At 32.6% G+C, this 57,671-nt stretch carries 67 protein-coding genes and 1 tRNA gene; 14 read left to right on the top strand and 54 right to left on the bottom strand.

Features of this window, described 5'->3' with window-relative positions:
• The 5 genes from K5782_RS05310 to K5782_RS05330 all read right to left on the bottom strand — a co-directional run.
• Window positions 1-428, bottom strand: a 428-nt coding sequence (locus tag K5782_RS05310) for a hypothetical protein (protein ID WP_297464646.1), incomplete at its 3' end; no start/stop codon positions are given.
• Between the two features lie 236 nt (window positions 429-664).
• On the bottom strand, window positions 665-1,240 hold the full coding sequence (locus K5782_RS05315; protein WP_297464648.1) for a hypothetical protein: 576 nt from the start codon (window positions 1,238-1,240) through the stop codon (window positions 665-667).
• Between the two features lie 106 nt (window positions 1,241-1,346).
• Window positions 1,347-1,682: a hypothetical protein gene (locus K5782_RS05320; protein WP_007551463.1), complete on the bottom strand. Its 336-nt coding sequence runs from the start codon at window positions 1,680-1,682 to the stop codon at window positions 1,347-1,349.
• Between the two features lie 75 nt (window positions 1,683-1,757).
• Window positions 1,758-2,099 carry a nascent polypeptide-associated complex protein gene (locus K5782_RS05325; protein WP_007551465.1) on the bottom strand — a complete coding sequence of 114 codons (342 nt, stop codon included), beginning with the start codon at window positions 2,097-2,099 and terminating at the stop codon, window positions 1,758-1,760.
• The gene (locus K5782_RS05330) at window positions 2,096-2,569 is read right to left on the bottom strand and encodes a PUA domain-containing protein (RefSeq protein WP_297464653.1); all 474 of its coding nucleotides are present in this window, start codon (window positions 2,567-2,569) and stop codon (window positions 2,096-2,098) included. Before K5782_RS05330 ends, K5782_RS05325 begins: the two co-directional genes overlap by 4 nt.
• A gap of 91 nt (window positions 2,570-2,660) precedes the next feature.
• Between K5782_RS05330 and K5782_RS05335 the strand changes: the two genes are divergently transcribed.
• The 5 genes from K5782_RS05335 to K5782_RS05355 all read left to right on the top strand — a co-directional run bounded on the left by K5782_RS05335 (window position 2,661) and on the right by K5782_RS05355 (window position 7,460).
• On the top strand, window positions 2,661-3,707 hold the full coding sequence (locus tag K5782_RS05335; RefSeq protein WP_297464655.1) for a phosphate uptake regulator PhoU: 1,047 nt from the start codon (window positions 2,661-2,663) through the stop codon (window positions 3,705-3,707).
• Window positions 3,708-3,803: 96 nt separating this feature from the next.
• Window positions 3,804-4,925, top strand: a complete 1,122-nt coding sequence (hflX, locus tag K5782_RS05340; RefSeq protein ID WP_297464657.1) for a GTPase HflX — start codon at window positions 3,804-3,806, stop codon at window positions 4,923-4,925.
• Entirely contained in the window at window positions 4,915-5,445 is a 531-nt protein-coding gene (locus K5782_RS05345) for a tRNA (cytidine(56)-2'-O)-methyltransferase (RefSeq protein ID WP_297464659.1), read from the top strand. Before hflX ends, K5782_RS05345 begins: the two co-directional genes overlap by 11 nt.
• A gap of 26 nt (window positions 5,446-5,471) precedes the next feature.
• Complete coding sequence (locus K5782_RS05350) at window positions 5,472-5,987, top strand: transcription factor (RefSeq protein ID WP_007551470.1); 516 nt, start codon at window positions 5,472-5,474, stop codon at window positions 5,985-5,987.
• 81 nt (window positions 5,988-6,068) lie between these two features.
• Complete coding sequence (locus K5782_RS05355) at window positions 6,069-7,460, top strand: NAD-dependent succinate-semialdehyde dehydrogenase (RefSeq protein WP_366069473.1); 1,392 nt, start codon at window positions 6,069-6,071, stop codon at window positions 7,458-7,460.
• A gap of 7 nt (window positions 7,461-7,467) precedes the next feature.
• On the opposite strand, the gene K5782_RS05360 is transcribed toward K5782_RS05355, so the two are convergent.
• The 12 genes from K5782_RS05360 to K5782_RS05415 form a co-directional block, all read right to left on the bottom strand.
• Complete coding sequence (locus K5782_RS05360) at window positions 7,468-7,737, bottom strand: hypothetical protein (RefSeq protein WP_297464664.1); 270 nt, start codon at window positions 7,735-7,737, stop codon at window positions 7,468-7,470.
• 2 nt (window positions 7,738-7,739) lie between these two features.
• Window positions 7,740-8,297 carry a hemerythrin domain-containing protein gene (locus K5782_RS05365; RefSeq protein ID WP_297464667.1) on the bottom strand — a complete coding sequence of 186 codons (558 nt, stop codon included), beginning with the start codon at window positions 8,295-8,297 and terminating at the stop codon, window positions 7,740-7,742.
• Between the two features lie 102 nt (window positions 8,298-8,399).
• Window positions 8,400-8,642, bottom strand: coding sequence for a hypothetical protein (locus K5782_RS05370; protein WP_297464669.1), 243 nt, complete (start codon window positions 8,640-8,642; stop codon window positions 8,400-8,402).
• A 33-nt stretch (window positions 8,643-8,675) separates the two neighbouring features.
• Complete coding sequence (locus K5782_RS05375; protein WP_297464670.1) at window positions 8,676-9,332, bottom strand: 2,5-diamino-6-(ribosylamino)-4(3H)-pyrimidinone 5'-phosphate reductase; 657 nt, start codon at window positions 9,330-9,332, stop codon at window positions 8,676-8,678.
• Complete coding sequence (locus tag K5782_RS05380) at window positions 9,319-10,509, bottom strand: amidohydrolase family protein (protein WP_297464673.1); 1,191 nt, start codon at window positions 10,507-10,509, stop codon at window positions 9,319-9,321. The genes K5782_RS05375 and K5782_RS05380 overlap by 14 nt, the downstream gene beginning before the upstream one ends.
• Complete coding sequence (locus tag K5782_RS05385) at window positions 10,503-11,255, bottom strand: GTP cyclohydrolase IIa (protein ID WP_297464675.1); 753 nt, start codon at window positions 11,253-11,255, stop codon at window positions 10,503-10,505. Before K5782_RS05385 ends, K5782_RS05380 begins: the two co-directional genes overlap by 7 nt.
• Window positions 11,252-11,668, bottom strand: coding sequence for a 6,7-dimethyl-8-ribityllumazine synthase (ribH, locus tag K5782_RS05390; protein WP_297464677.1), 417 nt, complete (start codon window positions 11,666-11,668; stop codon window positions 11,252-11,254). Before ribH ends, K5782_RS05385 begins: the two co-directional genes overlap by 4 nt.
• Before the next feature lie 2 nt (window positions 11,669-11,670).
• Window positions 11,671-12,336 carry a 3,4-dihydroxy-2-butanone-4-phosphate synthase gene (gene ribB / locus K5782_RS05395; protein WP_297464679.1) on the bottom strand — a complete coding sequence of 222 codons (666 nt, stop codon included), beginning with the start codon at window positions 12,334-12,336 and terminating at the stop codon, window positions 11,671-11,673.
• 79 nt (window positions 12,337-12,415) lie between these two features.
• On the bottom strand, window positions 12,416-13,000 hold the full coding sequence (locus K5782_RS05400; protein ID WP_366069475.1) for a riboflavin synthase: 585 nt from the start codon (window positions 12,998-13,000) through the stop codon (window positions 12,416-12,418).
• 54 nt (window positions 13,001-13,054) lie between these two features.
• Entirely contained in the window at window positions 13,055-13,723 is a 669-nt protein-coding gene (locus K5782_RS05405) for a hypothetical protein (RefSeq protein WP_297464683.1), read from the bottom strand.
• A 111-nt stretch (window positions 13,724-13,834) separates the two neighbouring features.
• The gene (locus tag K5782_RS05410; protein WP_007551484.1) at window positions 13,835-13,978 is read right to left on the bottom strand and encodes a hypothetical protein; all 144 of its coding nucleotides are present in this window, start codon (window positions 13,976-13,978) and stop codon (window positions 13,835-13,837) included.
• Window positions 13,979-14,045: 67 nt separating this feature from the next.
• Window positions 14,046-14,396 carry a response regulator gene (locus K5782_RS05415; RefSeq protein WP_297465050.1) on the bottom strand — a complete coding sequence of 117 codons (351 nt, stop codon included), beginning with the start codon at window positions 14,394-14,396 and terminating at the stop codon, window positions 14,046-14,048.
• 56 nt (window positions 14,397-14,452) lie between these two features.
• Between K5782_RS05415 and K5782_RS05420 the strand changes: the two genes are divergently transcribed.
• On the top strand, window positions 14,453-15,055 hold the full coding sequence (locus tag K5782_RS05420; RefSeq protein WP_297464687.1) for a transcriptional regulator: 603 nt from the start codon (window positions 14,453-14,455) through the stop codon (window positions 15,053-15,055).
• Window positions 15,056-15,082: 27 nt separating this feature from the next.
• Here K5782_RS05420 and K5782_RS05425 read toward each other — a convergent pair whose 3' ends face one another.
• From K5782_RS05425 to K5782_RS05485, 13 genes are all read right to left on the bottom strand, one after another.
• Window positions 15,083-15,949, bottom strand: coding sequence for a CoA ester lyase (locus tag K5782_RS05425; RefSeq protein WP_297464689.1), 867 nt, complete (start codon window positions 15,947-15,949; stop codon window positions 15,083-15,085).
• A gap of 7 nt (window positions 15,950-15,956) precedes the next feature.
• Entirely contained in the window at window positions 15,957-17,033 is a 1,077-nt protein-coding gene (locus tag K5782_RS05430; RefSeq protein WP_048110546.1) for a zinc-binding dehydrogenase, read from the bottom strand.
• A gap of 40 nt (window positions 17,034-17,073) precedes the next feature.
• Window positions 17,074-17,349, bottom strand: a complete 276-nt coding sequence (locus K5782_RS05435; protein ID WP_297464692.1) for a DNA-binding protein — start codon at window positions 17,347-17,349, stop codon at window positions 17,074-17,076.
• A gap of 7 nt (window positions 17,350-17,356) precedes the next feature.
• Window positions 17,357-17,809, bottom strand: coding sequence for a 30S ribosomal protein S19e (locus K5782_RS05440; protein WP_007551491.1), 453 nt, complete (start codon window positions 17,807-17,809; stop codon window positions 17,357-17,359).
• A 31-nt stretch (window positions 17,810-17,840) separates the two neighbouring features.
• Window positions 17,841-18,107 (bottom strand): RNase P subunit, encoded by a 267-nt coding sequence (locus K5782_RS05445; RefSeq protein ID WP_327442389.1) that lies wholly within the window; start codon window positions 18,105-18,107, stop codon window positions 17,841-17,843.
• An 86-nt stretch (window positions 18,108-18,193) separates the two neighbouring features.
• Window positions 18,194-18,267: transfer RNA gene (locus K5782_RS05450), tRNA-Gly, on the bottom strand.
• 22 nt (window positions 18,268-18,289) lie between these two features.
• The gene (locus K5782_RS05455) at window positions 18,290-18,958 is read right to left on the bottom strand and encodes a ribosome biogenesis protein (RefSeq protein ID WP_297464696.1); all 669 of its coding nucleotides are present in this window, start codon (window positions 18,956-18,958) and stop codon (window positions 18,290-18,292) included.
• Between the two features lies 1 nt (window position 18,959).
• A complete protein-coding gene (locus K5782_RS05460) occupies window positions 18,960-20,081 on the bottom strand; it encodes a hypothetical protein (RefSeq protein ID WP_297464698.1) in 1,122 nt (373 codons plus the stop codon).
• A 235-nt stretch (window positions 20,082-20,316) separates the two neighbouring features.
• Window positions 20,317-22,965 carry an adenosylcobalamin-dependent ribonucleoside-diphosphate reductase gene (locus K5782_RS05465; protein WP_297464700.1) on the bottom strand — a complete coding sequence of 883 codons (2,649 nt, stop codon included), beginning with the start codon at window positions 22,963-22,965 and terminating at the stop codon, window positions 20,317-20,319.
• Window positions 22,966-23,171: 206 nt separating this feature from the next.
• Window positions 23,172-25,265 (bottom strand): anaerobic ribonucleoside-triphosphate reductase, encoded by a 2,094-nt coding sequence (gene nrdD / locus K5782_RS05470; protein WP_297464702.1) that lies wholly within the window; start codon window positions 25,263-25,265, stop codon window positions 23,172-23,174.
• Window positions 25,266-25,417: 152 nt separating this feature from the next.
• Window positions 25,418-25,579, bottom strand: coding sequence for a hypothetical protein (locus K5782_RS05475; RefSeq protein WP_297464704.1), 162 nt, complete (start codon window positions 25,577-25,579; stop codon window positions 25,418-25,420).
• Window positions 25,580-25,649: 70 nt separating this feature from the next.
• A complete protein-coding gene (locus tag K5782_RS05480; protein WP_007551501.1) occupies window positions 25,650-26,018 on the bottom strand; it encodes an OB-fold domain-containing protein in 369 nt (122 codons plus the stop codon).
• Window position 26,019: 1 nt separating this feature from the next.
• Window positions 26,020-27,183 carry a thiolase domain-containing protein gene (locus tag K5782_RS05485; RefSeq protein WP_366069431.1) on the bottom strand — a complete coding sequence of 388 codons (1,164 nt, stop codon included), beginning with the start codon at window positions 27,181-27,183 and terminating at the stop codon, window positions 26,020-26,022.
• 47 nt (window positions 27,184-27,230) lie between these two features.
• Here K5782_RS05485 and K5782_RS05490 point away from each other — a divergent pair, with 47 nt between their 5' ends.
• Window positions 27,231-27,698 (top strand): DNA topoisomerase, encoded by a 468-nt coding sequence (locus K5782_RS05490; RefSeq protein WP_297464710.1) that lies wholly within the window; start codon window positions 27,231-27,233, stop codon window positions 27,696-27,698.
• On the opposite strand, the gene K5782_RS05495 is transcribed toward K5782_RS05490, so the two are convergent.
• The 9 genes from K5782_RS05495 to K5782_RS05535 all read right to left on the bottom strand — a co-directional run bounded on the left by K5782_RS05495 (window position 27,682) and on the right by K5782_RS05535 (window position 35,406).
• Window positions 27,682-28,488 carry a carbon-nitrogen hydrolase family protein gene (locus K5782_RS05495; protein WP_297464712.1) on the bottom strand — a complete coding sequence of 269 codons (807 nt, stop codon included), beginning with the start codon at window positions 28,486-28,488 and terminating at the stop codon, window positions 27,682-27,684. The two genes, K5782_RS05490 and K5782_RS05495, sit on opposite strands and share 17 nt — an antisense overlap.
• Window positions 28,489-28,652: 164 nt before the next feature.
• The gene (locus tag K5782_RS05500; protein WP_007402510.1) at window positions 28,653-28,829 is read right to left on the bottom strand and encodes a 4-oxalocrotonate tautomerase family protein; all 177 of its coding nucleotides are present in this window, start codon (window positions 28,827-28,829) and stop codon (window positions 28,653-28,655) included.
• Between the two features lie 39 nt (window positions 28,830-28,868).
• On the bottom strand, window positions 28,869-29,639 hold the full coding sequence (locus K5782_RS05505; protein ID WP_297464715.1) for a rhomboid family intramembrane serine protease: 771 nt from the start codon (window positions 29,637-29,639) through the stop codon (window positions 28,869-28,871).
• A gap of 64 nt (window positions 29,640-29,703) precedes the next feature.
• Entirely contained in the window at window positions 29,704-30,876 is a 1,173-nt protein-coding gene (locus tag K5782_RS05510) for a peptidase (protein WP_297464717.1), read from the bottom strand.
• A 52-nt stretch (window positions 30,877-30,928) separates the two neighbouring features.
• Entirely contained in the window at window positions 30,929-31,429 is a 501-nt protein-coding gene (locus tag K5782_RS05515) for a winged helix-turn-helix transcriptional regulator (protein WP_297464719.1), read from the bottom strand.
• Complete coding sequence (locus tag K5782_RS05520; protein ID WP_297464721.1) at window positions 31,422-31,814, bottom strand: hypothetical protein; 393 nt, start codon at window positions 31,812-31,814, stop codon at window positions 31,422-31,424. The genes K5782_RS05515 and K5782_RS05520 overlap by 8 nt, the downstream gene beginning before the upstream one ends.
• A gap of 63 nt (window positions 31,815-31,877) precedes the next feature.
• Window positions 31,878-33,425 (bottom strand): peptidase, encoded by a 1,548-nt coding sequence (locus K5782_RS05525; protein ID WP_297464723.1) that lies wholly within the window; start codon window positions 33,423-33,425, stop codon window positions 31,878-31,880.
• Window positions 33,426-33,514: 89 nt separating this feature from the next.
• Complete coding sequence (locus tag K5782_RS05530; protein WP_297464725.1) at window positions 33,515-33,721, bottom strand: hypothetical protein; 207 nt, start codon at window positions 33,719-33,721, stop codon at window positions 33,515-33,517.
• 14 nt (window positions 33,722-33,735) lie between these two features.
• The gene (locus K5782_RS05535) at window positions 33,736-35,406 is read right to left on the bottom strand and encodes a peptidase (RefSeq protein ID WP_297464726.1); all 1,671 of its coding nucleotides are present in this window, start codon (window positions 35,404-35,406) and stop codon (window positions 33,736-33,738) included.
• Between the two features lie 111 nt (window positions 35,407-35,517).
• On the opposite strand from K5782_RS05535, the gene K5782_RS05540 reads away from it, so the two are divergent.
• Together K5782_RS05540 and K5782_RS05545 are read left to right on the top strand one after the other, a co-directional pair.
• Window positions 35,518-36,327 (top strand): CFI-box-CTERM domain-containing protein, encoded by an 810-nt coding sequence (locus tag K5782_RS05540; protein ID WP_297464729.1) that lies wholly within the window; start codon window positions 35,518-35,520, stop codon window positions 36,325-36,327.
• Window positions 36,328-36,385: 58 nt separating this feature from the next.
• Window positions 36,386-37,264, top strand: coding sequence for a PEFG-CTERM sorting domain-containing protein (locus tag K5782_RS05545; protein ID WP_297464731.1), 879 nt, complete (start codon window positions 36,386-36,388; stop codon window positions 37,262-37,264).
• Between the two features lie 12 nt (window positions 37,265-37,276).
• Here K5782_RS05545 and K5782_RS05550 read toward each other — a convergent pair whose 3' ends face one another.
• Entirely contained in the window at window positions 37,277-37,897 is a 621-nt protein-coding gene (locus tag K5782_RS05550) for a hypothetical protein (protein WP_297464733.1), read from the bottom strand.
• A gap of 102 nt (window positions 37,898-37,999) precedes the next feature.
• Here K5782_RS05550 and K5782_RS05555 point away from each other — a divergent pair, with 102 nt between their 5' ends.
• A complete protein-coding gene (locus K5782_RS05555) occupies window positions 38,000-40,786 on the top strand; it encodes a CopD family protein (RefSeq protein ID WP_297464735.1) in 2,787 nt (928 codons plus the stop codon).
• On the opposite strand, the gene K5782_RS05560 is transcribed toward K5782_RS05555, so the two are convergent.
• The 3 genes from K5782_RS05560 to K5782_RS05570 are packed head-to-tail and all read right to left on the bottom strand — an operon-like array spanning window position 40,769 to window position 43,223.
• Window positions 40,769-41,560: a metal ABC transporter permease gene (locus K5782_RS05560; RefSeq protein ID WP_297465052.1), complete on the bottom strand. Its 792-nt coding sequence runs from the start codon at window positions 41,558-41,560 to the stop codon at window positions 40,769-40,771. The genes K5782_RS05555 and K5782_RS05560 overlap by 18 nt on opposite strands.
• A gap of 32 nt (window positions 41,561-41,592) precedes the next feature.
• A complete protein-coding gene (locus K5782_RS05565) occupies window positions 41,593-42,315 on the bottom strand; it encodes a metal ABC transporter ATP-binding protein (RefSeq protein WP_297464737.1) in 723 nt (240 codons plus the stop codon).
• Window positions 42,309-43,223 (bottom strand): metal ABC transporter substrate-binding protein, encoded by a 915-nt coding sequence (locus K5782_RS05570; protein ID WP_297464739.1) that lies wholly within the window; start codon window positions 43,221-43,223, stop codon window positions 42,309-42,311. Before K5782_RS05570 ends, K5782_RS05565 begins: the two co-directional genes overlap by 7 nt.
• A 90-nt stretch (window positions 43,224-43,313) precedes the next feature.
• On the opposite strand from K5782_RS05570, the gene K5782_RS05575 reads away from it, so the two are divergent.
• Window positions 43,314-43,697 (top strand): CopG family ribbon-helix-helix protein, encoded by a 384-nt coding sequence (locus K5782_RS05575; protein ID WP_297464741.1) that lies wholly within the window; start codon window positions 43,314-43,316, stop codon window positions 43,695-43,697.
• 2 nt (window positions 43,698-43,699) lie between these two features.
• Here K5782_RS05575 and K5782_RS05580 read toward each other — a convergent pair whose 3' ends face one another.
• The 3 genes from K5782_RS05580 to pyrB all read right to left on the bottom strand — a co-directional run bounded on the left by K5782_RS05580 (window position 43,700) and on the right by pyrB (window position 46,806).
• Window positions 43,700-45,085 (bottom strand): PEFG-CTERM sorting domain-containing protein, encoded by a 1,386-nt coding sequence (locus K5782_RS05580; RefSeq protein WP_297464744.1) that lies wholly within the window; start codon window positions 45,083-45,085, stop codon window positions 43,700-43,702.
• A 6-nt stretch (window positions 45,086-45,091) separates the two neighbouring features.
• Complete coding sequence (locus K5782_RS05585) at window positions 45,092-45,802, bottom strand: LON peptidase substrate-binding domain-containing protein (protein WP_297464746.1); 711 nt, start codon at window positions 45,800-45,802, stop codon at window positions 45,092-45,094.
• A gap of 74 nt (window positions 45,803-45,876) precedes the next feature.
• Window positions 45,877-46,806, bottom strand: a complete 930-nt coding sequence (pyrB, locus tag K5782_RS05590; RefSeq protein ID WP_179365470.1) for an aspartate carbamoyltransferase — start codon at window positions 46,804-46,806, stop codon at window positions 45,877-45,879.
• Between the two features lie 41 nt (window positions 46,807-46,847).
• Between pyrB and pyrI the strand changes: the two genes are divergently transcribed.
• Window positions 46,848-47,309 (top strand): aspartate carbamoyltransferase regulatory subunit, encoded by a 462-nt coding sequence (gene pyrI, locus K5782_RS05595; RefSeq protein WP_048110111.1) that lies wholly within the window; start codon window positions 46,848-46,850, stop codon window positions 47,307-47,309.
• 33 nt (window positions 47,310-47,342) lie between these two features.
• Here pyrI and K5782_RS05600 read toward each other — a convergent pair whose 3' ends face one another.
• From K5782_RS05600 to K5782_RS05625, 6 genes are read right to left on the bottom strand one after another with little or no spacing between them, the layout of a single operon-like run.
• Entirely contained in the window at window positions 47,343-47,651 is a 309-nt protein-coding gene (locus K5782_RS05600; protein ID WP_179365471.1) for an ATP synthase subunit C, read from the bottom strand.
• 51 nt (window positions 47,652-47,702) lie between these two features.
• Window positions 47,703-47,834 (bottom strand): hypothetical protein, encoded by a 132-nt coding sequence (locus tag K5782_RS05605; RefSeq protein WP_297464751.1) that lies wholly within the window; start codon window positions 47,832-47,834, stop codon window positions 47,703-47,705.
• Window positions 47,834-48,466 (bottom strand): V-type ATP synthase subunit D, encoded by a 633-nt coding sequence (locus K5782_RS05610; protein WP_297464753.1) that lies wholly within the window; start codon window positions 48,464-48,466, stop codon window positions 47,834-47,836. Before K5782_RS05610 ends, K5782_RS05605 begins: the two co-directional genes overlap by 1 nt.
• Window positions 48,467-48,470: 4 nt before the next feature.
• Window positions 48,471-49,856: a V-type ATP synthase subunit B gene (locus K5782_RS05615; protein ID WP_007551535.1), complete on the bottom strand. Its 1,386-nt coding sequence runs from the start codon at window positions 49,854-49,856 to the stop codon at window positions 48,471-48,473.
• Window positions 49,853-51,631, bottom strand: coding sequence for a V-type ATP synthase subunit A (locus K5782_RS05620; RefSeq protein ID WP_297464756.1), 1,779 nt, complete (start codon window positions 51,629-51,631; stop codon window positions 49,853-49,855). Before K5782_RS05620 ends, K5782_RS05615 begins: the two co-directional genes overlap by 4 nt.
• A gap of 1 nt (window position 51,632) precedes the next feature.
• On the bottom strand, window positions 51,633-52,232 hold the full coding sequence (locus K5782_RS05625; protein WP_179365474.1) for a V-type ATP synthase subunit E family protein: 600 nt from the start codon (window positions 52,230-52,232) through the stop codon (window positions 51,633-51,635).
• 92 nt (window positions 52,233-52,324) lie between these two features.
• On the opposite strand from K5782_RS05625, the gene K5782_RS05630 reads away from it, so the two are divergent.
• Window positions 52,325-54,424, top strand: a complete 2,100-nt coding sequence (locus K5782_RS05630; protein WP_297464759.1) for a V-type ATPase 116kDa subunit family protein — start codon at window positions 52,325-52,327, stop codon at window positions 54,422-54,424.
• Window positions 54,425-54,460: 36 nt separating this feature from the next.
• On the opposite strand, the gene K5782_RS05635 is transcribed toward K5782_RS05630, so the two are convergent.
• Together K5782_RS05635 and K5782_RS05640 are read right to left on the bottom strand one after the other, a co-directional pair.
• Complete coding sequence (locus tag K5782_RS05635) at window positions 54,461-55,237, bottom strand: sulfurtransferase (protein WP_297464761.1); 777 nt, start codon at window positions 55,235-55,237, stop codon at window positions 54,461-54,463.
• A gap of 72 nt (window positions 55,238-55,309) precedes the next feature.
• Complete coding sequence (locus K5782_RS05640; RefSeq protein ID WP_179365480.1) at window positions 55,310-56,872, bottom strand: ammonium transporter; 1,563 nt, start codon at window positions 56,870-56,872, stop codon at window positions 55,310-55,312.
• 128 nt (window positions 56,873-57,000) lie between these two features.
• Here K5782_RS05640 and K5782_RS05645 point away from each other — a divergent pair, with 128 nt between their 5' ends.
• On the top strand, window positions 57,001-57,666 hold the full coding sequence (locus K5782_RS05645) for a hypothetical protein (RefSeq protein WP_297464764.1): 666 nt from the start codon (window positions 57,001-57,003) through the stop codon (window positions 57,664-57,666).
• Window positions 57,667-57,671: the final 5 nt, after the last annotated feature.

Consider the following 57,671-nt stretch of genomic DNA (forward strand, 5'->3'; position numbering starts at 1 on the left):
GGTGCTTTAGCAACTTTTGGTGCTTTAGCAACTTTTGGTGCTTTAGCAACTTTTGGTGCTTTAGCAACTTTTGGTGCTTTAGCAACTTTTGGTGCTTTAGCAACTTTTGGTGCTTTAGCAACTTTTGGTGCTTTAGCAACTTTTGCTTTTGGTTTAGCTTTGACTACTATTTCCTCTTCAATTTCTGGTTGAGATTTTGCAATTGTTTTTGCTTCAATAGAATCAGCTTCTACTCTAGCACGAAGTTTTGCTTTGTATTTCAGGTTTCGTGGTTTTGTTCTTAATCTGTATCCACAACATGGACACCAAAGACCTTCCCATTTGATGAATATTTCACAAATTTGACATCGACGTTGTCCAGAAGCATATCTTCCGGTTCCGACAGGCTTTTGAGCCTTGTATCTAACGCAAATTCCTTTACAAGTCATCTTAGTAATTTATTATAGAATTCATAACTATATAAGGATGGATAGATAATTTTTTCAAAATATTAATAAGAAATATGAAATAATTTTAAGTTATAATGCGATCAATGTTATTTGTTTGCAAGAAAAACACAAAATCTTCAATAAATATGTATAGCTAATTTGACATTAATTTTTTAAGAAATTATTCGTATTTATAATTAAAAAATGGAGATAAAGATCGAATTTTCATTAAAAAATCATCCAGTTATTGAAAGTGGTAAAATTGAATAACGAAATCCTTCTCTTTGAGAGATATATTTTGCAGAGAGCATATCACGTTTTCCTCTTTGATTAAAATTTTTAATTTTTAAACTGGTTTTATGTTCATCAACAAACTCTAATTCAAAAGAAGAACAAAATTTCAGATTCAGCATATTTACTATTTCATTTGCAATGTTCATGTTGCCATTGCCTATTTTGACTATTTTTCGTCTGGCTCGTAGACCTCCTAAAATTTTGATAATATGTAATACTAATTCTTCAACAGATGAATTAAAAGAGCTTTCAATTTCTCTTCCATAATAAAATACAGAGAGACCAATAATTTGACCAGGATCAATTCCAATGATTAGATCTTGTTCATAACCCATGGATAATTTTTGAATCATTAATCCACGAATTACTGTGGGATGTTCTTCGAGTATATCCTCATGTAACATAGGTTTTTCACATTCCAATGGAGCTTCTTTTCTAGTAGTCAAAACTAAATCTCCATCATAATTTAGGATGTCTTCTGGAAGTATAGAATCAAACGATATGTTCAAAGCCTTCAAGGAAATGGAAAATCTATAATATGGTTTACCGTACGTAGTAGCAAGTCCAATACGAGAGTTCAGTAATGGATCGATGTTAAAGTTAAACAAAATATCTGATTTAGGTTTATGCCTTCAAAACAGTTGACACGACATGTTTCACTGCTTCATCAAAATGAGCATCAATATTGGATTGAATTTCAGATAGTTTAGATTTGCCTTCTTTAGTAATTTTTTCAGATTCTACAGCAGCTTTTGATTTTGAAGCATTGATGATATTTTCAGCCTCTTTTGTAGCCATTTCTCGTGTTTTTTCTAAAAGTTTATCAATTTCATTTATTGCTTTCACCGAGAGCTGTTTTTTCATATCAGCCACTTTACCGTTAAGTGAGTCTAGATTATCCTCCAAGCCATTTAGTGATTGAATAATTCCAGTTACTTTAGATTCGGCCATACTACTCATAATGTTATTTTTTCAAATCCATTACTTAAATCATTCATTTTATGGGTGTTTTTAGGCATAAATAAGAATGAGATATCATCCAGAAGTCAAAAGAAGTATTGCTCTAGCCAGATCGCCTTTGGCTTCTTCTAGAGCAGTTTTAGCCTTTTCTTCATCCACACCAGCTTGCTGACTTACTAGCTGAATATCTTCTTCAGAAAATATTGGAACTTCTAATTCTCGTTCTTCATAACTATCGGCAGTAACTGTGAAAATAGAATTATCCTTAGCCTTCATTTCTGTTACAGATGGTTTTGAAACAATGATCTCTTTTTTATCAGTCTTAATTATTACTTCTTGAACATTTGGGATCTCTTTCATATCAAGACCCATTTTATCCATCATTCTTCGCATTTCACGATTTCCACCGCGCATCATAATGTTGATTCTCCTCTATGACTTTTTAAACTATCTCTAACCCTGACAGCCATTCCTCTATTAAAATCAGAAATCATTTCAGAAGACAATACTGCTTTTCCTACTGCAATTACTTTATTTTTATAAAGTACTGGAGTATCAGATGCAATTCGTATATTTTTGCCACACCATACAACATGTTTACAGAAAACGGATTTTCCATCTTGAACAAATGGTGCTGCTTCCTGATTAACTTCTAAACAATTTTCTTTGAATTTTTTGCTTTTTAACAAAATCTGAGCAAAATAGGGACTAATAGCCAAGCCCCCATCGATTCTCAATGTACATAGTAATTTGCCTTTTTCAGATACAGTTTTAATTCTACCAGTTTTTCTTGAGAATACAATTTCAATATTTTTAGGTAGGTACTTTGAAACTCCACTTCCAAATAATGCATCAAGTGTGTACTTTAATTTCAGAGTTTGATCCACTTATACAATAGATAAATTTCGGAATATTAGTTCAATGCAAGTATATATTGTTAGAGATAAACTATATAGATTGTAATCTTTAACATAGTTTATGGATGAAAAGGAAGAAACAAGAAAAATTCAATTTACAGGTAAATCATCATACATAGTTTCATTACCAAAACAATGGATTATGGATCTTGGTCTTAAACAAGGAGACCAAATTAGAATGGTAAGAAAAGATTCATCAACATTAGAGATTTATCCGCCAAAATTTGAAACTAGATCTCAAAAGAAAGAAGATGCCACAATTGAGATAGAAGATGAAGAGACATTTGCAATTGTAAGAAAATTAATTTCATTGTATTTTTTAGGGTATAAAACAATCAACATAAAACCAAAAAGTGGAAGGCTTAATCCCAATCAAAGAAATGCTGTAAAAGAAGCTGTAAAAAGAATGTTGATGGGTTCTGAAATAATATCAGATTCCAGTAGTGGAATTACAATTCAAGTTCTTGTTAATTTACTAGAACTTAGTGTCGATGGTGCAATCAAACGTATGATTCATCTAGCAAAATCAATGTCAAATGATGCAATTTTAGCAATGAGTGAAAATAATTTAGAATTAGCCCGTGAAGTAATCAATACTGATGATGAGGTAGACAGATTTGGATTTTATATTATCAGACAGTTAAAAATTGCAATTCAAAATGAACATATGTTAAAAGAAATGGGTTTTAAAAATGCTAGAGATTGTCTTGGATATAGATTAGTAGTAAAAAATATTGAAAGAACTGGAGATCATGCGGTGCTTATAGCAAATGACATAATAGAATTTAAAAAACCAGTAAAGAAAGAGATCGTAGAAAAAATTCATGATATGAACGAATTTGCATTATCGGTTTTAGATGATTCATGTCTAGCATTATTCAAAGAAGATTATGTCCAAGCTGAAAAAACAATTGAGAAGACAAATGAGATTGTAAAATATGAGAAAAGAGTAAGAGATGCATCAAAATCGCTTAAAGATGATGAAGAGATCTATAGAATTCGACGAATGACTGAAAACATAAGGCGAATATCAGAGTATGCTAGCGATATAGCAGAAATTGTTCTCAATATGAATATAGAAAAATCATTAAAAAAGACTACTACGTAATTATGCCTAAAACAGACATAAAAAAACAATAATTTTTGTATTAAAATAATTAGTGAAGCTTTAACTTGAGCAACACATGGCATTATAATAAATAAAATGAATTCTGCAATACTAATCACATATGATAAAGAAGATGCAGTTACTGAAGCTATTGGATTATGTGATGCAGCAGGAATACGAGTAATTCATACAATAAAACAACATTTTCTGAAAAAACCAAAATATGGAATAGGTGGAGGGGTATTAGAAAAATTAATAGAAATTGCAGATAAGCTCAAACCAGATGTTATTGTTTTTGATGAAATATTAAAACCAAGTCAAAATTACAATCTAGCTTCAGCATTGCATAGAGAGATTCTAGATAGAGAAGCACTTATTCTAGAAATTTTTGAAACTAGAGCGTCAAGTGCCGAATCTAAATTGCAAGTCAAATTAGCTCAACTGCGATATGAATTGGTTAGAGCTAAAGAAAAAGTACGACTTTCTAGTATGGGGGAACAACCAGGGTTTATGGGAATAGGAAAATTTGAGATTGATGTGTATCATGATGATATTAAACATAGAATGCAATCAATAAAATCAAAACTTGAAAAAGCTGGAAAACAAAGAGAGCTTCACAGACAAGGAAGAAAAAGACTTGGATTTAAAACCATTTCACTTGCAGGATATACTTCATCTGGAAAAACAACATTGTTTAATAAAATTACAGGTGAATCTAAAGAACAAAGTAAAAGTCTATTCACTACTCTTTCTACAACTACAAGGAGATTTTCTATAGACCAAGAACCATTTTTAATTGCAGATACAGTTGGGTTCATCAGTAAATTACCTGCATATATGATTGATGCATTCAAATCTACCTTAGAGGAATTAATTCATACAGATATCATAATAGTTGTAATTGACATTAATGATTCTTTGTTAGAATTACGAAAAAAATTTGCAAGCTGTATGAGAACTTTAAGTGAATTAGGTGTTGAAATGGATAGAATAATTTTTGCTTTAAATAAATCTGATTTATTAAAAGCTGAAGAAATTGAAGAAAAAATTGAAATTTTGAATTTAAAAGATTATAAAAAACGTATTACTATATCAGCTAAAACAGGACATAATCTTACAGAGTTAAAAAATTTAATCAAAGCAATTATTCAAAATCAAAAATCGCCAGAATATAAAAAAGAAACATCAATTGGATTTGATAATACATATGGTAATTGAAGTTGTAAGAATAGGACAGCGATTGGTAAGAGATGATAGAGTTACCACACATGTAGCTTTAGTTGCTAGAGCTTTTGGGTGTAGTAAAATATTCATGACTGAAGTTAATCCAGAAATTAAAGATACATTAGAAAAAATAAACAATACGTGGGGTGGAGATTTTGTTGTTGAATTTATTGATAATTGGAAATCAATTGTAAAAATGAAGAAAAAAAATAGTAAAATAGTTCATCTCACGATGTATGGAGAAAACATTAATGATGTAGATATGCAACTTAGAAAAGAAGAAAATTTACTAATAGTTGTAGGTGCTGAAAAAGTTCCAAGAGAAATCTATGAACTTGCAGATTATAATGTAGGAATTGGAAACCAACCCCATTCTGAGATTAGTGCATTAGCCATTATTCTTGATCGCATTCAAAAAGGGGAGCAATTTAAGAATAGTTTTCCTGGGGCTAAAAGAAAGATCATACCCACAAGAAATGGCAAAAATGTACTTGTAAGAGGAACAAGGGATTAATAATAGAAAATTATCAATCAATAAAGTTGGTAGACAAATACGAAGACCCTTTTGTTAGAATTGCATCCATGATAGGAGGAGATGAATATCTCAAAGTTGCCAGATCACTTTTGAAGGCAGAAGATGCTACGGATGAAGAAATTGCAAGTTCTACAGGTTTGAGGATAAACATGGTAAGAAAGGTTTTGTATGATCTCTTTGGAAAGTCACTAATCACAGGAATTAGAGTTAAAGACGAACGTAAAGGATGGTTTGTTTATAGATGGAGAACTCGTAGAGAAGAAGTAGAACATTTCATAGAAAGTCAAAAAAAGAAAATTACAGAAAGATTGCAACAAAGATTTGATTATGAAAATTATTCAGATTTTTATCATTGTGGAAATGAAGATTGCCACAGAGTTACTTTTGAGGATGCTTTAGAAGGGATGTTCAAGTGTCCATCATGCGGGAATGTCTTGAACTTAAAAAAGAACGACAAATCAAAAAAAGCGTATTCTAAAAAAATTGACGAAATTAAAAAAGATATGCAACAGACGTTCTAGCATTAATGCTAGAAAATATTAGTTGTTAAAAATTTGGGATCTAAGTTACTAAATTAAATAGGAGAATTGGTGAGATACATCCTGAATCAAATAACTACAACAAATCCAGCAACTGGTGAAGAAATTTCTAAATTTAATCCAATGGATAAAGATCAAGTATTTCAGCTAGTTGGAAAGGCAAGAAGAGCTTTTCCTGAGTGGAAAAAAGATTATGAAAAACGTCGTAGTTACATCTACAATTTAGTTGAATATTTAAAAAAGAACAAAATGGAATTGGCAAAAGTTGCAACATCTGAAATGGGAAAAACAATCAAAGAATCAATTGGTGAAGTTGAAAAATGTGCTTGGGCCTTAGAGTATTATGCGGATAACGGGGATAGTTTACTTGCTGATGAAGTACTAAATACGGATGCAAGAAAAAGCTTTCTTACTTTTGAACCACTTGGAGTGATTGGTTCAATCATGCCATGGAATTTTCCTTATTGGCAAGCTCTAAGATTTGCTGCGCCTTGTTTAATGGCAGGAAATGTAATCGTAATGAAACCTTCTAGAGTAACCATGCAATCAGGTCTTGAGATTGAAAAAGCATTTACAGAATCGGGAGTACCAGATGGAATATTTCAAACAATAATAGGAAGTGTAGAATCTGCCAATCACTTAATTGATTCTGATGTCAACGCAGTGACATTTACAGGAAGCACTGATGCTGGTGCAAAAGTAGGTCAACGAGCTGCTATGAATTTAAAAAAATGCGTTTTAGAACTTGGAGGAAGTGATCCATTTATTATATTAGATGATGCAATTATTGAAAAAGCTGCTGAAGGTGCTGTTAAAGGTAGATTCATCAATTGTGGACAAAGCTGTGTTGCATCTAAAAGATTTTTTGTTGGAAAAAATATTGCTAAAGATTTTATTGAATCATTTATTAAAAAAGCTTCACAACTAAAAGTTGGAGATCCTACTTTAATTGAAACTGACATAGGACCTTTATCAAGTAAAGGGGGATTAGAAACAATTTCAGGAATTGTAGAAGATGCAAAAGAGAAGGGAGCTGAGATTCTTTTAGGCGGTTCACAAATTGATGGAAAGGGATACTTCTATCAACCTACAATTCTTACCAATGTTAAACCAAATATGAGAATTGCTAAGGAGGAAACATTTGGGCCGGTTGCACCCATAACTATAGTTGAAAATGAAAGTGAAGCAGTGAAATTGGCAAACAATACAGAATTTGGATTAGGGGCAAGTATTTGGACCAAAGACTTGGCAAAAGCTGAAAAAATGTCAAGAAGAATAGAATCAGGGATAGTTAGTGTAAATAATGTGGTTATTTCAGATCCAAGAATTCCTTTTGGAGGAATAAAACATAGCGGATTTGGAAGAGAGTTATCAAGATACGGAATTCTCGAATTTGTAAATATTAAATCTGTTAGATTTTATGATAATTTGAGTCATCATCATTATGTAGAATAAGTTATCATTAATCATCGTCCTCATCGTCATAATCACATTCTTCTAACTCTATATGAGTAGGGTTACGATTATCATCAAAGTATATTTCTACACATATTTCAGATGCTAAAGTAGAGGCTAAAGTTTCAGCTATATCCTTTGGAAAATTACTATCAAGACTAGAATTTGATGAATATTTGTACTCAGTAATTTCATCTTCATGATAGAAATCTATCTCAATATTGCCATTTACATATTTTCTGACTCCAACAACCTGACCAAATATGCTGTAAGCCAAATCTAACTTCCTTGTTTTGAAACATCGCTTGTGAGAGTTTCAGCTAATTGTTCATAGTATTCTCTAGTTTTTCCAGTTTCTTTTAATTTTGATTCTTCAATTTCATTGAGTTCCATATCGACCTTTTTTGAAACATATTGTAAGCGTGCTTCAGCCATCATGAATAATTTATTATTTTCTTTCCATAAATGTTCTGTTATGTGTTCTACATATTGTTGCATATCAGTAATCAATTTTGTAGAATCTCCTGTTAAAATATAATTTTTGGCAGAGACTTCCATTTCTTTTCCAATTTCTCTAGAACGTTCGTGATCTATTAACATCATTGCTATAGGGCCCATGTGACGTGGCATTCCCGCTTGTTCTAATGCAGGAAATAAAGAATTCTCTTCCTTACTATGATGACAAACATCTGTAAAATTTTTAGAGAAATCGATAACAGGTAGCAATATAGATTCAGGAATTTGTTTACCATCATTTAGAAGTTGAATTGTTGATTCCATTGCTTTGATAACTTTTTCAATTAGCTCATGATCTCGTCTTAGTGATGTAGTTGACACAACTATTACAAATAAAATCCAATATCTATATCTTATTCAGATTTTAAATAATTAAAAGATAGGAAATTAGTTAACGAATAATTCGTTAACAATTTTGTGTCTTTAACGATTAGAGAGGCTTTTTGCTTTAACAAATGCCCAAATCTTTTTTGTCATTTCACTTGGTGCAATAGGTTTGTTACCAAAAACTTGTTCTACAGTTTCTTTACGACCTGCAAAACTAATTGCATAACCACCAAATGCTGGTTTTTTGGACTTGCTTGATGATTTTGCTGCAGTTTTTGATTTTTTACTAGTGCTTTTAGTTGTAGTATTCTTTTTTGTAGCTTTCTTTTTTGCTGCCAATTTCTTATTATATTTTAAATTAAGTATAAGAACTTACACTTTTGTATAATGCAAAATGAGGTAATTTTCAAGTTTTTTTATTGTATTTAATCTGAGTCTAGGGGATTTTTTGATTTTATCAAAACCTTTTCCTTGAACAAATGTGATTGCATCAGTTCCTCCAATAATAAATGGAGAAATAGCAATCAAAATTTCATCAAATAGATCATCATAAATAAATTGCCAGTTAACAGTACCACCGCCTTCTACCAAAATATTTTTAATTTTTCTTTTACTTAGACGATTCATTAAAGATTTTATGTTCACTGAGTTTTCACCAGTCATTATAATTTCAACTGGAAATTTTTTTAATTTTTTTAAATTTGATTTACTAATTTTTTTTGAAACAGCAATAATAGTTGGAATTTTATTAGATGTTTGTAAAATTTTTGAATTAATGTTAATTGTTCCTCTTGAATCTAAAATTATTCTTATAGGATTTTTTCCCTTTACGTATCTTACTGTAAGCAGTGGATCATCTCTTTGAACTGTATTTTTTCCTACAAGAATTGCATCAACTTTTGAACGAAGTTTATGAATTCTTATTTTATCTTTTTTCGAAGATAGTTTTGAATCCCCGAATCGTGTAGCAATTTTTCCATCAATAGAAATGGCTGCACTTAAAATTACATGGGGTCTAGATTTTTCCATGAACTATTTTACCTCCAATCATCACAGCACGAATATTAGATTCGGATGCTCTATGAACTATAGATGCGTGAATATTATGCATTGGCTCTAAGTCTAATGAATGTTTGTTGATAAAAATACCATCCGCAAGTTTACCAATTTCAATTACTCCAATATCTTTATTCAAAATTTTTCCACCATTCACAGTAGCCATTTTTAAAATTTCTTTTGGCTCTATTCTTTTTTTATGAATACCCATTGTTACTTTCCACAAATAATCCATCTCTCTAAACATATCTGGTGAATTAATCATCACATTATCAGTACCTAATCCTATAGTACAACCAACTTTTTTCATTAACTCAATATCAGGAATTCCTTCAGCAAGTGCAGCGTTTGCTCTTGGGCAAATTACTATTCCAGAAGTTTTTTTTGATGCAGAGCGCAGATCATTTAATGATGCATGTGTCATATGTACCAAAAAATGGGGTTTCATTGTAAGTGCACGTGTGGTTTCAGATATTCCGGTAATCTTTTTGGATTTAGAAACACTTTGTTTTGTTTCAGATGAATGAATAGCACGAAGTTTAGGCGTGGAAGAGTAGTAATTTAGTACAGACAAGCTGTTTTCATTTGCTCCACTCACTCCAATTCCATCACATTTTTTTAATAATTCTATAAGCTCATTCATTTTAGTTTTGGGCATAGGTTTGTTTTTTTTTATTTCAGATGTTCCTTGATAGAATTCTAATCTACCAAGAATAATTCCACGTATTTGTAATTTAGATAGAATTTGTTTTAGTAGTAAAACACCTTCAAATCCACCTTCTCGAAAATCTACAAAAGTTGTAATTCCTTTATTTATCATAGACTGACAGGAATATTTCATAAAACTTGCTAGATGATTTTTTTCAGTATTTTTTAGAATTAATGGTTTTACACCAGACACAGGATGAATTCTTTTGTCAACAGAACTATTTAGAACAACATCTTTTCCTATAGAATCGCCTATATGAGTATGACAGTTTACAAATCCTGGAATTAACAGTAAACCTTCACAATCAAACGATTCATCGTTTGTTTTCTCTTCAATATTAGATTTTATTTGTTTAAATCTTGAATCTTGTATTTTTATATCGATTTTTGGAACAAAATCTAATTCTTTACCTAATAGAACACTGACATTTTTGATTAGCATGATAATTCATACACAGTTGGTTTTTCTTTTCCTGAATCTCTAATTTCTCTTATTGTATCAAGAGATTTTGTTGCAAGTTTTACAGCATCTCTAGCATTTTTGGCATTACCTATTCCACAATTCAAAGTAATATTATCTTCATTTTTAATTAATGCAATGAAATCTTTAACGGATTGTTTAGCTTCATCGTTTGCAACAACCATAAAATTATCTCCACCCATAAAAAATGTGAGAGAATTTTTTTGTAGAAAAAATTTTGACATTTTTGCATATAGACTAAAAATTATGGAAGTAGTTTCATAAGGAGAAATTATTTTTCTTTTTGATGTAAGATTCTCTACATCAAAATGCATTATGGATACTTTGTTATCAGAATGACCATTAATAAATCCAAAAATTGAAAATTCCTTGTTTAGAAAGATCTCATTTTTTTTACCTTCATATGCTTTCAGATTTGCAGCAAATGGGGAATCAGCATAACCAATAGACATGGATAATCGTATATCAAAAGAATTTTCAAGATTTTTCTGAATTTCAATATGATCCTCCAGTGTTAATCCATTAGAAACTGCAAAAAATTCATCCGCTCTATTTAAAAAAACAAGACAATTTTTTTCTGAGAACAATTTTTGAATTTCTTGATATAAGGATGCCTGAAGCATTTGAAGTGCATGTTCCCTGTCACTACCAAGAGTTAGAGTCCATGGACCATATCCACTAATCTTCAATATACTAAGTTGAATCATTTTTGAATCCTTTTTAATTCATTGAAGATTTTTACAACTGATTCCACTGCACGTTCTGCTACTGGTCGAATTCTGGCATATGCATGCCTATCCTGCATTCCAGGCCCAGTTATTCCTAAAGACACAGGTTTTTGATATTTAATAGACAATGCTGTAAGCGCATTTGCCGTAGAATGTGCAATTACTTCATCATGTTTAGTTTGTCCTTTAATTATTGCACCAAGAGTAACTACTCCATCAACATCATTTTTTTGTAACAGTGCGTCAATAACTATAGGCATATCAAATGCACCTGGAACTTTACAAATATAATTTATTTTTAATTTCATTTTTTTTACTTTTTCCTCTGCAACAGAAAGCATCCTAAACGTCACCTCTTCATTGAATTCCGAAACCACTATTGCAATATTCAAAATTAATGCACCTTAGCAAATTCTAATAATTCTTTTCCATCAATTAATGGAATTGCATTTTGTTTTGCATATTTTTCTGCCTTATCAACAGATAAAGCAGTATAGGTTTGAGCATCCATCATTTCACAAATTGCAGTAACTGGAGTTAATCCTGCAATTTTACTAAGGTATACAGACATTTCGGTATGACCTTGTCTTTTTGATAATAATCCTTCTGAGGCAATTAATAATGGAACATGACCAGGTGTTTTAAAAGAAGAAACAAATTTTTTCTTTTTGTTTTCTACCTTGAAAATATTTGCCATTTCTCTTATTGTCAATGATCTGTCTTTGTCTGTTATACCAGTATAAGTTTGATAATGATTAACTGAAATTGAAAATGTTGGATGATCACCATATGGAGCAAGTCCCATGATCATTTCTTTATTAGAAATTGTGGAGTTTGCTAAAATTTCATGCATGTATCGTAATTCTAGAGAATTTGCAAAATTATGCTCAATTGCAATACATAAAAGTCCACCTGCATGTTGTCGCATCCTTGCAACATGTTCTGGAGTTACAAATTCTGCAGCAACTACCATATCTATTTCATTTTCTCTTCCTGCAGAATCAAATAATAATACAAACTCACCACGTTTTAATGATTCAATCCCAGATTCAAGAGACATATGCAAAAATCAACAATAAACTGATTATAAAGTTTACTAAAAAATTGGTAATTACCATAAAAATGGTATTATAACAATTTTATTTTAAAATGTATTTACCCAGTATATCTGTCTCAATGTTAATCTTATCACCAACATTTTTAATTTTAAAATTAGTCTTTTCCATTGTATGAGGAATTAGACATACTGAAGCAAGATTATTTTTAATATCTACTACGGTTAGACTAATTCCATCTATTGCAATTGAACCTTTTTTCACAACATATTTTGTCAAGTTTTTTGGAATTTCAAACCAAACTTGAACTTCTTTAGGTTTAGTTTCTATTTTTTGAATGGTACCAACACCATCTACATGACCTAAAACAAAATGTCCTTCTAATCGCTCACCAGCTTTTAGACTTCTTTCAATATTAACAATATCACCAGGTTTTAGATTCCCTAGATCAGTTTTACGAGTAGTTTCCTCGATCATTTCAAAAATGCATTTAGTGTTAGAAAGTTTGGTAGCTGTAAGACAAACACCATTCAAAGATACGCTTTGTCCTATTTTCAAACCTTTTGCATGTTTTCCTAAATTTACCGTCATTTGAATAGAACTTCTAGTTTTTGTGTTTTTGGAAATTTTCTCAATTTTTCCTATTCCCTCAACTATTCCAGTAAACATCATCTATGTTGTAAAATTGCTTTGTATAAATTGATTTTCTTGTTAATACAGATGTTATTTTTTATTGGATAATTCATCAAATTCGTTTTGACAGAATTGATGAAAAACAGTACACTTGTTTTTTTTGGCATCAGCAATGATTTTTGTCATATCTTTTACTAAAACACCCTGTGCAGCTAAAAAAGCCTCATCGGTCATACCTAATTTTTCAAACGCTTTAGATTTAGCAATTGATGCTTCGTTTAAGCTAGGATCTTCAATTTGTGCTTTATCATAAAATTCGATAGATTCTTTATAATTTTTTAAATGGTTTAAGGAGATAGCCTTATTCATCAATGCAGTAATATCGTTACTATCAATTTTTAGTGTTTTATCATAAAATTCTATAGCTTCGGTATGTCGATCTAATTCATTTAATGACAGACCTAAACTATTGAATGCCCAAGTATCTGTAGAATCGTGTTCAAGAATAATGTTACAGCAACTTATGACATCATTATATCGTTTTAACTTTTCAAGGGAGTAAATTTTATTTTTTAAAGCATAGTTATCATAATTTTTTATTTTCAATACTTCATCACAATAGATGATTGCATCCTCATATCTTGCTAAATGTATTAAAGCCAATGCAGAATTTTGGAGTGCCACCATATCAGTTGGACTATTAGAAAGTAACTTTTGACAATAATTATACATTTCATCATATTGTCCAGATTCAAACATTCTTTTGATTACAACTGTAGGGTCTAGTAGATTAATCAATTGTACCATTACAATATTAGAATAACAAGTCTTTATTCTATTCGAAAAGATAAAAAATGTTATTTAATAAAATTATTTCAATACTTTTCTAAGAGTTTCATTAAGGACCTTAGAATAACTGTATGAAGATTGCTCTTGCTGAATCATTTTGGCTTGACGAAGTCTTATTTTTTTATCCAGATCATCATCAATCATTATTGTTACACGTTTACTCATTGTACTTAGTAATTTATGATGATTTCAATATAAGATTATATGAAATGTCCCAATTGTGGGAATAGATTTAACCATTAATTACAGAGATAATTTGTTCCATGTTAAACGGTTTACGAATTAAAGGAATAGATAATTTTTCTAATTTTTCTTCAGTTGAATAACTACTATCTCCACTCACAGCGATGATTTTTGCATTAGAACTTATTTCTTGAATTTTTTTGATTGCATAAAAACCACTTCCATTTGGCATCATTATATCAATTAAGACAACATCGGGGGCTTTTTCTTTGTAAAGTTTGATTGCAGTTATACCATCATAACCACTACCCACAACTTTAATGCCCTTTTCCTCCAAAAATTCACCAAATAATCTAACTGTATCTTCATCATCATCAATCACAATAACGGAACGTTTCACAATAGTCATGATTAATCACACATGCTTTAATATTTTGTATTATTTTTTAATAGTATATGGGAGGAATTGACAGATTAATTGCTAAAGTATTATCTCAAAAAATTAAACAAAAACTGGATGAAGATGAATTAAAAATTTTAGAAAGAAAGTTGTTTTTAGAACATGGAATGTCAATAAAGCTATCCATAGAACATTTTGATAAATTGAATTTAGTATTAAAGAGCATTTTAAATCTAAATAGAAAAAAATTTGAAAATGAGTGTCTAAACGAAGTAATCAAAGTTCAAAGAAAAAATGCTAAATACTCTGTTAGAATAATTGATCAAAATCTATTAGATTCGCTATTAGTGTTATGTGGAGATAATGAAACTAGACAAATGCTTAATTGTCTTTTTGAAAACGAGTTAACCATCCCGCAAATTTTAAGTGAAGCTCAAATTCCAAAAACATCTGGATATAGAAAAATTGAAAATTTAATCATAAATGGATTAATTGTAGAATCTGGCAAAGTACTTAGTGAGAGTAAAAGAATTTCAAAATATAGATGTGTTTTTGACGAAATAAAGATTGAAATGAAAAAGAATGATATTGTGTTTCAAGGAGTAATAAATGAACAAATTTATGATAAAAGTACTTGTATCGACTTAATTAAAGTGTAAGATTAGAAAATAATTCATAAGGAAATTCTAAATTGATGTAGATTTTACAATTTCAAGTACGGTTTTAGCTTGTTTAAAGTGAACTTCATCAATCATTTTTCCATCTATAGTTGTTGCTCCTTTTCCTTTTTTTGTGGATTCTAAATAAAATTTGGAAACTTTTTCTGCCCATTGAATTTCTTTTTTACTTGGATAGAAAACTTTGTGAGTTGTCAATATTTGGTCAGGGTGTATGATACTTTTTCCTGCATAACCAAGATCTTTTCCAACTTTACAATCTTTTTCTAATCCTTTAATGTCTTTAAGGTCTTGCCAAATAGCATCAATTGCAGAAACTCCTGCTGCTTTTGCATCTACTGGAATTTTTGCCCTAGAATATCTTCCGCCTTCTGAATTTTTTGAGTATTCAATTCCTAAATCATTTAAGAGATCAAAAACTCCAAAAACTACTGCTTGTATTCTTTTACTATAAGATGCAATATTGTATGTGTTAACCACTCCTTCAGCTGATTCAATAGAAGGAATTATTTGAATTGGTTTTAGTTTACGATTCTTTTCCAATAATGAAAGATTCTTTTCAATTTTTTTTATCTCAGCAACATTGTTTACTTTAGGAATCACTATTCCATCAATTCCTTTTTGAATAATTACCTTGAGATCATCTGGAATTTTTCCAGATTTTGGAGAATTTGTGCGCACAAAAATTGATGATTTGTAAGATTGACGTGATTTTAGTGCATCTTGAATTAATTTTCTAGCATTATTTTTTTCCTCATCTGGTACGGAATCTTCTAAATCAAAACAGACTATATCAGCTTGAATGTTTTTTGCCTTTTCTAAAAACCTAGAATTATTTCCGGGAACAAAAATAAGACTGCGAAAAAGCTGTGTCATTAAATTATTATGCGTTTTCTGGCTTCATCATAATTTTGCCAAAGAACTTTCCAGAGAGCATTTTTGTATGTGCTTCTGCAGCTTGTTCAAATGTATAAGTAGAATCAATTTCTGCTTTAATTTTACCCTTACCCATCCAATACAAACCAAGATCCATTTCAGCTTTAGTTCCTTGAGTTGAACCTAACACATTGATTCCTTTAAAGAAGATGTGTCTAAGATCAATTTTTGCATCATATCCAGTAGTAGCTCCACATGAAACAAGTGTTCCTCCATAGTTAAGCAGGGTCAATTGTTTGTTAAAGTGAGTTTCTCCAATATGGTCAAATGTTAAATCAATTCCTGGCCTAACACCAGTTTTTGCAGCAATATCTTTTGTAATTTTAAAGACTTCTTTGTGCCAGTCTTCTTTTCTATGATCTACTGCATAATCAGCACCTAATGCTTTGCATTTATCGAGTTTATCTGCACTAGCAGTTGCAATAACAGTACAATTGTAGAGTTTTGCAATTTGAATTCCAAAGCTGCCAACACCAGAACCTCCACCCATAATTAGAACAGTTTGTCCAGGTGTAATTTTGGCTCTTCCAACTAACATATGCCAAGAAGTAAGAATTGTCATTGAAGCTGCTGCTGCATCTTCATAAGAAACTCCTTCTGGAATTTTTGATACATTAACTTCTGGTAGATGTACTAGTTCACTATATGCACCCCAGAGTGGGCCTGTTTGGAATCCCCAAACTTGTCTATTGGTACAATCAAATTCTCTACCTGATGTACATAATGCACATGTTCTACATGAAAGATTGGAATGTGAGACAACTCTATCCCCTACTTTGATAGTTTTTACATCTTCTCCTACTGCAACAACATCTCCTGCAGCATCAGAACCAGATACGTGTGGTAATGGGATAGCAATTGGTACACCTCTCATTCCCCAGATATCATTATAGTTAAGAGCTGCTGCTTTTAGTTTGAACACAACTTCATTTGCTTTTGGTTTTGGATCAGGAATATCTTTTACTTTTAAAATTTTTGCATAATTATCATCAGGAGCATATTCTTCATAAACTACAGCTTTCAATATGGATCCTGATATTATCCCCTAATTATATTTTCTCTGATTAGATACGATTTATCTTAAAATCACGTTTTGGTTGTTGAATTGATAATAAAATTTGTTTAAGTTGATTGTCATTAATTTGAGAATTCATCTTTCCTTGTGATGCCATTCCAATTAGATATTGCTCTACTAAATCAGATAATTCAGGTTTAACCATCTTGATGTTATTTAATCTCATTCTTGCATCTGGAGAGAGTATTTGTTTGAGGATTTGCTCTTTTTGAGCAGTCATATCGTGATTTTGTTTATCTTGATCAGGTGATTCAGAAAAACTCATTTTAAATCTAAGAGTATATTTTTAGTTGAGGATTTACAACGATCAGTTCGTTTAGAATTTCTGTTGATAATCTATCTAATTTTTGCATTCCTTTTTTTGAAATGACACGGCCTTTTTTCTCAACTTTCTCAACATATCCAAGCTTTTCTAATCCTTGAATTGCATTACGAATTATTGCGCCTCCAGCATCTTTATGATGAGCAGCACCATATCCTGATGGTCTACCTCCACCATAAATTTTTCTTAATTCGTTAATTCCAAGCGGACCATGAAGGTAAATTTTTCTCATTAGTGATGCACATCTTGTATGCCACCAATCTCTGTCTTGAGGTGGTTTATCTGCATGAGCTCCAGTTTTTACAAATGGAATCCAAGAAGGAGCAGGAATATCTTCATTTTTTAAAATAGCTGCCAATCTACTAATCAATACATCAGATGGTACATCGTATACCTTTGCCATAAGGTCAAAAACTCAGGAATCGTCTTATAAATCATTGAGCTATTATTTTGCGATAAGTATGCCCACAAAGGTTACACGAAATTCTGATCGACTTTATTGATGTTCTGCCTAATCGAATTTTAGAATTTATCCCTGGGGCGATAAATGATTTACATTTTTTACAAAATACAATTTTTAATTCGTAAGGCATACGAATTTTGTGTCTTGTGCTAATTCTTTGGGCCAGTAATGCCTGTCTCTGAGATAGTACTGGATTCATTTTTGCATTAGAAATTGCACTATTAATTAAAATCTGCATTCTCTCTAATGCAATTTGTCTAAGTGCAGGTTTCACAATTATTAATCACTATCCACCTAAAAATTAGTTCTCTTTTAATAGAAAAGTGCAGTCAGCGGGATTCGAACCCGCGTCACAGGGTTGGAAACCCCGAATACTAACCAGGCTATACTATGACTGCACAAGAAAACAAACTTAATTTCCTACATAAAAACGGTTTTTTCATACTCGTAGAGCATACGTGCAATCACTACATGAGCCTCATAAGACAAGTTACCAACTGAAAATAAGCGATTTATTTTATTGTTTATTGATTCAGAAAAGTGGCCTTTTTGAAATCCACCTATAACTATACAAGAATTATCTGAAATTTGAGAGCTAATTTTTTCAAATGAGCTTAGTTCTCCTTTAGTTGAAAATCCAATAATCTTGGATGGTTTGATCTCATTGATTAACTCAGTAAACGATTTTTTTTTAATTTCCAATAACACATCTTTGCCAGATTGTATAGTTTTTTCTAAATATAATTTTTCAATAAGACCTTCAAATCTATGATATGATTTTGGAATGTGAACATTTTCTCCAATGTAAATTACGTTATCGTCAATTGTGTGAATATAGATTTTAATTTTATTTTGTGAGTACAATGGAATTGTTGTAGCTTCCAATATAGAAAAATGAACTAGATCAGGTCTTCCTCTTTTAATTTCATCATTGATTCCTTTCATTGCAGCAAAATGCCATGAATTATCAAGCAATATTTCAGACGGATGTTTTCCAAATTTTTGTGCATGTGAGATTACTGAAGGATGATCTTGTAATTCTAGAGGAACTGTTTCTAATGCAGATTCTGCTAAAATCAGAGAGAACATCTTAATTGATCAGTTCTATCTGATTTTTAAATTCATTCCAACTAGATTTTGGTGTTCCATCAACATCCAATAATCCAGAATTACAAATGTAATGACTCAATCTTTCCATTATGTATTCACTGCTTCCTAAACCAGACCCACCACCTACAGTTAGAGTTTGATTAGCGATTTCTGGTTTGTCAATCACACATGTGCCATCAGGTCTATCATATTGCCTGTACCAAGTGAAAAATTCTATTTTAGATTCATTTTCAGTGTAAAATTCAAAGGATTTTTCTAGAAATATTTGCTGTGATGTTTCATTACCTCCTACAAAATCAGAAGTACTCCAACTAACCTCAAAAAGTCCAATTTTTTTATCAGGTATTATTTCAAATGTCTTTTGCAAGTCTGCTTTAGCTTCTTCTGGTGTTTTGACAATATCATTTAAGGTATCAACTGGGAAATATGAAAAAGCCACAAAATCACCTATTGCTAGATCAGATACAATATGCTCTAAATTTTTATTTAATACGTTATGTAACGCAAATCCATTTCCAATTTGCACATCGGGGTGTTTTTCTTTTAATTTTGTGTATACTCCATTGAAGAGTTCTTTGTATACAGGAATATTTTGTTCGTGATAACGAAATTGAGATTCTGTTTCTCCTGCAATTACAACTGTATCTATAATATCATAACGAGACAATATTGCATCAAGAACGTTTACTAGTCGATCTTCTCCAATCGCATTAAGTGATGGTTTTCCTATCCAATTTGGAAATGGTCCTAGTGTTTCACCATTAATAACAGAAAAAAATAATGTTACTTTGAGATTATTATTTTTATTAAAACTCATCAGAGCATCTGATTGTTTCCAGTCGTATTCTCCTCTTACAGGCTCAACAATATTCCAAAACATGTACACGTTACTTCTTCCAATACCAGTAGATGATGCTTCAGCATAAATTTGATTCAAGTCTTGTAGTGTTATTGCTGAATGTGGTGCGTTAATTACAAGGCCAATTTTTTCATTATGTTTCTGAATTGGAGTTGGTTCTAAATTTGGTGTTAGTAATATCACTGCAACTATAGCAATTACTACGGCTATACCTCCAGATATTCCTAGAATTTTTTTATCCACATTATGAACGTCATTAGAAGAGAGTAAAAAAGTTTACAAAAAGATCATTATCGATCATGAGAACTTTTATTATGTCTTAATTTTATTTCTTAATTAATTAGATTAAGATAACGACGAGTGGCTCTGTGGCGCAGATTGATCCACAACCGGCTTGCGAAGCCTTAACACGTGGACCTTTACCACTCGTCGGTCATCGTAATATTCCGATAACCATTATTTCCTTTGCTTCTATTGTCTACCCTGATGTACAACCGCTGTATCCGCATTCAATGCAAATACTACATCCTTCTACAAATACAAGGTTGTTTTTGCATGTTGGACATAAACGATCTTCTGATACTTCTTGTCTAGTAGGTTCAGATGTTATTTCTTCATCATGTACTTTGAGTTCAAGTGAATCATGTACATGTGATTTGATGTATGGATTTGATATCATGGTTGTTACATATTTAGTAACATGTTCACTTGGTGTAACATCAAATACTTTTTCTGCGTTTTCACTTGTCATGTGAAGTACTTGTTTGTGTCTTGAACCATCACGGTACACTGTAATTCCCTTTAGACCCAATTCATGAGCCAATAGATATGCAGACTTTACATCTTCTGCTGTAACATCATATGGCATGTTAATTGTCTTGGCAATTGCATTTCCAATCCAATCTTGCCATACTCCTTGGGCCATTAGATGATCTGCCCAGTGAATATCCATTGCAGTTACATAGACGTCTTGCATCCATTGTGGAATTTCAGGAATTCCTTTTAGTGAGCCATAGTTGTCTGCAATCTTTGCAAGGAGTTCATCGCTGTATAGACCATGTTCTTTGAGTACTTGTTCAACAATTTTGTTGGTGTAAAAGAATCGACCTACTGTTACTCTCTTCTCAAAGACTAGAGCAAATGCTGGCTCCATTCCGTTTGAACAATCTGCAATCATAGATAGTGTTCCTGTTGGAGCTACTGTAGTAGTCAAAACATTTCTTATTCCATGTTTCTTGATCTTATCAATTAGTGCATCCCATTCATAACAGTGAGACTCTTTTGGTTTCTCATAATATCCTGCAATTGGAATCTTTCCTTCAGGATATTCTGTTTTTGAGCATAGTGGGAATTCACCTCTAGATTTTGCTAGTGCTACACTTTCTTCCATTGAATAATAAGTCAATGCTTCAGATAGTTTTGATTGTAGATCGTATCCTTCTTTGGAGTTGTATGGAATCTTTAATTTGTATAATAGATCTGCTACTCCCATTACACCTAATCCAATTCTTCTAGAATCTTTTGATGCAATATCAATTTCTTTTACAGGATAGTGATTTACATCAATGATGTTATCTAAGAATCTGGTAGTCTTTCTGATTGTTTCTTCATATCTTTGCCAATCAAATTCGTATTCTCCATCAGCTTTTCTCTTTACGAGATTTACCAAGTTGATAGAACCAAGATTACATGATTCGTACGGATAAAGACTTTGTTCACCACATGGATTTGTAGCTCTTAGTGGAGCTTGTCTTGCTTTGGCAAATACATTGTATTTGTTAATTTGATCAAAGAAGATCAATCCAGGCTCTGCACTCTTCCATGCAGAAAGAGCTATCAAGTCAATTAATTGATGTGCATTGATTTCTTTTACTGGTTTTCTGTCACGTGGACTACGTAACATGTATTTTCCATCAGTTGTATTTACAAGTGCATTCCAAAAGTCTTCCCAAATACCTACACTGACATTAAAGTTCTCCAAAACACCAGGTTCTGTTTTATTTGTGATAAATTTTTCAACATCTGGATGCCAAGCTTCAATGATTCCCATGTTAGCTCCTCTTCTTTTACCTCCTTGTTTTACAACTTCAGTCACGGTATTGATGATATTCATAAAAGAGACAGGACCTGATGCTACACCTGATGTTGATGCAACAATATCGCCTTCTTCACGAAGATCAGAATAGTTGATTCCAACTCCGCCTCCAGATTTGAATATTAGTGCTGCATCAGAAGTTGATTTCATGATTTTCTCCATGTCATCTGGCATTCCAAGAACAAAACATGCTGAAAGCTGACCAAGTCTACCACCAGCATTCATCATTGTTGGTGAATTTGGCAGAAAGTCTTGTGCTGTCATCAATTCAAAATATTCTGTGATTTTGTCTGCGTAACTATCTAATTCTTTTGCTGCAAGTAGAGTTAGAAGATCTTTAAAGCTTACTTTCATCTGACCTTTACTTGCAAGAGTCACATAATGATTGATCAGGGATCTAAAGTGCCACTTGTTGAGAAAATATTCTCCAATTTTGAATTTGTAATCAAAATTATCTAATTTCTCAAGATATGTGCGTGCTTCTTCAATATCTTGGGTAATATTTCCAGTTTTTTCAAACACTTTTGAATCATATAGGACATCACCTATTCCAACAAGAATTGCAACTCTTTCAAACATTTGAGTTGGTGATTCAATGATTTCATTTTTGTTGTTTCTGAAAAGATATCTAGATGCCAATACTCTCAAGCAATTTAGATCAAAATTCTTGGAAACAGGATCTAAAGATTTTAGGTTTAAGACTTTCATTTTTTCGTCCCTTAATTTTCTTCGTTCATGTCTGTAAACGATGTATGCTTTTGCAATGTCGCTATTTCCACAATCGATAAGAGTTGACTCTACAATGTCTTGAATATCCTCAACGCTAGGAGCTCTAGAATTTGTGAACCCCTGTTCGACTAATTTTTGTACAACTTTATTTGCAAGTTGATCGGCTAGCGCACGGTCGGCTTTAGAGGTGGCTGCCAACGCTTTGTATATAGCGTTTGAAATTTTATTTTGATTGAAGGCCGTTATAGCGCCACTGCGCTTACGGATCTCATTGATAGTACTTTCTATTTGTGATTTATCCAATTATAATCTCCCCGCAAGAGGTAAGAAATATGATGGTATAAATGATTTGGCAGTTTTTTCTAAAAATTCGGTGGAAAAATATTGACAACGGTCCAATCGATATCATAATGGTATTATGAATTTAGTAACAAGTCACAACGATGATCGCTTATGTAAAGCGTCACATTTTTTTAAGATGATCGGAACTAGTTTTAGACTTACGAATTTCAGATGACATATGAAGACTTGCACTTTGGACATTTGTCAACAAAGGGTTCATCTTTGAATCCACATTCACCACAGAGTGATACTTTTTTCACAGGCTTAAAGGAAGATGTAAGCTCTGCTGCTTTCTCAATTGATTTTTTAATATCAGCTTGAGTAGCATTCTGATCAATGTCTAGTTTAACTAGTAAACCACCATTAAGCAATTTAGATAGTCTAGTACATTCTGTGATAATTTCACTCTTGGTTGTATAATCAGATATCTCAGATGCTTTTAACACTATTCCTTGTGAATAAGAGTCACTATCCATAGAGTTTAGTGCAGAATTTTTACCATATTTTTCACCATCTAGGTTTGCAAATCGGCTAGATCCTTCTGTTTCAATCATGGATATCGCTACAGTATCACCGAGTTCCTTACCTTTCTTAGTAGCAACATCAACTGCAGTTTCTATTACTTTATTGAGTACGTCTCTTCCTTCTTTATTATCTTGGAAACCAAGTATATTGAAGACCGATTCTTTCAAACCTACTAGATTAACAATTAAAGATACAGAACTTCTTTGCATGTATTGAGTATTTTTTGCAAGTATTGGATTTAATCCTCTTCGTGTAAGATCAGAGATGTCTTTCTTTCTTAATGCCATAGAAGATAATGCAGGTTTCATTAGCAATGCGAGTCTTGCTCTAAAGTATGTTTCATCTTTGTTGGATTCAAATGCAAGTCTTGGAAGATTGATCGATACAGATTGTAGTGTAATTGCAAGTGGACCAGAATTTTTAGTTGTGCCATTTGTAATACCATAACTTGATACTTCACCTTTTGCAAACATGACTTTGCCGCCAATCGCAATAATTTCAGATAATGCATCAGAGACATCAGAGATTTTTCCTTTATCGAAATCAACAATTAAACCAATTTTTGGAATTGGAGTTATCTTTGTGTAATTCTTGTAAGCATTAATGATTGCATTAACAATTTTTAGATCAGAACCTAATTGAAGTCTAATTGAAACATCAGTGCTTTTTCTATTATACTTTGATGTAGTAGAAGCAGTAGAAAATGCATCTGTCAGTTTTTGTTCTAACTCTGGAATGTTCTTTGCATGTTTTGTAAATAATGGAATTAATCCATCAAGAACAATTTCTTGTGAAGCTTCTTTGGAAAGTAATGAAATGATAATAGATAAAGAAGATGTGACATCATCTAGTGTTTTTGATGATGTAATTCTTGACACATCAAGATATTTTCCGCCAAGAATAACTCCGTCTTCAATCAATTCTTTTACATTAACAAATATTGTATCAGGTATCATTGACCATATTCCAGGATTTGAAATATGCATATCACCAGAAAGATGGGAATCTGCAACATCTTTTGGTAATACATTTGTGAGTAAGTGTTCTGCAAATACTTTTTGACCCGTATTGAAAAGTAAGCCCTCTGCGCCATTATCTACATTGTCTAGATTTGTAAGCATCTCTTGAACGTCGTATACAGGCAGGCCTAGGCGTGCCAGTTTGTTGCGGTATTCTTCATGACCATGCTCTAAAAGGACCGAATTTACCATTTCTCGAATAAGAGATCCTGTAAGATAGGTTGTCTGATATTTGTAAATTCTATTTTCAACTTCTTCAGTAATTTTTTGGGCTAACTCTAGTGGTAAGCTGCCTTCGCGTACAAGTGATTGAATAATTTTATGAGAATTAAATTCTTCAATTGATTCATGAGATGTTCTGACATACATCTTACCACTTTCAATAATTGAACGTTCTTCAATTTGTCTTGCTAAGCTTAAGACCAATTTTCCAAGATTTGTAATGGTATAACGTCTTTCAGATTTATTTAGTGCTACAAGTGATTGTCTCAATAATTTTCTTAAATGGTATGCAAATTTTCCACTCTCTTTTTTAGATTTGAATCCAGCCAGTGACTTTAATTCAGAATAAGTCAGAGGGCCCTTTGAATTTAAGATTCTTAAAATATCGATTCTGTTAGGACTTGCCATTACAGAAAAGATCATCCTTACACGTTTTGACGTGGATTGAAGAATTCCGCTTCGCTTTGGCTCTTCTAGCTCTTCATCCAATTCCATACTAAATCAATAAAAAAGGAAGGAGTAATTAAGACTTATGACTAGATCATTTTTGTAGATTTTAGATCCATTTTCTAATTGAAATAAAATTTGAGGGGTTGTAACATTAGATGTAGACAACAAAAATAAAAAATTATGAAAAGATTTTTAGATCAGTTTTCTTGAACATCAAGAGAAAATTCAGATGTTGACAATTTTTGTCCACATGAAGGACACTTTCCACTATATGGTGTCATTACATCTTTGAGTGCTTTTAGCATTTTTATATTAGCGATCTTTTCTCCGCATTTACCACATGTAATTTCTACAGACATGAAAGAAAGCAGTGGTAGAAAAGTATTAAGAAATGATTTTGATTTTTTTTAATAATTCAAACAAATATTTTTACTGTTTTTTAATAATAATTCCACAACCATCTTCAAAACCGGCGATTCTGGCTCTAGTTCCTACAGGTAGATCTTCAGGTGTTGCAATTCCAGCCATAAATCCTGAAATTCTCAAATGTGTATTGTCTAATTGAAGCACCACGAATGCATAAGGTGTAAATTTTTCAAAACCCGCAGGAGCTACAGTTATTATCGTATAAGTGGCAATTGAGCCTACTCCGTCTAAAACAAGATCCTCAAAGCCTTTACTGCCACATTTTAGGCAGTAATATGCAGTAGACAAGTGAATGTATCCGCACTTTGTACATTTGTGAGTTAAGAGTTTACCTTGTTTTGCATATTCAATAAGTTGTTCTTCAATAGTCATTTTACACACTTTGGAATATATGAACAGCGCAACTTGCACCAGTTGCACCAAAATTATGAGTTAAACCAATTTTTGCATCTTTAACAGTTCGTGCTCCTGCTTTACCAGTTAATTGATCATAAACTTCTACTACTTGTCCTACACCTGTAGCTCCAATTGGATGTCCTTTTGATTTAAGACCTCCTGATGGATTAATTGAAATGTCTGAATTTAAACTAGTTCTACCTTCTCTTACAGCTTGTACCCCTTTACCTTTTTCAAAGAATCCTAAATCTTCAGTGTCAACAATTTCTGCAATAGTAAAGCAATCATGTACTTCAGCAAAATCAATATCTTTTGGAGTAACACCAGCCATTTTGTATGCATCTGCTGCTGCAATCTTTGTACTAGGAATAGTAGTCATGTGTTCACGTCCTTGCAATGCAGCAGGTGAACCACCTCTACCAGATCCAATAACTTCAATGTAATCACCGCCATGAGATTTTGCAAACTTTTCAGAACAAAGAATAACAGAACTTGCGCCATCAGAAAATGGACAGCAATCATAAAGTTTTAGCGGACTTGCAACTACCGGAGATTTTAGTACATCATCAATTGTAATTTTCTTTTGCATGTGAGCTTTAGGATTTAGAAATCCATTGTCGTGATTCTTTACTGCAACTCTTGCAAAATCTTCTTCAGTTGCACCAAACTCAGTCAAGTAAGCTCTTGCCATTGATGCAAATAATCCTGGAAAAGATGCACCTGCTTGGCCTTCATAAAAAAAATCAGAACAATATGCAAAGTAAGTTGTTGTCCATTCAGTTCCTGTATGAGTTACTTTTTCAACGCCAGTTACTACAAGACAATCATAAAATCCAGCCGCAACATTGGCATATGCTTCTCTAAAGGATACTGAGCCACTTCCACATGCTGATTCTATTGTTAATGATGGTTTATCTGGAATTCCCAATCTACTCATTAAAACAGGTCCAAGATGTACCTGCTTATCTGCAACTCCAAAGACGTTTGAAATGTAAGATGCTTTGATCTCTTTTGGATCGATTCCTGCATTTTCTATAGCTAAAACGGATGCCTGAGTAGTGATATCAGCTATACTTTCTGATAATTTACCATATTTGGTGCTACCTGCGCCAAGAACACAGACCTTTTCCACAAATGTCACTGACCCAAGTCCCTATAAAAATTGTTTTAGTAAATTCATTATAGAATATGCCGTCAAAGAAATCATTGCTCAAAACTATTCAGGTTAAAAGGACCATCACTAGACACGTAGCAAAAACTACAAAGTCAAAGACAGCAATTTTCAAAAAAGAGATCATTCAATATTTGGACATTAATGGATACTTGTCTTGGTCATCAAAAGATAGAAAATATATGATTCTTGGGACAAATTCTCCAAAAAACGGGCTAGTTGAATGTCCAGAATGTAGATTAGGCCAGATAATACTAATCAGATCTAAAACAACAAGAAAACGATTCATGGGCTGTTCAAACTTTCATGGAGGTTGTAAAGCATCATCACCGCTATTGCAGAAAGCAAGACTTAGAGCAATGAAGATTCCATGTGATGTATGCAAGTGGCCAATGATAATTTTCCGTTACTCAAGAAAACAAAAATGGACTAGACAGTGTTCAAACTTTAATTGTGAAAGTAGAAAAATTAAATCTTCAAAGTAGGATAGATATCAGTACGTCTGTTTTTTAATAACGGTAGAATCTTTCTAATTTGTTTTACATTTTTTAATTCAATGTCGACATATCCAATTCCTTGTTTCTTTTTCATATCAAGCAAAATTTTTCCGTATGGATCAATTACAAGACTTCGTCCACAGTAAATATTTCCAACTTGATCAGGGGCAATGACATAACAACCATTTTCAATTGCACGTGTCTTGTTGATTGTAATCCAATGTTCTTCTTTCATGTTACCTTTCACCCAAGCTGATGGTGCAACTAGAATTTCAGAGCCTGCAACAGCAAGTGATCTTGACATCTCTGGAAATCTCAAGTCATAGCAAATCATCATTCCTATTTTCCCAATAGTAGTTGATACAGGCTTTGCAATCTTTGAGCCTTTAACCATTTTATCAGACTCTCTAAATCCTAGAGCATCATAGAGATGAATTTTTCTGTATCTTGATATCACTTTACCATTTTTATCAATAATAAATGAAGTGTCATATACGCGATCTTTTTTTGTACTTTTTTCATAAAATGATCCTACAATATCTATGTGATTTTCTTTGGCACACTTTGCAATACTAGTTACAAAATTTCCAGTGATAGTTTCAGCTAAAGTTGCTAGCTGTTTTGATGATTGTGATGAATTTGTATAAAACATCATAAATTCTGGAAATGCAACAAGTGTAGCTTTTTTTTCTGCTGCTTTTGTAATATAATCAATAATTTTTTTTAGATTAGTTTCTTTTTTAGTAGATGCCTTAAACTGTACAATCGCAACTTTCATGAAATTTGTATTATTAAAGAGGATAAAAAGATAAAGTGGTACAAACATGAAATGTACCATTTTGTTATTATGTAAATTAGTGATAAAGAAATTAACCGACCATAATGTGTATATGTGTAGCCCTCTAACTGGAAGGGAATTATTCCAGTATTTTTTTAAAATAATTAAAGTTGGTTTCCTGCTAGAAACCAGTTTTCTTTTGGATTATCCTCAAAAACTACAATGACATGAGATTCTTTTGTTTTTAGAATTTCTACAGCAGATTTTGTGATTGCTTTTGCATATTCATCTTTTTGTTGTTGAGTTCTTCCAGGATACATTGAGACTGTAATCAATGGCATGATTAGTTTGAAAAAGTTACAATGATTTATTCTTTAGACTTAGCCTTTGTACCCATATCTTGTTCCGTATGTGTACTCAGAGCCATGTGTTTTCTTGTATAGATATCCAGTAGCAAGTCCTACTACAAATCCACCAATATGAGCAAGATATGCAACACCACCTCCTGCAACACCAAATCCACCAATAAAAAATGGAAGTAAGTTTTGGAAAACAAGCCAAAATGGTAAGAACCATCTAGCTTGGATATGCAACATTCTGATAAAGAATCCCATTATCATTACAGTCTGAATCTTTGCTCTTGGAAACATTACAAGATATGCACCAAGTATTCCAGATATTGCACCAGATGCACCTACTGCAGGAATTACACTTGTAGGATCACCAAGTATGTGAATTAATCCTGCGCTTATTCCCCACATCAGATAAATTCCCAGATATTTTAATCGACCAAACTTTAGTTCAATGTTATCGCCAAATATCCACAAAAACAACATGTTACCTCCAAGATGCATTGCACCACCATGTAAGAAAGTAGAACTAAGAAGAGAGATGTATGGTTCAGTAGGACATTTAATTTGCATTGATCCTTGTCCAAAATCTATGTTAGAAACAGTTGCGCCTGTAACACAGTTTGGCACTGCACCCCAATTATAAAATAATGAAAATGCATTTTGATTCGTAAATTCAATAAATTGTCCAGTATATGCAATTTCTATAAGGAATACTAGAACATTAGCTGCAATTAATGCATAAGTTACTTTTGGTTTGAATCCTGGAGGATGTGGATTTTCATCGCGTAATGGAAACATTAGATATTAAGATTGAATAAAAATTGTATAATAAGATTATTCAAGACTTGCTATAAAGGAAAAATCACACTAGAATAATTTTTCGTTTGACAAGATTTTCAATAATATTTAGGTAATCATCGTCAGAAATCTTGTCTTCGGACCACCATAATGATGCAGTTTTAACCCATGATGGTATTTTCCAATTTGATTGAACCGTTATTTCTTTTGAGGGTACAGAGATAATTCCTTTTTCAAACAAAAATGCTATGCCCTCTAGAAATTCCGAATCAGAAATTTGATCAGTTGACCACCAATTTGCATTTGTTTTTATCCATTGAGGAATTTTTGAAGTGATAGGTGGTAATCCTTTTTCAAAACCAGTAATTTTGAGAATACCCTGTGATGTAGGACCTACAGTAAATGCAACATGCCAAAATCCCATATCATCTATACTTTGGATAAAGTGAACAGGTTTATCATTTAATGTGACATTGAATTTCTCTTTTCCAGAAATTTGTGGGAATTCAAAATTTGCATATGTTTCAAGTGGATAGCTGTTGTATCCACGCATAGTAAGAGTGGTTCCTTCTTCGTTAAATTTAGCTGCAGAATACCATGCACCAGAATCATATCTAAAATCAAAGTCGCCCCCATTTTTCTTAGTAGAAACAGGAATTACAGTGCTATCTACAGGAGCAAAACAACTGTAATAAAAAATATCTTCAGTAATCGAAGGATCTGGATACATCGAAAATTCTTTAATTTCGCCTGGCTCTATTTTTTCAATATGTTCAATATTAGAAACAACATCTAGCATTTTTTCATGACCATTAGCTATTGCAAGAACTTTTGGGTTGAATATAGTTTGATTTCCATTATTAATAATTCTCCCAGTAACATGACCATCGTCATGTTTGATTAAGGTTTTATCATAAAGAATTGTAATTGATAGTGGATCTTTTTCTGTTTTTGCAAATTTTAGTTTAGGTTCAAGTAAGATAGGAGTATCAGATGTAATTTCAGGTAATTTTATTTTAAATGGAATATCAGTTCTTGGGGGAATTGTAACGTGAGTTATTGTCTTTGTAAATGTATTTTCTCCATCAATCACAGTAATAGAAATAGTTGGAATTAGTGCAAAATCATTTTGATTCTTTACATTACCTCCAACAGTATACACTCCTTCATAATCATAATATCCAACATATTCTTGTGAAGGAATAAAAACTTCAGCAAATGCAAATTGAAAAATCAATAAAGTAAATACAAAACCAGTTATAGAAAATATTATTTTTAGTTTAGATAGATTAGAAAGCGTTGAATATATCTTCGAATCCAGATGTTGGTTTTTCAAGTAATCCTGGTCTATAGTCTTCAATTAATCGATCTATTATCATTCTAGATTTAATATAATATCTCTTTCTTGTATTTTCAAGTTTAATTTCAATTAGTTCATCTTGTACTAACTGTGATAAATATAAGGACACAGTTGATGGGGATTTTCCTACTTCGTTTACTAATTCATTAAACTCAAGACCATCTTGTTTCACTAGAGCTAGCAATAGATCTCTTTGAGTCTGTCTACGTAGTGCTTTGATAATTTTTGATTCGTCTTCAGTAATTCTCGGTGGGTAAAATCTAGTTTGTCTTGGACCACGTACTACTTTGATTATTCCGTGTTTTTCTAATTTACCAATGTAGTGACTAAGAACTCCATTTTTTAATCCTGAAGAACGCATTAACTCCCTAAATTGGATTCCAGGACTTTGATCTATGATTTTTTGTAATTGTAGATTTCTATCAGTCATTTCTAAACACTCCCAAGGCTAACAATCCTAATGTACTGAACGTCAATAAATGTCCTATCTCTAGTAGAGAGATATCACCTAAATCATAAAGCCCAGGCCATGTAGCATCAATTACCAATACTGCTTCAGCCGCAATAAAAGTTGCAAAAGCAAATGTACTAAGTAGCAGTCTTTTTGTCTTTAATCTAGAATATGCTAGTACTGCAAGGATTGTAATGAATATGGCAAGTGTGATTCCAGCAATATGTAAAAAGATGTGCATTAGATGAAAGCCATGTAAAATGTGAGGAATTATTACAGGAATTGCCAGTATTGCAACTACACCTATAACTACAATAGAAAATAGTGTAGATTTCCGTTCAATTAGACTTTGAGGCCTAAACAAATCACAAAAAATACAGTTTTTATGAATTTAAACAGACTGGTTCATGTTTCGAAGTATGAGCGATCAGACACGAAGAATTCTATTTTTTATTAAAAATTGCAATCCCTGAACAAAAGTTTCATCATCAATTTGTCCATCTGCCCACCATCCTGCATTGTTTTTAACCCAAGATGGAATTTCATTTTCAACAGTACCTGATCCTTGAGCTGTTGGTGGAACTTTGACTATTTTTTCTTTGATAAGATATTGAATTGCGTGTACAAATGAATTATCGTCAATTTGTTCGTTTGACCACCATCCTGCATTGTTTTTAACCCAATCAGGAATTGAGATATAATTATTTTCACTAAGTGAATTATTAATTACGATTGGAATTGACGTACTTGCAAGATTATTATCTGCAAGATTTTGGAAGTTTAATTTAACAATCCCATTTATGTCATCAGGTATTGTAAATTCTGCGATGTTATGCTTTTCTTTTGAATCAGTACTAATTCCACTTTGTTTAAAAATTATTCTATCATTTTGAGTAACGGAAAAATCATAATTAACTGCTATAGGTCTATTTTTAAGAAAAACATCAATTACATCAAAATAAATTATAGCTTTGGAATTTGATTGTAAGTTTTGAGGTTCCCAAGTTACAAAAATTCTAAATTGTCCATTAGAAGTAACCGAGCTTAGCTTAATATCATCAGAATTTGGTTTTATAAGAAAATTCATTCCATTTTGTGGTGACTGATTATTGTAAATGTTTTGTAATTCTTTTTGGCTAATAATAAAATGAACTACCCGTTTTTCAGAAAAAAAATCATCAATTGTTACAATGTCATCAGAGAGTTTGATGCCATTGACATACATAGAAAATCCAGATACCAACAAATCACCAAACGTTTTTGGGATAACTAATTCCTCGTGTACAACAGATGTTTGATTGATATTATCTAGACTCCATTCAAAAGGCATTGAGAAAGTGATCTCTTTAGATTCAATATCATATTCAAAATTCTTTATTTCATCATAGTATGTAATAACATTAATTTCCTGCAAACCAAAAATAGGGTGATTGATTTCATGTTTAGAAGTTTGTGCAATGGAAATTCCAGCGTTAAATGTAAGAGGTATATCTAATTTATTTGAATATCCATCTGCTGTAAGAATAGTTACGTCTAATTTGTAAAGCCCACCATCACTTAATCGTGGACCTTTAATGTTGATCTTCCTATTATCCAATCCAAGTAATGAAGCAAAGAAATTACTTCCGTTTTCTTCTTGGATTTGAATTGATTCTGTGTTTTCAGATATAAAATTTAAGACTAGAAATCCATTATCACTTTGAAATTCTTTTTCAAAAAGAAATTGTTCACCATGACTAGATTTAATTAAAAAAGTAACGTCTCTAAGAGTAATTTTTGAGTTAAAATCGATTAATGAAATTGATATTTGTTGATCATCATTTTCATCAGGATTGTTTGTAGATGAAGAAACTTCTAAACTCACTTGTTTTCCATTTAGATCTACGGGTGGAAATATTTCACTTCCAACGCCGTGACCATAAATATCTACAATAGTAAATGTAATCAGAATAGAAATGATGAATAAAGATATCATATGTAAAAAAAATTGTTTACAATCCTTTTTTTGTTGCCTGAGACATATTTTGAACATGATGTTTGTTTCGCAGGGTTAAGAAATAATGATCAAGTCCATTTGGTTGGATCTTTTTTCCAAATTTGTTTGCCATCAATTGTTACTAAATCTTTTTCTTCAAAGACTGTATGCCATTTTCCATTGTGAGGAAAAATTTTATTCATTTCTTTTACTTTATCATTAGTTGGTGCTTTATTCATTAAAGCTCCCCATCTCATATTAGGTATTTTTGGAAGAATATCGTTAATATCTTTCATATATTATCACTTAATTATTTCTGGATTTTCATTATACCTTCTTTGATCAGATATTGTATACCCTGAACAAAAGAATTATCGTCAATAGATCCATCTGCCCACCAGCCTGCATTGTTTTTAATCCAAGATGGAATTACATTTGCACCAATACCTGTACCTTGAGTGGTTGATGGAATTTTCATAATGTTTTCTTTAATCAAATATTGAATTCCCTGAACAAAAGAATTATCGTCAATAGATCCATCTGCCCACCAGCCTGCATTGTTTTTAATCCAAGATGGAATCGACACTGAAGATCCAGGAGTTTTTGGCAAACTTGGACCAATTTCAATTATTCCAGAACCTATACCAGCATATTTTGCATCATACATTATTCCAGTTCCATAAACTAGGATATCAATTCTATATTGTCCTTGAGATGGGACAAATATTTTTTGAGTATCTAATCCTTCAAATGCAACTATACCAGGATTTTGTGGATCAGTGCCTGAATTTCGTTTTATTTCTTTATTATTTTCATCAATAAGCGAATATGCATATCTTACATCTTTTAGTAGATTTCTATTTTCATCAAAAAATGTTAGTTCAAATGGAATTTCTTCGCCTGCGCCATAGCTACCATCCCAAGCAATACTTACTGTTGTAGGAACTTGTTTGTTGGTTTTAGTATCTACTAAATAAAATTGTGTGGAACTTTTTGAGACACCGCTTTGTGGAACTAGTTTTAATTTCATAATTCCACTGTCATAGTTTTTTGGACCCAAAGAATCATTGATTTTTTGTAGTTCATTTTTAGTTATAAGAAAATGTATAATGTTTGTATCATCATATGAGTACGGATCATTTAACAATGCACGTTGATCTATTTCTACACCGTTAACGTATCCTTTGAATTGTTTGCCTTCTGCATACGGTGTAAAGCTCTTTGGAATTCTTACTTCCTCATGTACCACTTGAACTAAATCTACATAGCCAGGATCCCAATCAAATGGCATATCAAAATAGATAGAATTATCAGAGTTATCGAATTTAAAATTCTCTACTTCATCATAGTAAGTTTTTACCACTACAGGAATTTCTTGTGCATTTGCAGTTTTAATGAAAAAATCTTGATCTTGTGCAACACTAACAAAAGTATCATAGCTGAGTCTATTAGCTAATAGTGCTTTTGGACTAGTAGCTCCTTCAATATCGACTCTAATATTGTATAATCCACCTTTATCAAATATTGGGCCTTTGATTTGTGTTCTTCCATCTCCCTCTGCATACAAAGCTTCAGGTGCACTAGCATGCTCAGAACCATAATATTTTGTACACTTCCATAGTTCCATTTCTTTGCATCCTAGTTCAGGTTTAATTTCAACATCTAATGTTCCATCTAAATCATAAAACAGATTTCTTGCCAAGAGATCTCCACTTCTCCAAACTTCTACCCTATAGGTAACTTTATCCAGATTCTTATCAGTAATAGTATCAAAAAATCTGACTTGCATATTTGCAGATGTGACTTCACCAACTGTAATATCTGCAGGATTTAGTTGTGTCATTACAGTTACATTCATTCCACCAAAACTAATCGGAGGTGCCATATCTCCGCCAAGTCCATGTCCAAATGCATTTGGAGTCAAAGTTGAAATTGTAAAAGCAGTAATTATTAAAATAAAGAATGTAAATTTATTATTCAATAATTTATTTTGCTATAATTCCATATTTAAAGATGGCACAGAATTTCTATGAATGATTCTTTAAAATCTCAAATAGGTTAAGTTTTATTTGTGTAAATTAAAGGTGAAATCATGAAATTTGTACTTGTAATGTTACTTATTCCATTGTTGATTATTCCAGCATTTGCTCAAACAAATTCACAAACTCTACAAACAGAAAAAGGAACACTAGATGTCAAATTAGCATATGATGATATAATTTCAGGAGAACAAACTAATTTACATATTGACTTTATCAATCCTCAAACTAAAAAAATTCAAGAACATATTGATTATTCAATAACAGTTTCAAAAGATGGTACAAATGTTTTTGGACCAATTCCACTTACGCATACTTCGTTAGGTTCAGTGAAGATTCCAGTTGAGTTTATCAATGATGGGGTTTATTCAGTAGAACTTGGAGTTGAAGGAATATTATTTCAGCCAATTCCTTTAGAAAAAGTTTCATTTGATGTTTCAGTTGGAGAAGCTTTTGCACAACCTTCTCCAATAAATGACAAAAATGGAGGGGCTTGCCTAATTGCCACTGCAACATTTGGTTCAGAATTATCTCCTCAAGTCCAACAACTTAGAGAATTAAGAGACAATACTATTCTTTCCACTAATTCTGGAACAGCATTTATGACAACTTTTAATCAGTTTTATTATTCATTTTCACCAATAATTGCAGATTATGAAAGAGAACAACCAATTTTCAAAGAAGCTGTAAAAATTTTATTGACACCAATGCTCACATCACTTTCCATACTTAATCATATCAATATTGATTCAGAACAAGAAATGGTAGGATACGGTGTAGGAATAATTTTGATGAATATTGGAATGTATATCGGAATTCCGGTATTTGGAATCATAAAAATATACCAATATAATAGAAAGTAGATTTCACATCTAGAATTGCTAGTCAGGTTTTTATTTATCCAGTAGGGTACTTGATTTAATGAAGACAATAGCTATTAGCTCTATCTTCGTATTTTTTGCCATTGTAGCAGGATTAGTTGCATTAACACCAGCTGCATTTGCAGATCATAGCGAAGTTACAATTGTCCCAGCAGCAGGTTCTGGTGCTCCAGGATGTGAAGAGACAGCAGACGGATGTTACATTCCAAGTACTGCAACAGTAGATGTCGGTGGAAAAGTAATATTTTCTAACACAGATACTGCAGCACATACATTCACAGCAGGAACTGCAGCAGAAGGTCCATCAGGAGAATTTGATACTAGCTTAGTAATTGCTGGAAGTTCATATGAATGGACACCAACAACCGTAGGTGAATTCCCATACTATTGCATGGTACATCCATGGATGGAAGGATTAATTGTAGTACAAGAAGCAGGAGCAGAAGAACATGATGATATGGAAGAGCATGATGATATGGAAGGAGAGCATGATGATATGGAAAATGCATCAGCAACAGGAATGTTGTCTGACGGCACCGAAGTTTCAGTTTCAACCTCTGTACCAACTGCAGGTGAAAGATTGCACATTGCAATTCAATTTGCTAATGCAGAACATGTCAACCATGACATCAGAGTAACACAAAATGGCGAAGAAGTACTAAATGATTTAGCTGCCCATCATCATGATGGAAAAGGCGAACACGAAACAGCACCACTAAAATCAGCAGATCCAGTAGAGATCACCATCACATTCCAAGGTTATGGAATAGATGATCCAAAAACAGGACCTATTGGTGAAGTAGTAGTATTTGCAAACGTTGTTCCAGAATTTGGAACAATTGCAATGATGATACTTGCTGTTGCAATCATAAGTATTGTAGCCGTTACTGCAAAATCTAAAGTAATTCCAAGATTTTAGGGATTAACTTTTTTATTTTCTTTTTATTAAAGCAACTATCGCTAAGATAATAGCTGCTGATGCAATAGACAATCCAAATATTGCAAAGTCATATGCTGCTCCTCCATCGTTTTTTGAGCCATTATTCATAGCAGATACGTCTCTTTGTAATGATGAGATGGCATTTTTGAGTGAAGTTACATCTTGATTTGATGAACCGCTAGTTGGTGGAAAATCCAATATTGCAGTACTCTCTACATCTTCAACTGGAATTTGTACATTAATTGGTACTCCATTGATTTCGCCTTTAAAATCCATGATGTAGCTTCCAGTTTTTGTAGGAATTACTGGCGAAAAATAATATCCTACTTTTGGATCTGAGTTAATATCAACTTTTTTAGATGCACCTCCAAACATGGCAGTAACTTCTAGATTTTTGAACGCATTTGTAACTCCTTTGTATTGACCTGAGACTTCACCAGGTTCAGTAATTTTAAAAACAAAATCATTTCTTATACCTACAATTGGAGGTTCCAATCCCCATCCAGCTTCAATTTTGTATGGTTCTACTTCAACTGTAGTATGAGCAAAAGCTTGGGATGTAAATCCAAATGAAAATAATAATCCAATAATACTTACTATAATTACTTTCATGACGTTATTTGATGAATACATGTTATTATCTTTATGTGAATTGGTACAAATTTCGAATAAAATAAAAATTGTTTAAATTGATAAACGTAGCCTGAAAATTAAATGAAAAAAATTCTAATTTTATCATTATTTGTTTTATCAATATCGATTCCATATGCTGCAGCTCATCCATTTACTCTTGAAACTATTCCAAGTTCATCAGCAAATGCACCAATAAGAGTTACAGAGGTAATTGTTTATTTTTCAGAACCAATTGATAATAATTTTAGCTCACTAAAGGTATTTGATAGTAATGGAGAACAAATCGACAATAAAGACACCAAGTATTATGAAGGAGATTATTCTCTAATTGTAACTACACCCCCATTAGAAGAAGGAGTTTACACGGTATCTAGCAAAGTTTTATCAAAAGTTGATGGCCATTTGGTTCCTAATGCGTTTATTTTTGGAGTAGGAGAGGCTAAAATCGACGTAGGATCATTAACTAAACAAGATATTTCAGACATAGTATTTTTGCCAGAAGCTGGAGCAAGATTTCCAGGACTTGTGGGTCAAACTATTGTTTTAGGATCTATAATTGCATCTATAATCATTTGGGGAACACAAAACAAACAACTCATCAGAAAAGAATTTGACAAACTTGAAAACTTTCATCATGGAAAATTCATGACACTTACAGGTGTTGGACTAGTACTAGTATTTGCATCAAATATTTTGGTATTAGCTGTACAAACTATAAGATTAGAAACTTCAGTAATTGAAGTAATTAAAACTGATTTTGGAAATATTTGGACAATTAGAATGATAATTACAGTTATTCTGTTAGGTTTATGGTTTGGAATGGATAGAAAAAAGATACTATCTATAAAAAACAAAATTCCAATGTTAATAATCACACTTGGATTAATTGGAACATCAAGTTTAATTGGACATGGTGCAGCTAGTGGTGAAACTCCTGCATTAATTCTAGATTATATTCATAATTTTGTAGCAGCAGTTTGGATCGGTGGAATAATTTATTTTGTATTTGCTTTACTACCTACATTTTCACAGTTAGAAGAAACAAAGAGAGAGAAGATGTCACTTGTTTTAATTCCAAGATTTTCAATGATGTTTATAGTTGCAGTTGGAATTGTTATTATCTCTGGACCTACACTAATGTGGTTTTTGGAAAGTGATGTAAGCTTGATTACAGAGTCAATTTATGGAAAATTAATTTTTGTAAAAATTGCAATCGCTGCAGCTATGATTGGTTTTGGCGGATATTTTCAGTTTAAAATTCAAAAAAATGCTGAGAGGGATTTACAAAAAGGAACTATTGCCATATACAAAAGACTAAGAAAATCATTGAAATTTGATGTCATATTAGGAATAACACTCTTGGGAGTGGTTGCATTACTAATTAATGGAACATTGCCAGCTGGAGAAATTAATCAGGTAGATGCTCAAAAAGTGTCACATGGGTTTAGCAGCTTGGAATTTTCAGAAAACACAAAATTTGATGTTAAGATATCATCATTTTCAAGTGGAACAAACACGATTTTAGTTAAGGTTAGCGATTTTGAAAATAAACCGTTGTACGATTTAGATCAAATTAAAGTAAAGATCTCATATCCTGAAAGAAGTATTTCACCAATAGAAATTCCAATGAAAATTATTAATCAAGAAGAAGATAAACCGCTTGAATTTCAAGGTGATATCACTTTTGGGTTTTCAGGCAAATGGACATTAGAAGTAGAAGCTCAAAGAAAACAGAATGCAAATGAATCAGTAATTATAGATTTAGTAGTTAAACCAAGATTGGCAGATCTATCAACCAAAATTATTGGATACCCGTTACCTGAACCTTCAAAACCACTTTATCCATTGTATGATGGAAATGATTCAATTTGGATAAGCGATCCATCTTCTCCTAGATTATGGGAATTCTCAATAGAATCACAGAATTTTACTTCATATTCATTTGATGGATTAACAACAATGTGGCTTACTAAAGATAGTGAGGGAAAAATTTGGTTTACAGATACGCCAAGGAATCAAATAGGATATTTTGATCCAAGTAATAAACAAATCACCACAAAAACATTACCAAAAATAGATCCTGTTATTGATAGTAACACTGCAACTTTCATACAAGCAGATTTTGATGGAAATATTTGGATATCAATTACTAACAAAGATATTATTTTAAAATATTATCCAAAAACAGATACATTTGAAGAAATCAAAATGCCTGTAAGAGAATCATTACCATTTGCATTAACAATTGACAGTGAAGGGAAAATTTGGTTTACAGAATCATACTCAGGTAAAATTGGATTTATTGATCCAAAAGATAATAAAATTTCAGAATTTATGCCTGAAAAGCCTCTTGCAGGACCTGAAGCCATAATTTTTGATGAAGAAGGGAATTTATGGATTGCAGAACATACGGGTATAGCAATTACTAAATTCAATCCAATTCTAGAAACATTTGAGAGAGTCTCAGTAATAGACAAAGAGGCATTACCATATGGAATGTCATTTGATAGATATGGAAATATTTGGATCCCACAACATACGGTAGATAAGATTGCAGTATATGATCCATATAACAAAGAGTTGATTGAAGTTACAATTCCTACTGTCACATCATTTGTACAATTTTCAACATCAGATAGTAAAGGCAATGTTTGGTTTGTTGAACAACAAGGAAATCAGCTATCAATGGTAAAGACCACAGAAATTCCAGTAACAATATCTGAATTAGATGGTGAAAGTAATTTTTCATTAAAATATTCTGAGATAGTGTCACCATTAATTGCAATGGGAATTATTGCAACATCGTTGTTCTTTGTTAAAAATCTAAGAGATAAAAGAAGATTAAATGAATTAATTATGTCTGGATAGCAATCCAGCAGATTTTATTCCCAGAGTACATGCCAATATTCCAATTGCAAATAAAACAATTGTTCCAGATGGAGTAATATCAAATACATATGATACCAGTATGCCAGAAACTACAGAAAAGATAGAAAAACACATTGAAAGTAGTGCAGTTTGTTTGAATCCTCTTCCATACATTATTGCTGTTACATTTGGAATTACAAATAGTGCAGAAATAAGTAAGACACCAACGAGCTGTATTGAAGTTACAACTGTAATTCCTGCCATAAAGACAACAAGATAATTTATTTTTTCAACTGGAATTCCGCTTACTTTAGCCTGCTCTTCGTTAAATGTAGAATAAAGAAGTTGGCGATAGAGTAAAAGAATCACAATCAGAATAATTCCTGTTAAAAATAAAATCAAAATTGTATCATTGACACTTACAAGCAAAATGCTTCCAAAAAGAAAGCTGAAAATATCAATAGTAAAACCCCCAGATAATCCAATAATTACGAGCCCAACTGCTATTCCTGATGACAAAAGAACAGCTATTGAAGCATCTCCAGATATGTTGAATCTATCTTTAATTCGTGTTATTATTAGGGCACTAACTATTGAGACGCCATATGCAGTCCAAAGTGGATATATTCCTGCCATCAAACCCAATGCAATTCCACCAAACGATGAATGAGCAATCGCGTCTCCAAATAAGGAATAACGACGTAAGACTAGAAAGAGCCCTACAACAGAACATAAAATTGCAATTGCAATACCGGAAATTATTGCTCTGTGCATAAAACTAAATGTAAAAATTTCAAAAGTCATATCTAATGATGATGCATATGTTCCTGCATAGAAGCTTCAGAATACTGTTTTACAAGATCATCATTATTAAAAAATTCATCAGATTCTCCATGAAAGAAAAGAGTTCTATTAAGACATGCTACATGATTTGCTAATTGATTTACTGCATCCAAATCATGTGAAGACCAAATTATTGTAATGTTTTGTTTGGAATTTAGTTCTTTTAAAATACTATAAAAAAGATCTATGCTTTGTTGATCAATTCCTGTAACAGGTTCATCTAAAATCAAAATTTTTGGATTATTAACCAAAGCTTTTGCAATAAAGACACGCTGTTGTTGTCCACCTGATAGCTCACCTATTCTTCTTTCACTTAGCTCATGGATCCAAAGCTGTTGCAATATTTCATCAATTTTATTTTCATCTGACTCTTTATGCAGTCCCATTTTAACAACATCATTTACAGTTGCAGGAAAATTTTTCTCAAAAATAGGTTTTTGTGGCACATAGCCAATTTCTTTGAGATAGTTTTTTGATTTTCTAATGTCAGTACCAAAAAACTTGATTGTTCCTTTGTATTTTGTATTAAGACTAAGCATTGAAGCAAAAAGAGTAGACTTTCCTGCACCATTAGGACCAATTATGCCTAAAAAATCACCTTGGTTAACTGTAAAACTAACATCGTCTATAGCCTTAACGTCAGGATATTCTATCGTAAGATGTTCAATCTCAACTATTTTCAACACAATGCCTCCTTGAGATTATTGAGATTCTCAGTCATTCTAGAAATATAAGTTCCATCATCACCAATTTCTAGTGGAGATAAAACAAGTATTCTTCCTCCGATTTCGTTTGCAATAACTTGAGAAGTTTTTGGATCAGCAGTTTCTTCAGTGAATATCACATCAAGATTGAGATCTTTGGCTTTATTGATCACATTTTCTAAAGTCTTGGCAGTAGGCTCAGCATGTGGTGTATTTGAGGGAAGTATTGTATACTGAGTAAGACCATATTCTTTTGAAAAATATGAAAATGCATCATGAAATGCTATAAAATCCTGATTACAATTTGATAATTCATTTCGAATTTTTAAATCAAGTAAATCTAATTCAGTGATATAGTTTGCAGCATTGTCTTTGTAATATTTTTCATTTTCAGGATCAGATTTAGAAAATGCGTCAGCAATATTTTGTACTTGGATTTTTGCATAAACAGGATTCAACCAGATATGAGGATCATCTAATGTAACAACATTTTCATTTATTGAGGACTCTTCAATATTTTTTTCAATAATTCCATTACTTGTATCAACTATAATTCCTTGATAATTAATTTCAGTCAATTTATCAGTCCAGCTTTCAAATCCAATCCCATTAATGATAATAAGATCAGATTTTTGCATTTGTTGTACATCCTTTATTGTTGGTTCCCAGTCATGTGGTTCGATCCCAACTGGAACCAATAATTTGACATCAACTTTGTCCTGGCCGACTTTTTGAGAAAATTCATGTAATGGATAAAATGATGACATTACCTGTAATTTTGATTCATTTGTTTTTTTAGATTGGTTGGGATCACTTGAAAAAACACCAAATGAGATCAAAGGAATTGTAATGATAATTGCAATAATTGCAAATTTTACTTGGTTATTCACAATCAAATCTACTATATGTTATTAATAACTCTATAAAATATTAATAACTTTAATTGCTAAACTTATAAGATAATTAATAACAATTAACATATGCCAATAGTTTCAATCTCACTAAACCCTGAGATTTTATCAGAACTAGATAAATTACAAAAGAGCATGGGATTTTCAGGAAGGTCTGAAGCAATTAGAGCTGGAATCAGGACATTTGTTTCAGAAGAAAAACAAAAATCTGAATTAGAAGGAAATATTCATGCAATTCTTTTAGTTGTGCATAATGATGAGTTTGATCATGTGGTATCTGGAATAAAACATAATTTTGAAGATCTAATCACTACACATCTTCACAGTAAAATTGAGGGAGAAAAATGTATGGAGTTGTTTGTAATTGATGGCGATGCAAAAAGAGTTTCAACTATTACAAAAGATTTTCAAGTAAACAAAAATATGGATACTGTAAAATTAGTAACATTATAAAATTAATTAGAAATCAAGTTTTTAGGAAAATAGTTTCTAGATATTAAAACAACCGTCAACAACATAGAAAATAAGATAATAGTTGCAATTGTTCCAAATTCAGGAGCAACAACAATTCCAAAAGATGTTTCTTGACCAGTGTTCCTAATATTTTCAAATTTAATTATAGTAGGACCTGTTTGATCTTCTGAAAATGTATACTTTTCAAATTCGCCTCCAACCTGTGCAACTCCAGAGGATTTATAGATCTCCTGACCATTCTGTAAAATTACAAAAGTATAAGCAGAGTTACGTATTGGTTCTCCAGTTTTACCATCTCTAATTGTAAAGATAAAATTTGTATTTTGTCCGGGCATTATTTCTATTGGATCCCATGAAAGATTTACTTGAAAGTCTTCACTTTTTGTAAACGCAGTTAATGGAAATCCAGGATTTTCCGATTTAGTAAGTGTAAAAACAATTGAATTAGGTAAAGGATCTCCAGATTTTTCTAATTGGTTCTTTAGAAATCTAAGATGATCCTGCAACAATACAAAATGAACTATTCTCTCATCTTCTACTGAATAATCGTCAACTGTAACAGATGCTTTAAACAACTCTATGCCATTAGCTGTACCAGTATAACTTGGAGAGAAAAATTCTGAGAAATTCTTAGGAAAATGTACTTCCTCATGAACCACTGGAACATGAGACATTTTTTTTTCACTCCAATCAAAAGGCATCTCAAACGTTATTTTCTGAGCAATAGGATCATATTGAAAATTGGAGATATTATCAAAATATGATTTTATTTTAAACTCGATATCCTGATTTTCAGCATCTTTTTGTAGAAAATTAGTTGTATCCACTATAGTCAAATCTGCATTGTAAACACCAGAATTTTCAATAATATTTGTAGGCTCATCTATTGTTCTTACTTCTATTTCAAAATTGTATAATCCACCTGAATCAAATAGTGGACCAGAGATCACTATTGGATTTTCTTTTGTTCCATGCCATGCACCTAATAGAGAATCTTGTTCTCCATGAATCATAACTTCATCATCTTGTGTAGGATTAATTTTGATTGTAAGAACTCCATCAGGTGTAAAAAAATAATTTCTAAATATCATTTTGTTTTCATGAAATAAGCCAATTAGAAGAGTAACATTTTTTGCCTGTTCCTTTGCTTCGGTTTCAGTTACAGTGATAGTAATTTGTTTTTCACCAGTTGGTTCAAAGAACATTGGAGTTTCAACTGAGATTGAAATTTTCTTACCCTCTACATCAATAGATGAAATGGTATCTATTCCAAATCCATGTCCATAAACACTAGAGATAGGAATTAGTAAAGAGATTGTTAATGCAAAAATTCCAAATTTCGATAATGACAGAATTATTTTGTTCATGTTGGGTTATTTTACTGTGAGTAATTCTTTAACTCTCTGAATTAAATCATCCATATTATTTGCTTCTAATATTGGTTGTAATTCATGTGGATCTTTAGCACCAATAGCTGATAACGAGTAAACATAATCAATTGTAGGCATTTCTGTTGTAAGATAATATTTTTCTAAAACATGATCAAGTGAATGAGGTTCGACAATTTGTGGTAATGCTTGGTGAATAATTTTATTTTTCCACATTGCTACTAGTTTTTCCCATATGTCTAAAGATATGTTATCATCAATTTCAGGAATTAATTCAACTTCAGCACGAATGTACATTTTTTGTTCTGTTCCCAATTTTTCATGTATTTCTGAAATATTTCTATGACCTTCTACAGAATATGGATCATAGTTTGGAGGCTGTGGAAAAGAGGGTGGAATTATTTTATTAATTTTAAATTTATTGCGCCCAATGGTCTCGATGTGTAATTGCATCCCATCTAATTCAACATCTTCACATTTAGTTATCTTTGCAATAGTACCAACTGATTTTGGTGCAGTCCAACCACTAATTGAGTTATTTGTATCAATAAGACATACACCAAATTGACCATCGCCTATCATACAATCATCAACTAACTGCTTGTATCTAGGCTCAAAAATTCTTAGAGGTAATTCCTGTCTAGGAAACAATACTAAATCTAAAGGAAAGATAGGTAGAATTTTTGTTTCTGTCAAACTGTTGTTATTTAGTATGACTCTAGATATATGGAATGCGCAATCAATTTTAATTATAAAATAGATTTTAAAATTTAGAAGCCGTTTTCGTTGAGAATTAATCCAAGTAATGCAGCTCTTGTATGTTTTCCATATTCAGCCTGTTCAAAATATTTTGCGTTTTTTGTATTATCAACATCAGTTGATATTTCATCTAGTCTAGGTAACGGATGTAAAATAATAGAATCATCTTTCATTTTTTGCAATAAATCCAATCCTACAACATAGCTTCCCTTTACTTTGAGATATTCTTCCTCATCTGGAAATCTCTCTTTTTGAATTCGTGTTACATATAGAACATCAAGATCATCTATGTAATCTTCAATTTTAGTAGATTCAGTAAAAGACAATTTCTTTTTTATTTCATAGATTGAATCTGATCTAATTCGTAATGATTCAGGGGAAATTAAATGGACATCAACATCATAATTTCCAAGTCCATGTAAGAGAGAATAAACTGTTCTTCCATATTTTAGATCACCGATAATTCCTATTTTTAGACCGTCAATTTTTTTCTTCTCTTTTCTTATCGTAAACAGATCTTGTATTGCTTGTGTAGGATGTTCTTCAGTTCCACTACCTGCATTGATAACAGGTTTTGAAGAAACTTCAGCTGCAAACCTACTAGAGCCGTCAAGAGGATGTCTAAGTACAAGTACATCAGAATAATTTGACATTATTTTCACAGTATCTGCAAGGCTCTCACCTTTTTTGGTAGATGATGATGAGATATCAGAAATTCCCAAAGAATTACCGCCAACTGAGGCCATAGCAGCATCAAAACTAAGACGAGTTCTAGTACTGGGCTCATAAAAGAGGTAGCCTAAGCCATTTCCTTTACAAATTTCCCTTCTTTCTATCGGGCTAAGTTTTATAATTTTATCAGTGGATGCAAAGATTTGTTCGAGTTGAACCTTGTTAAAGTCCTTGATTGAAATTATGTCTTTTTGGTAGAACTCGTTCATTCTTTCAATGATATATACAGGTGACTATACAAAGTATTCTGATGCAAGAGTCCGAACTTATGGTTCGACGAATCAAGGAGGGTACAGTGTTGGACCATATTGATGAGGGTAAAGGCCTTCAGGTACTTAGTGCTTTAAGAATAGATGGCAAAGATGGAAGTCTCATTACTATTGCTCTAAACGTACCCAGTGGAAAATTTAAGAAAAAAGACATAATCAAAGTCGAGAATAAATTTCTAAAAGATGATGATACAAACAAGTTGGCAGTGATTGCACCTAAAGCAACAATAAACATAATCAAAGACTACAAACTAATTGAAAAGAGAAGAGTGGCACTTCCAAATGAAATTAATAGAATTTTTCGTTGTTCAAATCCAGATTGCATCAGTAATAGTACTGAGCATATTGAATCAGTGATGGATGTAATTGACAAAGAAGGAAGAGTACTCAAATGCAGATACTGTTCAAGAGTATTAGATGTTAACAAACTGAAATATAATTAAATTAAAAATTTGAAAAAGATGGTACTACTGGGTTTATTGTCCCAGGATGATGAACATCATGACTATACCGTAGATTGCGATTGATTCAACCATACCTACGAAAATGAATACTTTTGACTGCAATGCTGGGTTTTCACTAATTACTGCAAGACCTGCTGCGCCAACTTGACCCAAACCGATACCTGCTCCAGCTGCTGCTAAGCCAAAGGCTAAACCTGCACCTAGAAGTTTCATCGAGTCTGCACTACCTGCTGCGGATTCTTCCTGTGCATAAGCAATTCCAGTCAATCCAGTTGCAGATATTGCAATTGTTGCCAAAAGTAGCAATACGATAGATTTCATTTATGTACCGACTCTTCTAGTTCCATATTTAAATCATGATGATGTTTAAAACTAAATTTGATCGAGTGTTTTCTTTTTGAATGATGCTAAATCATTTTTGATTGATTTAACAAAATTATCATGATCTTGTTCTAAAACCTTTTTTGAATTTTCAACTAATTTTTTAATTTCTTCTTTTGCCATTATTTCCTACTCACCATCTTTGCTTTCACTTTTTTTAACTTTGCGAATTCTTCTCTTTCTCTCTCTTCAAGAGTAGCAAGAATAAATCGTATTTTTTGTTGATATTGAGGGATAATGACATTTTCCAAAGCATTTAGTAGTTTTTGAGTTTTTTCAAGGGCCTTTGCAAGACTAAAAATAGAATTTTCATATTCTGCTGCTTTGCAAATTTTTGGAAGTAACTCTTTGATTTGTTTTGCTGCTCGATCTATAGATGAGTTGGTATCAGCAAATCCATAAGGCATTAATTTTGTATCCTTCTCAGTTACTGTAAGGGCAGGAATTTTTACATCTACAACTCTACGTACATGAACATCAACTTGCATTACAGGTGGTGTAGATTCAGCAACAGAGTCTACCGTATTTGTTCCTAATGCAAGATACGCTTCATTAACTGATTTGTAAATATCTTGTAATGGATCCCAAATCCCACCTCTTGCTTTTGAGGCTTCTTCAATCATTTCTTCAATATTTTTTAAAAGAACTTTACGTTTATCATCTAAGATCTTCTGAACCATTGTGGCAACTTGACTAGATTTTTTATATTTTAGAAGTTCGATTTTTGTTGCAGCTACATTTTGTCCAAATGACATGCTGTTAGTTTTCCTGATAGTATTGATCTATGTATTTGTCTTTGATTTTAGTAATTTCGTTCTTTGGAAGTTTTGAAACGATTTTCCATAGTAAAGTTAGAGTTTCTTCTATTGTTCTATTTTCATCAGTTGCTTGTGAAAGAAATTCTTTTTCAAAGACATCGCCTACATCCATGTATTTCAAATCGATTTCTGTTAATCCTGCTTTACCTACAATTCCAGCTAGTGCTCTTACTTCTTGTGCTCTAGAATATGCATCATAAACTTGATTGGAAACTTCTCCATGATCTGCCCTTGTACTTCCTTCACCGATTCCATCTTTCATCAATCTACTAAGACTCATCAAAATGTTGATTGGAGGATAAACACCTTGTCTGAACAAATCTCTTCCAAGTACAACTTGGCCCTCTGTGATATATCCAGTAAGATCAGGGATTGGATGTGTAATGTCATCTGAAGGCATTGATAAAATTGGAACTTGGGTTACACTGCCTTTTCTACCATTTAATTTTCCTGCTCTTTCATAAATTGTTGAAAGATCAGTATAGAGATAACCTGGATAACCTTTTCTGCCTGGAACTTCCTCTCTTGCTGCACTAATTTCTCTTAATGCTTCTGCATAATTTGTCATATCAGTTAGGATTACAAGAACATGCATTCCAAGATCAAATGCTAGATATTCTGCTACAGTTAATGCTACTCTTGGAGTGATAATTCTTTCAATAGCCGGATCATCTGCTGTGTTTAAAAATAGAACACTTCTTTTTAGGGCACCAGACTCTTCAAGACTTCTTCTAAAATATTCTGCCTCACTGTATTGCACACCAATTGCTGCAAATACTACTGCAAAGTCATCTTTTGTACCAACAACACTTGCTTGTCTTGCAATTTGTGCTGCAAGAATGTTATGGGACATACCAGAGCCAGAAAATATTGGTAATTTTTGTCCTCTTACAAGAGTAATCATTCCATCAATTACAGAAACACCAGTTTGAATGAAGTCTTTTGGATATTCACGTTGTTCTGGATTCATTGGTTCTCCGTTGATATCAATAAATTTATCAGCAATTGGATCTGGGAGTCCATCTTTTGGTCTACCTAGTCCATCAAATACTCTGCCAAGTACCTCTTTTGATACTGGCATTTCCATTAGTTTACCAACAAATTTTGCACTGGTACCAGAAATAGATAATCCAGTAGTTCCCTCAAATACCTGAACTATTGCTTTACCATTTCCAACTTCAAGAACTTTACCTAATCTTCTTTCACCTTCTTTAGTTTCAATTTCTACAAGTTCATCAAATGCTGCATTTTCAACATCATCAACAACTACCAATGGACCTTTGATTTCAGCAATCTTGCTGTATTGAACTCCACCTTTAGCTGTCAATTCGAAACTTTCACTCCTGTAATAGATTTGAATTGTTCTTTCATATCAATATCTAATTGATCAAGTTTAGGAATTTCATCGTCTTTGATATCCATTCTTGCTTTAAGCAATGTAGGAATTATTGTCATTGCACGAATGTCAGCTAATGATGCACCTTCTTTAAGTGCTTGTTGACCTCGTTTGTAAAATTCTACTGATAATTTTAATAATTTGTATTGCTTTTGAGGACTGCAATAGGTATCAACATCATCAAATGAGTTTTGTTGTAATAGACCAATCTTTAACATTCTTGCAACTTCAAGAATTAGTTTTTCTTCATCAGGTAATGCTTCAGGACCTAAGAGTCTAACAATTTCTTTTAGTGTATCCTCTCTTTGCAATACACCATAAGCTTCACTTCTTAGTGATAACCAATCACTATTGATATTCTCACCCCACCACTTTGCAATATCTCCAAGATAACCAGAATAGCTGTTCATCCAGTTAATTGATGGATAGTGTCTAGAGTAAGCAAGTTTTGCATCTAAAGCCCAAAATGTTTTGATAAATCTCATGGTATGTGTTGTCACAGGTTCAGTGAAATCTCCACCTGATGGTGAAACTGCTCCAACTAATGTAACAGATCCGTCACGATTAGGACTGCCGACTGCTTTAACACGTCCTGCTCTTTCATAAAATTCTGCTAATCTTGATGCAAGATATGATGGATATCCTTCTTCTGCAGGCATCTCTTCTAATCTTCCACTCATCTCTCTTAGTGATTCTGCCCATCTACTAGTAGAATCAGCTACAAGTACGACGTCATAACCCATATCTCTATAATATTCTGCAATTGTTACACCAGTGTAGATACTTGCTTCTCTTGCAGCTACTGGCATGTTACTTGTGTTTGCAACCAAAACTGTTCTGTCCATAAGTGGTTTGCCACTACGTGGATCTTTAAGATGTGGAAATTCAACTAGTACTTCAGTCATTTCGTTTCCTCTTTCACCACATCCGATGTAAACTACAACTTGTGAATCAGCCCATTTTGCAATCTGATGTAATGTAACAGTTTTTCCTGTTCCAAATGCTCCTGGGATAGAACCAGTTCCTCCTTTAGCAATTGGGAAGAATGTATCAATTACACGTTGTCCGGTAAGAAGTGGAACTGTTGGATCATATCGGGTATGATATGGACGTGGTTTTCTAACAGGCCATCTGTGATACATTTTAAGTTGAATTTTTTGTCCATCTTTTTCAGTTGTAGCTAATACAGTTTCTAAATTATAATCTCCTTCACTTACCATGTTTGAGATCTTTCCGCCAGGATGATCTGGTGGAACCATAATAGAATGAAGAATAAGATCAGTTTCTTGAACAGTTCCAAGAACATTTCCTGCAGCAACTTCATCACCGTTACTAACAGATGGAACAAAGTGGAATTTCTTTACCATATCAACTGGTGTGGTAGTAATACCTCTACCAATGAATGAACCAGAAGCTTTTGATAATTCTTTTAATGGTCTTTGAATTCCATCGTAGATTTGTCCAATAATACCTGGACCTAATAAAACGCTAAGTGGGTTTCCTGTACCAACTACAGGTTCGCCTGGTTTTAATCCACTTGTTGACTCGTAAACTTGAATAAATGCAACATCGCCAGTTAGACGAATAACTTCACCAACTAATTTTGAGTTACCAACAACTACAGTTTCATACATTTTGGCATCAGACATTCCATCGGCCTTTACTGCAGGACCACTGACCCAAACAATTCTACCTTGAGCTGCCATACTAATTACCTACTCCGAATTTTGTGGCAATTTCTTTCCTTATTAAAGGCTTCATACGCTGTATTCTTGCATCAATAGTATTATCAAATTTCATTCCGCCATCTTTTGATTTTACTGTAATACCTCCCATACAGGTAATTGGTTCTGGAGATAATTCTGCGCCAGAATATTTGGATAATAAAGATTGGACTATGTTTTTGTCTTTAGAATTTGTTGAAATTACAACTTTGGTTGTACCTAAAATTGCAGTTGCTTCATCCAATAAAGTTGTCATTAATTTAGAATAATCATCATTACGATTTGTATTTGAAATTTGTTCAATTGCTTTTGTAAATACATCATCTACTGCTTTTTCCAATGCCAAAAGTCTGTTATTTCTGGCTTCAAGATCGGAGCTTCCAATAAGCTGTTTTTCTATTTTATCTGCCTCTTTTTTGCCATCTGAGACGATTTTATCATATTCTCGCTCCAGTTTAGGAATAGAATCATCAAGGGTTTGATTAGATTCAGTTAGGGCAGATCGAATATTTGACAAAACATCTTTCTCGGTTTTTGTAAGTATTTTGTCGATTGTTTGTTCTAATGCAGAATTAGATCCCAATGTGACGCGTTAATTCATAATAGATTTTAATGTTTGGGAAAAAGGGCAATTTTGGAAAGATATTAAACTAAATAAAATTACACAGGAATGTCTTGGGAACCGCCGATCTAAAACTGGGAACTATAGTTTTGCCAAGAAGTGAATCTCCACAGGCAATATCTAGATTAACAGAGTTTGAATGGTTTCATAAAATTGATTCGTCAAGTGATCAAGTAACACCTGAAATAGACGATTTGCTATTAGAGGCCCAAAAAACATTCCAATCAATTGATGATGTGGTCAAGGGTATGGGAATTCCATTAACAGTGGGAATTATGGAGATACTCTTCAAAGGTACGGTAATCAAGAAAAAAAATTATGAAATTGATGAAATTGAACATATGATAAATGATTTGAGAAAAACAACCCCATCAGTTATTGATGAACCTGCTAAGTTATTAGAAGATGCACAAAACACTAGACTTGCCATTGAGGAATACAAATCACTCAAGGATACTTTGGAAGTAATTAGAAAAATGAATCTAGATCTTACTGGATTTGGATTAATGAGATATTTCTTTACAAATCTTTTTGTTATCAATTCTTCAGACTATGAAGAAATTAGTCGATCACTTGAAGGCATTACAATATACAAATATGATTTAGAAAGTAAAGATAAAACTGCACTTTTAGTAATTTCTGATATTGAAGATTCTGAAAAAGTTTTCAAGATCCTAAGAAGCTTTAATTCCAATTCATTTAAAATTCCAGAGGGATTTCCACAAGTTCCTAGTGAAGCCTATGCGTTGGCTGAATCCAAAATTAAAGAATTAACCACAAAACAAACTTCAATATCTAAAGAACTTTTAAAATACAAAAAGAAAATTCGTCAAGATATTCTTGCTATTCATGAAAAAGCATTAGTTGCAAAAGATGTGCTTGAAATGTTAAGAAAACCTGGAGGTACTAAAAATTTTGCAGTAATACAAGGGTATATTCCAAAAAGAATGGAAACCAAGTTTAAAGATTCTACAAAACAATGGATGTCAATAATTGAGGATGTTACTGATCCAAAGCATGTAGAGGAATTACCTACGTTATTTGAAAATAAGAAATTTGTAAGAACTTTTGAAGTGATTACAAAAAGTCAGGGCATTCCAAAGAAGGGAGAACCGGATCCAACTCCTATGATTGCACTAATGTGGCCAATTTTTTATGGATTGATGTTTGCAGATATGGGTCACGGATTATTATTAATGGGATTAGGCTTATTATTCAAAGTAAAAGGACAGGGTGATTTAGCAAGATGGGGAATGCTCATTGCAATTTCAGGTGCATCAGCTGCAATTGCAGGTGTAGGTACTGGAGAGATGTTTGGATATCATATTTCTCATATGGGTCCATTTGAAGGGCTTTTAGCAGAAGGAGGAGCACTATATTCAGTTAGTTGGATTGTTGGAATTCTTAGTGTTGCTGAACTTACTTTTGATCAAGTAATCAACATTCTCAAAGTTTCATTATTCATTGGAATTGTTCATTTAGTGTGGGCCATGGTTTTGCGAATCAGAAGATTAGCTGCAGAAGGACATAAACTTGTAATGTTTACTGAAGCAATTCCAAACATTACACTCTATGGAGGTATTGTTGTTATAATGATGTGTGCTATTGGTTCACAATATGATGTAATGAACATGTATTCAAAAGTACATACTGAAGCGGTTCCTTGGGTTACAATATTTCTTGGAGATTGGGCACAGGTTTGGATCGTTACAAGAATTGCAGTTATCATTGTTATCGCATCAATGGTATTGATGATGGTTGGAGGTATTTTACATGCAAAGAAACATCCAGAAAGCGGAGGAGATCCTGCAAGTGTTCTCATGGAAGTATTACTTGGTAAAACCGTAGAAAGTTTAGCTCATACAATTAGTTATGCTCGACTTGGAATTATGTTACTTGTACATGCTGCATTGTTAATGACAGTAAATAATGCATTTGTATCTTTGGGTGGTGCAGAATCTGGTGGAGCTATGGCAATGATTATTGGTGGAAACTTGGGAATTATGATGATTGAAGGGTTGATCGTGTATATTCAGTCACTCAGATTGCATCTGTATGAATTCTTTACAAAATGGTATGTAGGCGGTTCTCAACCATTCAGACAAATTAGACCAGAATTAATTTACAACCAATTTATTTGGAAGAAAAAATAAATTTTTGATTTAAAATAATCTTAGAGTTTAAAATTATTATTTTTCAATGGGTAATTCTGGTTTATTACCCCATTCTCCCCAAGAACCAAGATATACACGTACTTTATCAAATCCTAGTTTTTTTAAAGCAAGAAAAGAATTTGCTGCCCTATATGCGCCTTGACAATAAGTAATAATTTCTGAATCCTTTGGGAAATCATAAAGTTTTGACAGTTCTGAATTAGTCTTAAAGGTACCATCTTTTTCGATATTTTCATTCCAATCGATATTGATTGAGTTTGGGATGTGTCCAGATTGAGCAGCTCTAATTACACTTCCAGTATATTCTCCTGTAGAGCGAGCATCAATAATTTTTACATTATTTAGATTATCTCTGATATATTCAAATCCAGAAATTATATCGGGGTTAATCTTTCCTGTAAATTTGGATGGCTTGAATCCATTTGGTTTTGCTTCAAGTGGTAGATTTTCTTTTTTCCATTTTGTTATTCCGCCATCTAACATGGAGACGTTTTGATGCGAAAAATAAAGTAACATCCAAACACCTCTAGCTGCAAGCATTCCAGAAACAGTATCATAAAAGATCACTTTTTTTTCAGAAGTAACTCCAAGAAAGGAAAGAAGGCTTTGAGTTTGACTGTCAAAATTTTCAATTCCTTCTTTTGTCGTATCTATCCAATGAAATGCAAACAGATCTAAATTTACAGCATTTGGAATATGACCCTCAGAATATTCCTTAAATGAACGAGTATCCACTATTATGACATTAGGATCATTTAGAATTGAGTTAAGGTCAGATGTGGAAATTAACATGATTTGGATAAAATGATCAAATCTAAATTGATTTGTATTGAATAATAAAAATAAAAGAAAAAGGAAGTTTCCTTATTCGTTTACGTATGCTCTTTCTCCATGCTGTGCCAAATCAAGACCGATCTCCTCTTCTTTTGGAGTGACCCTGATTCCACCTGGCCAAACGGCATCCATTATTTTGAGAATTACAATCGTAACACCAAATGCATAACCTACTGAGATTGCTGCACCGATGATGCTAATTGCTTGCTGTTCCATTCCTTCTGCAGTACCAGTCCAAGCACCAATACCGTCACCGGTATCCCAGATGTGTGGACTAGCTAATGTACCAGTCAAAATTGCACCGGTAAGACCACCCATTCCGTGTACTCCCCATACATCTAATGCGTCGTCCCATTTACGTGCGTTTTTGAATGTTACAGCTGCATAACAAACTGTACCAGCAGCAATACCGATTATAATTGAAGCCATTGGACCTACCCAACCTGAAGCTGGAGTGATAGCTACTAAACCTGCTACTGCACCTGATGCAGCTCCTACAATACTTGGTTTTCCTGTATGTGCCCATGACATCAAGACCCAAGTAAGAGCAGCCATACCTGTTGCAGTATTTGTAACTGTCCATGCGCTTACGGTAATGCCGTCTACCATTACTTCACTTCCTGCGTTAAAACCAAACCATCCAAACCAGAGTATTCCTGCTCCGAGGACTACCATTGGAATGTTGTGTGGTTCCATTGGCACTTTACCATATCCAAGTCTTCTGCCAAGGATTAAGGCGCCTGCCAATGCAGAGAATCCAGAAGTAATGTGTACTACAGTACCACCAGCAAAGTCTAATGCAAACGATGGAGATAAGTCAGGATTAAGATCTAATGCGCCTCCTCCGATATAACCACCTCCCCAAACCCAGTGTGCAACTGGATCATAAACGAAGGTAGCCCATAGGAGTATGAAGATTATCAATGCGCTGAACTTAATTCTATCAATTAATCCACCAATAATTAGAATTGGTGTGATAATTGCGAATGTTGCTTGGAACATTGCGAATAATTGATGAGGTACAGTACCTGGCCAACCTTGACTACATTGATCGGCTTCCACCATCGCATTCATCTGGTAAGCTGCTGACCATGTGTCTGCACATGGACCTGCTTCACCTAATGGTGCATAGTGAGAGACTTCATTGAAGCCAACATATTGAAGTGAGCCCATGAACATGTTTGCATCACTATCAATTGGACCAAATGCTAGAGAATATCCCCATAGAACCCATTGTACTGAGATAAGTCCCATAACAATTATGGTCATACCAAGTACGTTGACGACGTTCTTTGATCTGGCTAATCCGCCATAAAAGAAGCCGACTCCGGGCGACATGAAGAGTACCAATGAAGTAGCTGTTAGTATCCATGCTGTATCACCTGTATCAATTCTACAGGGCATCATGTTACCTTCGCCATCATCATACCAACATTCGTTAGGATTACCAGTGTAGATTCCACTAGTTCCTGCAACGTATCCGTCCATACCATCATTAACATTTTGTGCGAATGCTTGTGACATTGCACCTGCTGCTGTAATGGCTACTGCGGCCACAAGTAATAGAGCATACTTGTGGTTCCTAGAATTCATTAAATTAATCGAAATTGAAAATTATTTAAGCATTGAAGATGTAAAAACTTGTAAAAATGTAAATTATTATATTTTAGTATATTCTGATATTATCATAGAAAATGAATATTATGTCATTTGGTGATTAAATGAAGAAAACAGGTACAAAACTATCAATTTTTGATACTTTCAAGACAAAAGATGAGGAATTAACAGGGGAAGCAAATAGACAAAGATCAATTATTGCAATATTGGCAAGTAATGCCAATCCAGCGGAGAGAACAAGAACAGGGATTTCTCAGAGAATTGCAAAGATTCATGGGATTGCATGGAAAAATATCTATTCTGGAATTTTTCGAGATCTAGATGAAATTTTGATCCCAATGGGAATTGCTGAAGAAGATGGGAGATTACCTATGAAACGAGGCCCAAAGGCTCTTCAAGAAAAAGGTATTCCATATTATCATTTAACAAAAAAAGGGATACTTGTAGCATTATCGTTAAGCAATGTTGGAAATAAAGACAGATTGTTAGAAAAATTTTTTTCACAGTCAGATTCAAAGGAGAAAAATTATGAAGGAATTATTAAAAATCTATCAAAGACCAGCCCAAATTTTACTTATTCTATTTTTCAAAAATATGTAAAGGCATTTTGTGATAATAAAATTAAAGACTTGCTTCCCTTTGAACTCTCAAAACTAAAGGAGATTTCTGACGAGTCTTTATTGATTCAAAAGGAGATTTTAGAGACGTTTTTGAATCTACCAAAGCAGGATAAAGAAGAAACTATTAGTTTTCTTAATAAAATTACTTAAAATAT

It is taken from the genome of Nitrosarchaeum sp., assembly GCF_025699065.1.
In the GTDB taxonomy this organism is placed as follows: domain Archaea; phylum Thermoproteota; class Nitrososphaeria; order Nitrososphaerales; family Nitrosopumilaceae; genus Nitrosarchaeum.

Coding starts and splice junctions, on each gene's coding strand:
- K5782_RS05320 (WP_007551463.1), bottom strand. CDS start 1,682: ATGAGTAGTATGGCCGAATCTAAAGTAACTGGAATTATTCAATCACTA.
- K5782_RS05325 (WP_007551465.1), bottom strand. CDS start 2,099: ATGATGCGCGGTGGAAATCGTGAAATGCGAAGAATGATGGATAAAATG.
- K5782_RS05335 (WP_297464655.1), top strand. CDS start 2,661: ATGGATGAAAAGGAAGAAACAAGAAAAATTCAATTTACAGGTAAATCA.
- hflX (WP_297464657.1), top strand. CDS start 3,804: ATGAATTCTGCAATACTAATCACATATGATAAAGAAGATGCAGTTACT.
- K5782_RS05345 (WP_297464659.1), top strand. CDS start 4,915: ATGGTAATTGAAGTTGTAAGAATAGGACAGCGATTGGTAAGAGATGAT.
- K5782_RS05375 (WP_297464670.1), bottom strand. CDS start 9,332: ATGGAAAAATCTAGACCCCATGTAATTTTAAGTGCAGCCATTTCTATT.
- K5782_RS05380 (WP_297464673.1), bottom strand. CDS start 10,509: ATGCTAATCAAAAATGTCAGTGTTCTATTAGGTAAAGAATTAGATTTT.
- K5782_RS05385 (WP_297464675.1), bottom strand. CDS start 11,255: ATGATTCAACTTAGTATATTGAAGATTAGTGGATATGGTCCATGGACT.
- ribB (WP_297464679.1), bottom strand. CDS start 12,336: ATGTCTCTTGAATCTGGGATTGAATCATTAAAACGTGGTGAGTTTGTA.
- K5782_RS05400 (WP_366069475.1), bottom strand. CDS start 13,000: ATGTTTACTGGAATAGTTGAGGGAATAGGAAAAATTGAGAAAATTTCC.
- K5782_RS05405 (WP_297464683.1), bottom strand. CDS start 13,723: ATGTTTGAATCTGGACAATATGATGAAATGTATAATTATTGTCAAAAG.
- K5782_RS05410 (WP_007551484.1), bottom strand. CDS start 13,978: ATGAGTAAACGTGTAACAATAATGATTGATGATGATCTGGATAAAAAA.
- K5782_RS05420 (WP_297464687.1), top strand. CDS start 14,453: ATGGGAGGAATTGACAGATTAATTGCTAAAGTATTATCTCAAAAAATT.
- K5782_RS05425 (WP_297464689.1), bottom strand. CDS start 15,949: ATGACACAGCTTTTTCGCAGTCTTATTTTTGTTCCCGGAAATAATTCT.
- K5782_RS05435 (WP_297464692.1), bottom strand. CDS start 17,349: ATGAGTTTTTCTGAATCACCTGATCAAGATAAACAAAATCACGATATG.
- K5782_RS05440 (WP_007551491.1), bottom strand. CDS start 17,809: ATGGCAAAGGTATACGATGTACCATCTGATGTATTGATTAGTAGATTG.
- K5782_RS05445 (WP_327442389.1), bottom strand. CDS start 18,107: ATGCAGATTTTAATTAATAGTGCAATTTCTAATGCAAAAATGAATCCA.
- K5782_RS05455 (WP_297464696.1), bottom strand. CDS start 18,958: ATGTTCTCTCTGATTTTAGCAGAATCTGCATTAGAAACAGTTCCTCTA.
- nrdD (WP_297464702.1), bottom strand. CDS start 25,265: ATGGAATTGGATGAAGAGCTAGAAGAGCCAAAGCGAAGCGGAATTCTT.
- K5782_RS05475 (WP_297464704.1), bottom strand. CDS start 25,579: ATGTCTGTAGAAATTACATGTGGTAAATGCGGAGAAAAGATCGCTAAT.
- K5782_RS05480 (WP_007551501.1), bottom strand. CDS start 26,018: ATGACTATTGAAGAACAACTTATTGAATATGCAAAACAAGGTAAACTC.
- K5782_RS05490 (WP_297464710.1), top strand. CDS start 27,231: ATGCCGTCAAAGAAATCATTGCTCAAAACTATTCAGGTTAAAAGGACC.
- K5782_RS05495 (WP_297464712.1), bottom strand. CDS start 28,488: ATGAAAGTTGCGATTGTACAGTTTAAGGCATCTACTAAAAAAGAAACT.
- K5782_RS05500 (WP_007402510.1), bottom strand. CDS start 28,829: ATGCCATTGATTACAGTCTCAATGTATCCTGGAAGAACTCAACAACAA.
- K5782_RS05505 (WP_297464715.1), bottom strand. CDS start 29,639: ATGTTTCCATTACGCGATGAAAATCCACATCCTCCAGGATTCAAACCA.
- K5782_RS05515 (WP_297464719.1), bottom strand. CDS start 31,429: ATGACTGATAGAAATCTACAATTACAAAAAATCATAGATCAAAGTCCT.
- K5782_RS05525 (WP_297464723.1), bottom strand. CDS start 33,425: ATGATATCTTTATTCATCATTTCTATTCTGATTACATTTACTATTGTA.
- K5782_RS05530 (WP_297464725.1), bottom strand. CDS start 33,721: ATGAAAGATATTAACGATATTCTTCCAAAAATACCTAATATGAGATGG.
- K5782_RS05540 (WP_297464729.1), top strand. CDS start 35,518: ATGAAATTTGTACTTGTAATGTTACTTATTCCATTGTTGATTATTCCA.
- K5782_RS05545 (WP_297464731.1), top strand. CDS start 36,386: ATGAAGACAATAGCTATTAGCTCTATCTTCGTATTTTTTGCCATTGTA.
- K5782_RS05550 (WP_297464733.1), bottom strand. CDS start 37,897: ATGAAAGTAATTATAGTAAGTATTATTGGATTATTATTTTCATTTGGA.
- K5782_RS05555 (WP_297464735.1), top strand. CDS start 38,000: ATGAAAAAAATTCTAATTTTATCATTATTTGTTTTATCAATATCGATT.
- K5782_RS05560 (WP_297465052.1), bottom strand. CDS start 41,560: ATGCACAGAGCAATAATTTCCGGTATTGCAATTGCAATTTTATGTTCT.
- K5782_RS05575 (WP_297464741.1), top strand. CDS start 43,314: ATGCCAATAGTTTCAATCTCACTAAACCCTGAGATTTTATCAGAACTA.
- K5782_RS05580 (WP_297464744.1), bottom strand. CDS start 45,085: ATGAACAAAATAATTCTGTCATTATCGAAATTTGGAATTTTTGCATTA.
- pyrB (WP_179365470.1), bottom strand. CDS start 46,806: ATGAACGAGTTCTACCAAAAAGACATAATTTCAATCAAGGACTTTAAC.
- pyrI (WP_048110111.1), top strand. CDS start 46,848: ATGCAAGAGTCCGAACTTATGGTTCGACGAATCAAGGAGGGTACAGTG.
- K5782_RS05600 (WP_179365471.1), bottom strand. CDS start 47,651: ATGAAATCTATCGTATTGCTACTTTTGGCAACAATTGCAATATCTGCA.
- K5782_RS05605 (WP_297464751.1), bottom strand. CDS start 47,834: ATGGCAAAAGAAGAAATTAAAAAATTAGTTGAAAATTCAAAAAAGGTT.
- K5782_RS05610 (WP_297464753.1), bottom strand. CDS start 48,466: ATGTCATTTGGACAAAATGTAGCTGCAACAAAAATCGAACTTCTAAAA.
- K5782_RS05620 (WP_297464756.1), bottom strand. CDS start 51,631: ATGGCAGCTCAAGGTAGAATTGTTTGGGTCAGTGGTCCTGCAGTAAAG.
- K5782_RS05635 (WP_297464761.1), bottom strand. CDS start 55,237: ATGTTAATTTCCACATCTGACCTTAACTCAATTCTAAATGATCCTAAT.
- K5782_RS05640 (WP_179365480.1), bottom strand. CDS start 56,872: ATGAATTCTAGGAACCACAAGTATGCTCTATTACTTGTGGCCGCAGTA.
- K5782_RS05645 (WP_297464764.1), top strand. CDS start 57,001: ATGAAGAAAACAGGTACAAAACTATCAATTTTTGATACTTTCAAGACA.